This window comes from Micromonospora sp. NPDC049204, assembly GCF_040647935.1.
Classification (GTDB): Bacteria; Actinomycetota; Actinomycetes; order Mycobacteriales; family Micromonosporaceae; genus Micromonospora.
Genome location: NZ_JBEZDC010000003.1, coordinates 57,672 through 112,971, shown reverse-complemented (window position 1 = coordinate 112,971; position 55,300 = coordinate 57,672). Strand labels below are relative to the sequence as shown.

At 71.5% G+C, this 55,300-nt stretch carries 56 protein-coding genes and 3 tRNA genes (2 of these 59 only partly in view); 28 read left to right on the top strand and 31 right to left on the bottom strand.

Translation table 11 applies throughout. The features are described from left to right. Both AB0A90_RS06605 and AB0A90_RS06600 read right to left on the bottom strand, forming a co-directional pair. On the bottom strand, positions 1-368 hold the start of the coding sequence (locus tag AB0A90_RS06605) for an ABC transporter permease (RefSeq protein WP_357242757.1). Its footprint begins 1,336 nt before the window's first position; only the first 368 of its 1,704 coding nucleotides appear in the window; its start codon is at positions 366-368; its stop codon lies off the left edge, out of view. Further along, positions 353-1,117, bottom strand: coding sequence for an ABC transporter ATP-binding protein (locus tag AB0A90_RS06600; RefSeq protein ID WP_357242754.1), 765 nt, complete (start codon positions 1,115-1,117; stop codon positions 353-355). The genes AB0A90_RS06605 and AB0A90_RS06600 overlap by 16 nt, the downstream gene beginning before the upstream one ends. Positions 1,118-1,238: 121 nt before the next feature. Here AB0A90_RS06600 and AB0A90_RS06595 point away from each other — a divergent pair, with 121 nt between their 5' ends. Then, positions 1,239-1,700, top strand: coding sequence for a hypothetical protein (locus tag AB0A90_RS06595; RefSeq protein ID WP_357244033.1), 462 nt, complete (start codon positions 1,239-1,241; stop codon positions 1,698-1,700). After that, positions 1,697-2,050 (top strand): hypothetical protein, encoded by a 354-nt coding sequence (locus AB0A90_RS06590; RefSeq protein WP_357242752.1) that lies wholly within the window; start codon positions 1,697-1,699, stop codon positions 2,048-2,050. The genes AB0A90_RS06595 and AB0A90_RS06590 overlap by 4 nt, the downstream gene beginning before the upstream one ends. Before the next feature lie 25 nt (positions 2,051-2,075). On the opposite strand, the gene AB0A90_RS06585 is transcribed toward AB0A90_RS06590, so the two are convergent. From AB0A90_RS06585 to AB0A90_RS06575, 3 genes are read right to left on the bottom strand one after another with little or no spacing between them, the layout of a single operon-like run. Further along, positions 2,076-3,716 (bottom strand): cation acetate symporter, encoded by a 1,641-nt coding sequence (locus AB0A90_RS06585; RefSeq protein WP_357242749.1) that lies wholly within the window; start codon positions 3,714-3,716, stop codon positions 2,076-2,078. Further along, a complete protein-coding gene (locus AB0A90_RS06580; protein WP_357242746.1) occupies positions 3,717-4,130 on the bottom strand; it encodes a hypothetical protein in 414 nt (137 codons plus the stop codon). It lies immediately after the preceding gene. Between the two features lie 44 nt (positions 4,131-4,174). After that, positions 4,175-5,407 (bottom strand): DUF4173 domain-containing protein, encoded by a 1,233-nt coding sequence (locus tag AB0A90_RS06575; RefSeq protein WP_357242743.1) that lies wholly within the window; start codon positions 5,405-5,407, stop codon positions 4,175-4,177. Between the two features lie 52 nt (positions 5,408-5,459). On the opposite strand from AB0A90_RS06575, the gene AB0A90_RS06570 reads away from it, so the two are divergent. Beyond that, entirely contained in the window at positions 5,460-6,002 is a 543-nt protein-coding gene (locus AB0A90_RS06570) for a hypothetical protein (RefSeq protein ID WP_357242740.1), read from the top strand. A gap of 91 nt (positions 6,003-6,093) precedes the next feature. Here the strand turns inward: AB0A90_RS06570 and AB0A90_RS06565 are convergent, their stop codons facing one another. Beyond that, on the bottom strand, positions 6,094-7,095 hold the full coding sequence (locus AB0A90_RS06565) for a HAMP domain-containing sensor histidine kinase (protein ID WP_357244030.1): 1,002 nt from the start codon (positions 7,093-7,095) through the stop codon (positions 6,094-6,096). A 68-nt stretch (positions 7,096-7,163) separates the two neighbouring features. Continuing rightward, a complete protein-coding gene (locus AB0A90_RS06560) occupies positions 7,164-7,841 on the bottom strand; it encodes a response regulator transcription factor (protein ID WP_357242736.1) in 678 nt (225 codons plus the stop codon). Positions 7,842-8,024: 183 nt separating this feature from the next. Between AB0A90_RS06560 and AB0A90_RS06555 the strand changes: the two genes are divergently transcribed. Beyond that, positions 8,025-8,576: a Uma2 family endonuclease gene (locus AB0A90_RS06555; protein WP_357242733.1), complete on the top strand. Its 552-nt coding sequence runs from the start codon at positions 8,025-8,027 to the stop codon at positions 8,574-8,576. 54 nt (positions 8,577-8,630) lie between these two features. On the opposite strand, the gene AB0A90_RS06550 is transcribed toward AB0A90_RS06555, so the two are convergent. The 6 genes from AB0A90_RS06550 to AB0A90_RS06525 form a co-directional block, all read right to left on the bottom strand. Continuing rightward, positions 8,631-10,703 (bottom strand): carboxypeptidase-like regulatory domain-containing protein, encoded by a 2,073-nt coding sequence (locus AB0A90_RS06550; protein ID WP_357242730.1) that lies wholly within the window; start codon positions 10,701-10,703, stop codon positions 8,631-8,633. 165 nt (positions 10,704-10,868) lie between these two features. After that, on the bottom strand, positions 10,869-11,525 hold the full coding sequence (locus tag AB0A90_RS06545; RefSeq protein ID WP_357242728.1) for a DUF5701 family protein: 657 nt from the start codon (positions 11,523-11,525) through the stop codon (positions 10,869-10,871). Between the two features lie 78 nt (positions 11,526-11,603). Next, positions 11,604-12,362 (bottom strand): LytTR family DNA-binding domain-containing protein, encoded by a 759-nt coding sequence (locus AB0A90_RS06540; protein WP_357242725.1) that lies wholly within the window; start codon positions 12,360-12,362, stop codon positions 11,604-11,606. After that, positions 12,359-13,585 (bottom strand): histidine kinase, encoded by a 1,227-nt coding sequence (locus AB0A90_RS06535; RefSeq protein ID WP_357242722.1) that lies wholly within the window; start codon positions 13,583-13,585, stop codon positions 12,359-12,361. The genes AB0A90_RS06540 and AB0A90_RS06535 overlap by 4 nt, the downstream gene beginning before the upstream one ends. Positions 13,586-13,625: 40 nt before the next feature. Then, positions 13,626-15,197, bottom strand: coding sequence for a sugar transferase (locus tag AB0A90_RS06530; protein WP_357244027.1), 1,572 nt, complete (start codon positions 15,195-15,197; stop codon positions 13,626-13,628). A 264-nt stretch (positions 15,198-15,461) separates the two neighbouring features. Next, positions 15,462-16,322 carry a DNA-formamidopyrimidine glycosylase family protein gene (locus tag AB0A90_RS06525; protein WP_357242719.1) on the bottom strand — a complete coding sequence of 287 codons (861 nt, stop codon included), beginning with the start codon at positions 16,320-16,322 and terminating at the stop codon, positions 15,462-15,464. A gap of 24 nt (positions 16,323-16,346) precedes the next feature. Here AB0A90_RS06525 and AB0A90_RS06520 point away from each other — a divergent pair, with 24 nt between their 5' ends. Then, positions 16,347-17,612: a glycosyltransferase gene (locus AB0A90_RS06520; RefSeq protein ID WP_357242716.1), complete on the top strand. Its 1,266-nt coding sequence runs from the start codon at positions 16,347-16,349 to the stop codon at positions 17,610-17,612. 167 nt (positions 17,613-17,779) lie between these two features. On the opposite strand, the gene AB0A90_RS06515 is transcribed toward AB0A90_RS06520, so the two are convergent. The 5 genes from AB0A90_RS06515 to AB0A90_RS06495 all read right to left on the bottom strand — a co-directional run bounded on the left by AB0A90_RS06515 (position 17,780) and on the right by AB0A90_RS06495 (position 21,556). After that, positions 17,780-18,502 carry a CDP-alcohol phosphatidyltransferase family protein gene (locus AB0A90_RS06515; RefSeq protein WP_357242713.1) on the bottom strand — a complete coding sequence of 241 codons (723 nt, stop codon included), beginning with the start codon at positions 18,500-18,502 and terminating at the stop codon, positions 17,780-17,782. After that, positions 18,477-19,544 (bottom strand): iron-containing alcohol dehydrogenase family protein, encoded by a 1,068-nt coding sequence (locus AB0A90_RS06510; protein ID WP_357242710.1) that lies wholly within the window; start codon positions 19,542-19,544, stop codon positions 18,477-18,479. Before AB0A90_RS06510 ends, AB0A90_RS06515 begins: the two co-directional genes overlap by 26 nt. Beyond that, positions 19,532-20,263 (bottom strand): phosphocholine cytidylyltransferase family protein, encoded by a 732-nt coding sequence (locus AB0A90_RS06505; protein ID WP_357242706.1) that lies wholly within the window; start codon positions 20,261-20,263, stop codon positions 19,532-19,534. Before AB0A90_RS06505 ends, AB0A90_RS06510 begins: the two co-directional genes overlap by 13 nt. A 79-nt stretch (positions 20,264-20,342) precedes the next feature. Then, positions 20,343-21,110, bottom strand: a complete 768-nt coding sequence (locus tag AB0A90_RS06500) for a hypothetical protein (protein ID WP_357242703.1) — start codon at positions 21,108-21,110, stop codon at positions 20,343-20,345. After that, on the bottom strand, positions 21,107-21,556 hold the full coding sequence (locus tag AB0A90_RS06495; protein WP_357242700.1) for an NUDIX domain-containing protein: 450 nt from the start codon (positions 21,554-21,556) through the stop codon (positions 21,107-21,109). Before AB0A90_RS06495 ends, AB0A90_RS06500 begins: the two co-directional genes overlap by 4 nt. 113 nt (positions 21,557-21,669) lie before the next feature. On the opposite strand from AB0A90_RS06495, the gene AB0A90_RS06490 reads away from it, so the two are divergent. The 4 genes from AB0A90_RS06490 to corA all read left to right on the top strand — a co-directional run bounded on the left by AB0A90_RS06490 (position 21,670) and on the right by corA (position 25,276). After that, the gene (locus AB0A90_RS06490) at positions 21,670-22,062 is read left to right on the top strand and encodes a CBS domain-containing protein (protein WP_357242697.1); all 393 of its coding nucleotides are present in this window, start codon (positions 21,670-21,672) and stop codon (positions 22,060-22,062) included. Between the two features lie 83 nt (positions 22,063-22,145). Continuing rightward, on the top strand, positions 22,146-22,604 hold the full coding sequence (locus tag AB0A90_RS06485) for an ester cyclase (RefSeq protein WP_357242694.1): 459 nt from the start codon (positions 22,146-22,148) through the stop codon (positions 22,602-22,604). Positions 22,605-22,710: 106 nt separating this feature from the next. Then, the gene (locus tag AB0A90_RS06480; protein ID WP_357242691.1) at positions 22,711-23,805 is read left to right on the top strand and encodes a PLP-dependent aminotransferase family protein; all 1,095 of its coding nucleotides are present in this window, start codon (positions 22,711-22,713) and stop codon (positions 23,803-23,805) included. 322 nt (positions 23,806-24,127) lie between these two features. Next, positions 24,128-25,276 carry a magnesium/cobalt transporter CorA gene (corA, locus tag AB0A90_RS06475; RefSeq protein ID WP_357242687.1) on the top strand — a complete coding sequence of 383 codons (1,149 nt, stop codon included), beginning with the start codon at positions 24,128-24,130 and terminating at the stop codon, positions 25,274-25,276. 70 nt (positions 25,277-25,346) lie between these two features. On the opposite strand, the gene AB0A90_RS06470 is transcribed toward corA, so the two are convergent. Then, positions 25,347-26,141, bottom strand: coding sequence for a hypothetical protein (locus tag AB0A90_RS06470; protein ID WP_357242684.1), 795 nt, complete (start codon positions 26,139-26,141; stop codon positions 25,347-25,349). A gap of 84 nt (positions 26,142-26,225) precedes the next feature. On the opposite strand from AB0A90_RS06470, the gene AB0A90_RS06465 reads away from it, so the two are divergent. After that, positions 26,226-26,756, top strand: coding sequence for a peptidylprolyl isomerase (locus tag AB0A90_RS06465; RefSeq protein WP_203119037.1), 531 nt, complete (start codon positions 26,226-26,228; stop codon positions 26,754-26,756). Positions 26,757-26,856: 100 nt separating this feature from the next. Beyond that, entirely contained in the window at positions 26,857-27,768 is a 912-nt protein-coding gene (locus AB0A90_RS06460) for a rhomboid family intramembrane serine protease (RefSeq protein WP_357242680.1), read from the top strand. A gap of 68 nt (positions 27,769-27,836) precedes the next feature. Here the strand turns inward: AB0A90_RS06460 and AB0A90_RS06455 are convergent, their stop codons facing one another. Next, positions 27,837-28,262 carry a PH domain-containing protein gene (locus AB0A90_RS06455; protein ID WP_357242677.1) on the bottom strand — a complete coding sequence of 142 codons (426 nt, stop codon included), beginning with the start codon at positions 28,260-28,262 and terminating at the stop codon, positions 27,837-27,839. 248 nt (positions 28,263-28,510) lie between these two features. Here AB0A90_RS06455 and AB0A90_RS06450 point away from each other — a divergent pair, with 248 nt between their 5' ends. The 6 genes from AB0A90_RS06450 (at position 28,511) to AB0A90_RS06425 (ending at position 34,276) form a co-directional block, all read left to right on the top strand. After that, positions 28,511-29,683: an acetyl-CoA C-acyltransferase gene (locus tag AB0A90_RS06450; protein WP_357242674.1), complete on the top strand. Its 1,173-nt coding sequence runs from the start codon at positions 28,511-28,513 to the stop codon at positions 29,681-29,683. A 77-nt stretch (positions 29,684-29,760) separates the two neighbouring features. Continuing rightward, positions 29,761-30,768 carry a phosphotransferase gene (locus AB0A90_RS06445; RefSeq protein WP_357242670.1) on the top strand — a complete coding sequence of 336 codons (1,008 nt, stop codon included), beginning with the start codon at positions 29,761-29,763 and terminating at the stop codon, positions 30,766-30,768. Positions 30,769-30,879: 111 nt separating this feature from the next. Continuing rightward, positions 30,880-31,386 (top strand): hypothetical protein, encoded by a 507-nt coding sequence (locus tag AB0A90_RS06440; protein WP_357242667.1) that lies wholly within the window; start codon positions 30,880-30,882, stop codon positions 31,384-31,386. A gap of 85 nt (positions 31,387-31,471) precedes the next feature. Beyond that, complete coding sequence (locus AB0A90_RS06435) at positions 31,472-32,164, top strand: response regulator transcription factor (RefSeq protein WP_357242664.1); 693 nt, start codon at positions 31,472-31,474, stop codon at positions 32,162-32,164. Beyond that, on the top strand, positions 32,157-33,620 hold the full coding sequence (locus tag AB0A90_RS06430) for a HAMP domain-containing sensor histidine kinase (RefSeq protein ID WP_357242661.1): 1,464 nt from the start codon (positions 32,157-32,159) through the stop codon (positions 33,618-33,620). Before AB0A90_RS06435 ends, AB0A90_RS06430 begins: the two co-directional genes overlap by 8 nt. Positions 33,621-33,676: 56 nt before the next feature. Beyond that, positions 33,677-34,276 (top strand): hypothetical protein, encoded by a 600-nt coding sequence (locus AB0A90_RS06425; RefSeq protein WP_357242659.1) that lies wholly within the window; start codon positions 33,677-33,679, stop codon positions 34,274-34,276. Between the two features lie 31 nt (positions 34,277-34,307). Here AB0A90_RS06425 and AB0A90_RS06420 read toward each other — a convergent pair whose 3' ends face one another. Together AB0A90_RS06420 and AB0A90_RS06415 are read right to left on the bottom strand one after the other, a co-directional pair. Next, complete coding sequence (locus AB0A90_RS06420) at positions 34,308-35,909, bottom strand: ricin-type beta-trefoil lectin domain protein (protein ID WP_357242656.1); 1,602 nt, start codon at positions 35,907-35,909, stop codon at positions 34,308-34,310. Between the two features lie 140 nt (positions 35,910-36,049). After that, on the bottom strand, positions 36,050-38,266 hold the full coding sequence (locus AB0A90_RS06415) for a glycosyltransferase family 39 protein (RefSeq protein WP_357242653.1): 2,217 nt from the start codon (positions 38,264-38,266) through the stop codon (positions 36,050-36,052). A 124-nt stretch (positions 38,267-38,390) separates the two neighbouring features. Here AB0A90_RS06415 and AB0A90_RS06410 point away from each other — a divergent pair, with 124 nt between their 5' ends. Beyond that, complete coding sequence (locus tag AB0A90_RS06410) at positions 38,391-39,098, top strand: glycosyltransferase family 2 protein (RefSeq protein ID WP_357242650.1); 708 nt, start codon at positions 38,391-38,393, stop codon at positions 39,096-39,098. Here the strand turns inward: AB0A90_RS06410 and AB0A90_RS06405 are convergent. Next, positions 39,084-39,977 (bottom strand): transketolase, encoded by an 894-nt coding sequence (locus AB0A90_RS06405; protein WP_357242647.1) that lies wholly within the window; start codon positions 39,975-39,977, stop codon positions 39,084-39,086. The genes AB0A90_RS06410 and AB0A90_RS06405 overlap by 15 nt on opposite strands. A 5-nt stretch (positions 39,978-39,982) precedes the next feature. Further along, positions 39,983-40,678 (bottom strand): transketolase, encoded by a 696-nt coding sequence (locus AB0A90_RS06400; protein WP_357242644.1) that lies wholly within the window; start codon positions 40,676-40,678, stop codon positions 39,983-39,985. A 47-nt stretch (positions 40,679-40,725) separates the two neighbouring features. Between AB0A90_RS06400 and soxR the strand changes: the two genes are divergently transcribed. Further along, positions 40,726-41,184, top strand: a complete 459-nt coding sequence (gene soxR, locus AB0A90_RS06395) for a redox-sensitive transcriptional activator SoxR (protein ID WP_357242641.1) — start codon at positions 40,726-40,728, stop codon at positions 41,182-41,184. Positions 41,185-41,190: 6 nt separating this feature from the next. On the opposite strand, the gene AB0A90_RS06390 is transcribed toward soxR, so the two are convergent. Further along, positions 41,191-42,165 (bottom strand): NAD(P)H-quinone oxidoreductase, encoded by a 975-nt coding sequence (locus AB0A90_RS06390; protein WP_357242638.1) that lies wholly within the window; start codon positions 42,163-42,165, stop codon positions 41,191-41,193. 162 nt (positions 42,166-42,327) lie between these two features. On the opposite strand from AB0A90_RS06390, the gene AB0A90_RS06385 reads away from it, so the two are divergent. Both AB0A90_RS06385 and AB0A90_RS06380 read left to right on the top strand, forming a co-directional pair. Continuing rightward, a tRNA-Ser gene (locus AB0A90_RS06385) sits at positions 42,328-42,414 on the top strand. A 255-nt stretch (positions 42,415-42,669) separates the two neighbouring features. After that, entirely contained in the window at positions 42,670-43,428 is a 759-nt protein-coding gene (locus tag AB0A90_RS06380) for a TipAS antibiotic-recognition domain-containing protein (protein WP_357242635.1), read from the top strand. 76 nt (positions 43,429-43,504) lie between these two features. Here the strand turns inward: AB0A90_RS06380 and AB0A90_RS06375 are convergent, their stop codons facing one another. After that, the gene (locus tag AB0A90_RS06375) at positions 43,505-43,657 is read right to left on the bottom strand and encodes a hypothetical protein (protein WP_357242631.1); all 153 of its coding nucleotides are present in this window, start codon (positions 43,655-43,657) and stop codon (positions 43,505-43,507) included. A 136-nt stretch (positions 43,658-43,793) separates the two neighbouring features. Here AB0A90_RS06375 and AB0A90_RS06370 point away from each other — a divergent pair, with 136 nt between their 5' ends. Then, complete coding sequence (locus AB0A90_RS06370; protein WP_357242629.1) at positions 43,794-44,336, top strand: YbhB/YbcL family Raf kinase inhibitor-like protein; 543 nt, start codon at positions 43,794-43,796, stop codon at positions 44,334-44,336. Positions 44,337-44,468: 132 nt separating this feature from the next. Here AB0A90_RS06370 and AB0A90_RS06365 read toward each other — a convergent pair whose 3' ends face one another. Beyond that, the gene (locus AB0A90_RS06365) at positions 44,469-45,179 is read right to left on the bottom strand and encodes a class I SAM-dependent methyltransferase (RefSeq protein WP_357242626.1); all 711 of its coding nucleotides are present in this window, start codon (positions 45,177-45,179) and stop codon (positions 44,469-44,471) included. Positions 45,180-45,391: 212 nt separating this feature from the next. Between AB0A90_RS06365 and AB0A90_RS06360 the strand changes: the two genes are divergently transcribed. Further along, positions 45,392-47,227, top strand: a complete 1,836-nt coding sequence (locus tag AB0A90_RS06360) for a hypothetical protein (RefSeq protein WP_357242623.1) — start codon at positions 45,392-45,394, stop codon at positions 47,225-47,227. A gap of 20 nt (positions 47,228-47,247) precedes the next feature. Here the strand turns inward: AB0A90_RS06360 and AB0A90_RS06355 are convergent, their stop codons facing one another. Beyond that, the gene (locus AB0A90_RS06355; RefSeq protein WP_357242620.1) at positions 47,248-48,024 is read right to left on the bottom strand and encodes a hypothetical protein; all 777 of its coding nucleotides are present in this window, start codon (positions 48,022-48,024) and stop codon (positions 47,248-47,250) included. A 326-nt stretch (positions 48,025-48,350) separates the two neighbouring features. On the opposite strand from AB0A90_RS06355, the gene AB0A90_RS06350 reads away from it, so the two are divergent. Next, positions 48,351-49,880, top strand: a complete 1,530-nt coding sequence (locus tag AB0A90_RS06350; protein WP_357242617.1) for a peptide deformylase — start codon at positions 48,351-48,353, stop codon at positions 49,878-49,880. 69 nt (positions 49,881-49,949) lie between these two features. Here the strand turns inward: AB0A90_RS06350 and AB0A90_RS06345 are convergent, their stop codons facing one another. Continuing rightward, a complete protein-coding gene (locus AB0A90_RS06345) occupies positions 49,950-51,065 on the bottom strand; it encodes a globin domain-containing protein (protein ID WP_357242614.1) in 1,116 nt (371 codons plus the stop codon). Positions 51,066-51,210: 145 nt separating this feature from the next. On the opposite strand from AB0A90_RS06345, the gene AB0A90_RS06340 reads away from it, so the two are divergent. Next, entirely contained in the window at positions 51,211-51,981 is a 771-nt protein-coding gene (locus AB0A90_RS06340) for a CPBP family intramembrane glutamic endopeptidase (RefSeq protein WP_357242611.1), read from the top strand. On the opposite strand, the gene AB0A90_RS06335 is transcribed toward AB0A90_RS06340, so the two are convergent. Next, a complete protein-coding gene (locus tag AB0A90_RS06335; protein ID WP_357242608.1) occupies positions 51,982-53,445 on the bottom strand; it encodes a hypothetical protein in 1,464 nt (487 codons plus the stop codon). Between the two features lie 287 nt (positions 53,446-53,732). On the opposite strand from AB0A90_RS06335, the gene AB0A90_RS06330 reads away from it, so the two are divergent. Both AB0A90_RS06330 and AB0A90_RS06325 read left to right on the top strand, forming a co-directional pair. After that, positions 53,733-53,823 (top strand) — tRNA-Ser (locus tag AB0A90_RS06330). Between the two features lie 35 nt (positions 53,824-53,858). Further along, positions 53,859-53,931: transfer RNA gene (locus tag AB0A90_RS06325), tRNA-Arg, on the top strand. Between the two features lie 371 nt (positions 53,932-54,302). On the opposite strand, the gene AB0A90_RS06320 is transcribed toward AB0A90_RS06325, so the two are convergent. Beyond that, entirely contained in the window at positions 54,303-54,908 is a 606-nt protein-coding gene (locus AB0A90_RS06320) for a TetR/AcrR family transcriptional regulator (RefSeq protein WP_357242605.1), read from the bottom strand. An 88-nt stretch (positions 54,909-54,996) separates the two neighbouring features. Between AB0A90_RS06320 and AB0A90_RS06315 the strand changes: the two genes are divergently transcribed. After that, positions 54,997-55,300: the 5' end (the start) of an aldo/keto reductase gene (locus AB0A90_RS06315; protein ID WP_357242603.1), read on the top strand. 719 nt of this gene lie beyond the right edge of the window; the window shows 304 of its 1,023 coding nt (coding positions 1-304); the start codon lies at positions 54,997-54,999; the stop codon falls past the right edge of the window.

The following is a 55,300-nucleotide window of genomic DNA, read 5'->3' as shown; positions in this document are numbered from 1 at the left end:
AGGCCGGTCACCAACGTCCGGCGGGGCAGTGGCAGCAGCGCGAACCGGGCCGGGTCCAGGGTTTCGTCCACCCCGAAGAAGACAAGCGGTAGGAGGAGCCAACCGAGCACCAGCAGCCCGCCGCCCGCCGCCGCGACGAGCACCGCGTACGTGCCGTCACCGGCCAGGCCGGGCGCGGCGAAGAGGAAGAAGCCGCTGACGGCGAACCAGAGCCCGACCACCGCACCACCGATGAACAGGGCGATCCGCCAGCCCTGGCCCCGGAAACTGTTGCCCATCACCCGCAGCTTGAGCCGCGCGAAGTGCCGGGCCGAGACCTGCCGCACCGGCGCGGACGGCTCGGCGGTGACGCTCACTGGGAGAGCCACGACAGCTCCTCACCGGTCGCGGTGCGGCCGCCGACCACCTCGACGAAGACCTGCTCCAACGAGCGGTCCCCGCGCACCTCGGACAGTGTGCCGACCCGCTTGATGGTGCCGCCGGCCAGGATGGCCACGTGCGAGCAGAGCCGCTCGACGACCTCCATCACGTGACTGGAGAAGATCACCGTGCCGCCACCGCTCGCGTAACGGGTGAGGATGTCCCGGATCAGCGCGGCGGAGACCGGGTCGACCGCCTCGAACGGCTCGTCCAGCACCAACACCCGAGGGCCGTGCAGCAGCGCGCAGGCCAGGCCGATCTTCTTCTTCATGCCCGCCGAGTAGTCCACCACGAGGGTGCGGCCGGCATCGCCGAGCGCCAACACGTCAAGCAACTCCGCGGCCCGCTGGTCGACCACCGCCGGGTCCATCCCCCGCAACAACCCGTTGTACGCCAGCAGCTCCGCCCCGGTCAGCCGGTCGAACAGGCGAACCCCGTCGGGCATCACGCCGAGCAGCCGCTTGGCGGTCACCGGGTCCTGCCAGACGTCGTGTCCGAGCACCCAGGCCGAGCCGGCGTCCGGTCGTAACAGCCCGACCGCCATCGACAGGGTGGTGGTCTTGCCGGCGCCGTTCGGGCCGAGCAGGCCGTAGAAGGAGCCGGCGGGGACGTCCAGGTCGACGCCGGCCACCGCGATCGTGCCGTCGAAGCGTTTGGCCAGGCCACGCAGTGCGAGCGCGGGGTGCGCAACAGTCATGCGCTGACGTTATCCGTCGATCGCCAGTCTCGCCGTCCAGCGGCAGGCGGATAAGCGACCATCCTGCAGGTGGATGTCACCGTAAATCGCCAACTTCTGAAGTAGTGTTGATGTCGTGTCCATGCCATCGGAGTCCGTACCGTTCTCGGAGTTGCTACGCCAGCCGGTCGAGACGGCGGAGCGGCTCTCTCGTGCTCGCGCCGTGCGGCTGCGCCGCCGCGATGCGCCTGATCTGGTGCTGATGTCTGCCGACCGGGCGGCGGCCGAGGGCGAGGTGGTGGACCTGACGGCCCGGCTGCTGGCCAGTGTCGTACACCGGGACCCGACCCTGGTGCGTGAGGCGCTGCCGACCGTGCTGCCGTGGGTGCGGTTTCTGCCGCCGGAAGACGTCGAGCAGATGGCCAGCGAGTTCGTCGCTACGGCGGAGGCGGCTGCCGCGGTGGGCAACACCGCGGCGGTGTCGCAGCTGCTCACCGAGTGGCGGCACACCGCCGAGATCCACGCCGATCCCGACCTGCACCGGATCCTGGCCGCGCCGAGCTCTGACGACTTCGGGCCGGTAGCGCGCCCGACCGGCGAGTGAGCGCCAAGCGTGGCGACCGGGCTGCGCCGCCACCCCGTCCTGGCGGCTACCTCCTGCGATTCGCCACGAACGATGCGGCCAAGGGTTGGGAGGACCTGTGCCGCCAGGCCGCAGCCAACACTCGGGCTGCGTTCGACGCCATCGAATCCGACCCCTGCCCCTCCCCACCGACGAGCCGGCAGCACCCCCTCAAGGGCACTCTCGCCACCGCCGCCCACAACGGCAAGACGCTGCCGCAGTGGCAGTACGAAGTCACCGCAGGCGGTCGCATCTGGTACCTCCCCGACCACGACACCCGCACCTGCTGGGTGAAGCACGCCGGCACGGGCCACCCGAGGGCGACCGACTGACCAGGATTGGCTCAGCCGCAGGCACCTAGAGGCGGACGGTTTCGGGGGTGTGCAGGCGGAGCATGGTGGCCGCGACGTCGGCCGGTGCCCGCCGCCGGGTGGCCATCGACACCACGACCATCACGGTGAAGGCCAGCGGCACCGTCCAGGCGGCCGGCTGGGTGGTGAGCGTGCCCGGCCAGCCGGACAGCGGCGGCCCGAGCACGGTGACCAGCACCGCCCCGATCGCCGCACCACCGCCCGCCACCACGCCGGCGGCGGCGCCCACGTCGGTGAGCCCACGCCACCAGATGCCGAGCACCAGCAGCGGGCAGAAGCTCGACGCGGCGACCGCGAAGGCCAGCCCGACCACCTGTGACACGTCCAGTCCGGACACGTGCAGCGACAGCAGCGTCGGCACCGCTCCGGCGATCACCGTCGCCAACCGGAAGCCGCGCACCGAACCCCGGCCGAGCACATCCGTCGAGATCACCCCGGCGACGCTCGTCAGCAGCCCGGACGAGGTGGAGAGGAAGGCCGCGAACGCGCCCGCCGAGACCAGCGCGGCGAGCATTCGCCCGGTTGCCCCGTCGCCGAGGGCCGCACCGGGCAGCAACACCACCACCGCGTCGGTCTGGCCGCTGACCAGCAACTGCGGCGTGTAGATCCGGCCGAGCACCCCGTACAGGGTGGGCAGCAGGTAGAAGACGCCGACCAGGGCCAGCACGACAAGCGTGGTCCGGCGGGCCGCCGCGCCGTCCGGGTTGGTGTAGAAGCGGACCAGTACGTGCGGCAGGCCCATGGTGCCCAGGAACGTGGCCAGGATCAGCGAGTACGTGGCGAACAGTCCCCGGTCGTCGTTGCCCGCGGCGCTGGGCAGCAGCCAGTCGCTGGCGGCGGTGGCCACCCCGGACACGTCCGGCACCGGGTCGCCGGCCGCGAAGGTCAGCTCGTCGCCGGGGCGTACCTCGCGGATGTCGCCGTTGGGCAGGGTGAGGGTCGCGCGGTGCTCGACCACGACGGTGGTCGCGGTCCGGAACGTCGGCCCGTCCGGCGGCGTCACCGCCGGACGGCCGTCGGCCTGCCACTGCAACGCCAGGAAGATCACCGGTACGGCGAGCGCGGTCAACTTGAGCCAGTACTGGAACGCCTGCACGAAGGTGATGGCCCGCATCCCGCCCAGCGCCACGTTGGCGGTGACCACAGCGGCCACCAGCAGGGCACCGACCGGGTACGGGGAGCCGGCGACGGTGGCCAGGGTCAGCCCCGCGCCCTGGAGTTGCGGCACCAGGTACAGCCAACCAATGAAGATCACGAACGCGGTGGCCAGGATGCGCAGCCGACGGGACCCCAGCCGCAGCTCGCAGAAGTCGGGCAGGGTGAACGCGCCGGAGCGGCGCAGCGGCGCCGCCACGAAGAGCAGCAGGGCCAGGTAGCCGGCGGCGAAACCGACCGGATACCAGAGCACGTCCACCCCGTACTTGAGGACCAGACCCGCGATGCCGAGGAAGCTCGCCGCCGACAGGTACTCCCCGCCGATGGCGGCGGCGTTCCACGTCGGGCTGATCGCCCGGGACGCCACCAGGAAGTCCGACGTGGTCCGGGCCAACCGCAGCCCGTAGAAGCCGATCCCGACGGTGACCAGGGTGACCGCGACGATGGCCGGGACCACGAAGTCGTTGCCCACTCAGCGCTCCGGCCGCTGCACCAGATCGGTGAAGTCCTGCTCGTTGCGCTCGGCCAACCGCACGTACGCCCAGCCCACCCCGATCAGGAACGGGAACGAGGCCACCCCGAGCAGCAGCCACGGCAGGTTGACGTCGGCCACGGTGGTCCGGCCCAGCGAGGGCGCGATGGCGAACAGCAGGGGCAGCCCACCCAACCCGATGGCCACCACCAGCGAGAGCCGCAGCGCCAGCGCCAGTTGCGCCCGGACCAGCCCGCGGACCAGCGCCTCGCCGACCTGGGTCTGCTGGGCCAGTTCGGCGCGGGTCCGCTCGGCACGGGTGTCCTGCCGGCTGATCTCGGCCAGCACGATCCGGGCCCGCCGGGGCGGCGGTACCGCACTGCCCGACCCCACGTCAGGGAGTTGCTTGGCCACCCCGGCAGTCTTGCCCGCCGCGCGCGATTGTCAAGCGGTGGCGCTCACCAGCCTCGCGCGACGAGGCAGTCCGTCACCCCGGTGGTCGTCGGGATCGTGGCAAGGTCCCGGCGCGCCCTCTCCCGGCCGAGGTTCGTCGCCCAGAGCCCGTCCCGAGGCAGCTCGGCGGCGATCTGCCCCAGCGCACACGCGCGCATCGGCTCGGGCAACCGGGTAAGGGCCGGTACGGCGTCCGCCGACAGCCCGGACAGGTAGCTGACGTCCAACCGGCCGGTCTCCAGGTACCTGTCGACGTTCCGTTCGGCGATCAACCGGTCCGGGTTGACCATGGCCAACCCGAGCAGCGCCAGCACCGCCGTGCCGACCACCAACCGGGGCAGCCAGGCCGCCCGCAGCCGCACCACCGCCACCCCGACCAGGACGAAGAGCACCCCGAGCCAGAGTTCGACTGTCGTCACGAAGAGCCGCAGGCGGGTGGCGCCGTACGCGTCGGTGTAGACCTGCATCCGGTAGAGCGCCGAGGCGACCACCACCAGGCTGAGTGCGGCGAGCGTGCCGAGCAGTACGCGGACCAGCAGTCGATCGGCCCGGGTGGCCTTCGGTGCCCGGCGGGCGGCGATCGCGATGACCAGCAGGGCGAGTGCGGTGACGGTGAGCAACTGCCAGAAGCCGCCCCGGGCGTACTGGGCATAGGTGAGCCCGGCCGTCCGCAGCACGTGCCCCGCGCCGCCGAAGAACACCGTGAGCTGGACCAGCACGAACGCGGCGAACAGCGTGTCGAGCAACACCAACGGCAGGGTCCACTCCAGCCGGTGGGCCGGTCGGGCCGGCCCCGGCCGCAGACCTTCCAGGTCGGGTGGGCGACTGACCAGGTACGCGGCACCGAGCAGGCCACCGCCGATCAGCGCCAGACGCAGCAGCCAGCCGACGACACCGTCCAGCGAGATGTCGGGCAGGAGACCCGTGACCAGGTCGGCGAAGACCGCGTCGGCGGAGGAGAAGAGCAGGCCGAACAGCAGCAACAGACCGGCGGAGATCGCCACGCTCTTCAGGACGCGCCCGAGCCCGATCCCCGCCCCGGCTGGGCGGGTGTCGTGCAGTCCGCGTACCGCCCAGGGGAGGGCACGTACGGTCGCGGCCGGCGGCAGCGTCGCGGCGACCAGCATCCCGAGCGGGCTTCGCCCGCCGGTCACCGCGAACGTCCCGGTTGCCGCGGCCGCGACCAGGCAGAGCGCGAAGAGCCAGCCGGCCGCGCGGACCGTGCCGACGGCGACCAACGCGATCGTCGCGACGGCCCAGGCGATCTGTGCCGCCCGCCCCGGTGCCCCCGTGGCACCGGGACGGGTGGCCGTCCCCGCAGTCGGCCGTGCCGGCGTGGTCGCGGTCGCGGCCGGCGTGGTGCTCGGCGGCGTGCTCCTGGTCGGCGTGGTCGCGGTGGCCGTTGGCGTGGTGCTCGGCGGCGTGCGTCCGGCCGGCGTGGTGGCGGTCGCCGGCATGGTGGTCGGCGGTGGCGTGCTCCCAGTTGGCCGTGCCGGCCCGGTGGTGGTCGGTGCCGGCGTGGCGGCGGTAGGCGTCGTCGGTCCGGCCGCTGCGGCGCTGGGCGCGGCCGGCGCGGTGCCGCCCACCGCCGGGGGCGACGGCCTGGGGCGCACGACCGCGGCGGTGACCAGGGCGGCGGTGCCGGCCAGCGTGGCCACCAGCCAGCCGAGGCCGGGACGAACCATCGTGAGCGTGGCCGCGCCGACGACCGCCGCCGCCGTCAACGCCGCCAGGACCAGCGGACGGACGGAGCCGGACGGCCCCGGCCAGCGCCGCACGATCGCCGACGGTGGCCTGGGTACGGGCGGCGCACCCGGCCACGGTTGGGGCTGACCGGCGGCCGGTGCGGCGGCCGGACCCGGTCGGACCGGTGGCGGGAGGACCTGCGGTCCGGTGGCCGGAACCGGGGTGGTGCCAGGGCTGGTCATGCGACCTCTTTCCGATGTGGCCCGTCGCTCGGGATGGTGACCTGGATGCGGCAGCCGGGCCGATCGACCCGGTGCGGTTTGACGGGGTCGAGGACGGCGATCCGACCACCGTGCAGTTCGACGACCCAGCGGGCGATGGCCAGGCCGAGCCCGGTCCCGCCGCCGGCGGACCGATCGCCGCGGGTGAACCGTTCGAAGACCCGGGACCGTTCGCCGGGTGAGATGCCCTGGCCTTCGTCGCTGACCTCGAAGCGGAGCTGGTCGGCGTGTTCCTCGGCGCTCAGCCGCACCGTGCCCCCGGGTGGGCTGTGCCGGGCCGCGTTGTCGAGCAGGTTCGCGAAGACCTGGTGCAGCCGCCACGGGTCGGCGTGGACGGTCAGCGGCGCCGGCAGCTCGCGGAGCTGGAAGCGCACGTCGAGCGCCGCTCCGGACGCGCTGGCGGTGGCGTGCTCGACCGCCTCGTCGAGGAAATCTCCCACGTCGATGCGGACCCGGCGCAGCGGTACGACCCCTGCGTCGAGGCGGGACAGGTCGAGCAGGTCGGCGACGAGGTGCCCGAGCCGCTCGGTCTGGGACAGCGCCGAGCGCAGCGCCGCCGGTTCGGGGTCGGCCACCCCGTCCACCATGTTCTCCAGCACGCCCTGCAACGCCGTGATCGGCGTCCGCAGCTCGTGCGAGACGTTGGCGATCAACTCACGTCGGCGCTGGTCCGCGGCGTGCAGATCCTCGGCCATCTTGTTGAACGCCTGAGCCAGCTCGCCGACCTCGTCGCGGGAGGTGGCGCGTACCCGCCGGGTGTAGTCGCCACGGGCCATCGCGCCGGCGGCCGCCGTCATCTCGCGCAGCGGCGAGGTCATCCCGTGGGCGAGCACCTGCGAGGTGACGAGGGCGATGCAGATGCTGGTGACCGCCGTGCCGGGCGGGAGCCAACCGATGCCGTACCAGAAGTAACCGATGGCAACCGCCCAGGCGGCGACCAGCAGCACGCCGAGCTTCATCTTGATCGAGCGGACCGGGTCCAGTGGACGCGGTAACACCCGTTCCAGCCAGTCCAGCAGCCGACCGGTCACGCGGGCACCTCCAGGGCGTACCCGACGCCGTGCACGGTCCGGATCAGGTCGGCGCCGAGCTTGCGGCGCAGCGCCTTGATGTGGCTGTCCACCGTGCGGGTGCCACTCCCGTCGGCCCATCCCCACACGTCGGCGAGCAGCCGTTCCCGGGGGAGCACCGTGCGTGGTCGCCCGGCGAGGTGGAGGAGGAGGTCGAACTCCGTGGGGGTGAGGTGCACGTCGGCGCCGTTCCGGCGGACCCGCCGCTCGGCCTCGTTGATCTCGATGTCGCCGAGGTGGATCGCGGGCGGCGTCGGTGCCGCGGCCCGCTCCACCCGCCGCAGCAGGACGTGCACCCGGGCGGCCAGCTCACGCATCGAGAAGGGCTTGGTGAGGTAGTCGTCCGCCCCGACCGCGAGCCCGACCAGCAGGTCGGTCTCGTCGTCCCGGGCAGTGAGCATCAGCACCGGCACCGGCCGGTCGGCCTGGATCCGGCGGCACACCTCCAGGCCGTCGAAGCCGGGCAGCATCACGTCGAGGACGACGAGATCCGGTTGGCCGGTGCGGAACCGCTCGACGGCGCTGGGTCCGTCCCCCGCGACCTGCACCGCGAAACCCTCGGCCCGCAGACGGGCGGCGATGGAGTCGGCGATGGTTCGTTCGTCCTCGACGACCAGTATCCGGCGTTCCCTCATGGGTGACGACTGTAGGGAGCCGCCGTGGAGATCAGTGGGGTGCGTTGTGAACAACCTGTGGAGAACCGTTCACGCCTGTGGATAACTCCGCCCTCGGGCCGGCTGGCGTGGGTGAACTCCCGAGGCTCGTTGTGGACAACCGGATGAGCTGTCAGGGTGGTCCGGTAGAGAGGAGGTGTGACGGTGACGAACCCTGCCCGGCCCGGCTGGGGCGACGCCTGGACGGTGGACGACCTCCAGAGCCTCCCCGAGGACGACCAGGTCTATGAGATCTTCGACGGGAGTCTGCTCGTGTCCCCCCATGCGGACGTCTTCCACGGCGCCGTCGCCAACCGCCTCCGCCGGATCCTCGACCGGCAGGCCCCGGCCGGTGTGCTCGTCGGTCAGGACATCGGTGTCAGTGCCAAGCGCTCGTCGTACTTCGTGCCGGATCTCTTCGTCGCCGGTGAGAGCGCACTGGACAGCGGCGGTGCCGCGCTCGACCCGGCCGACGTGCTCCTCGTCGTCGAGGTGATCTCACCGAGCAACGCGGGCCGAGACCTGGTGCTCAAACGTCACGAGTACGCGGCCGTCGGCATTCCCCTCTACTGGCTGGTCGAGCCCCGTAAGCAGACTCTGACCGTGCTGGCGAACGGCGCGGGTGGTTACCGCGAGCAGGCCGTTCTCCCGGTCGACGAGGTCTACCGCACCGAGCAGCCGTTCCCCCTCGCCCTGCCGCTGGCCGACATCTTCTGACCGACGCGAACGGGGCCGGTGGCGTGGTGCCACCGGCCCCGCTTCGTCGAACCGTCAGCTGGTCGGGACGACCAGATCCACGGACATGCTGCCGCTGGCCGGGACGGTGAACCGTGCCAGCTTGCGGGTGCCGTCCGGCTGGGTCGCCAGGTAGCGACCCTCGAACTGCTTCTCACCGAGCGTCACGTTGTAGGTGAAGAAGACCCGCTGGGGCCCCTTGACGCGAATGGTGAACTGACCGTCGGTCATCCAGGTGTTGCCCGCGATGTCACCGGTGTCGACGTTGCGGGCGATGACGAACCCACTGGTGAAGGGGGTGCCGTCGGGCGTACGGAAGGTGCCGGTCAGTTGGACGCCCTGGTCGAGTTGGACGTTGTGGGTGGCGGCCGCCCCGGCGGTCACCGGCACCGGAGTGGCGGTGAACCGGCTCGGCTTGTCGCCGGACCACACGCTCGCGTACGGGTTGGCGCCGACCACCACCGGCCAGGCGTACGGGCCGAGCCGTTCGAGGGTGTAGACGCCGTGCTCGTCGGTGATGGCGTCCTGCGCGCCGACCCCGGGGTGGGCGGTCAGCACCGACACGTTGGCATCCCGCACCGGCTTGCCGGCCGAATCGGTGACCGTGCCGGTGACCGTGCCGGCCCGGTCCAGCCTGATCTGCGGCCCGGTGGCGATCTGGCCGACGGTCGCGGTGACGACGGCTGCCTCCCGCTCGTCGCCGCTGCCGCCGTTGACGCCGACCCACTGGCGGCCGTAGTTGCTGTCCCGCGGCACCGCGAAGAGCTTGTAGCTGCCGGCGGCGAACGGTCCCACCGTGATCTTGCCGGTCTGGTCGCTGCAGTAGCCGTAACTGTCCCCGAGCTTCGCCTGCTTCGGTAGGAAGGTGTCCAGGCAGACGTCCGGCACGGGCCGGCCGGTCTGCCGGTCGAGGACGGTGGTGCTGATGAGCGCGCCGGGGCGCATCTTCACGGTCAGCTTGGTGTCGCGGTTGGCCTTCACCCGTACCCCGGTCACCTCGCGGTTGAAGTGGAGCCGGTCTGCCACGTCCAGGTAGAGGGTGTGGCTGCCCTGCGGCAGGCCGGTGACGGTCACCGTGCCGGTGCCGTTGCTGCAGACCGACTGGGCGCAGAAGTCGGCGATGGGCGCTCCGCTGACCGAGTCGACCGCGCTCACGGTGACCGAACCGGTGCCGAGCAGGCTGTCCGTGATCCTCGTCTGCTGCCCGCCGCGTACCTCGACGCGGTCGGCGTCCTCGGAGGTCAACTTGCCGCGGTAGTACTGCTGGCGATCACCGGCGTACAGGCTGACGATGTAGGAGGCCGGCAGTAGTTGTACGGAGAACTCACCGTTCGCGTCGGTCTGCGTGTACGCCCCGCTGGATCCGGTGCCGGTGTCGATGGAGACCTGCGCGTCGGCGAGCGGGGCACCGGCGGCGGTGGTGAACCGGCCGCTGAGGGTGCCCGCCGGCAGCGCGGTCTCGTTGACCACTGTCGCCTCGTCGGCCTTCACCTCGAAGATGGTGGCGCTCTCCCGATCGAGCTTCCCGGGCACGTACTGCACCTGGTCGACGCCCGCGATCGGCTGGAGGCTCAGGACGTAGCGGCCCGGCTGGGTGGCGAAGGTGTATCGACCCTGGTCGTCGGTCTGGCCCCCGGTCACGGCACCCGTGTCGACCTCGCGGGCGTTGACGGACAGGTTCGGCATCGGGTCGCCCGCGGTGTTGACGATCTGACCGGTGAAGGTGCCGATGGCGAAGAGTTGGTCGTCGGCCCTGGCGGTGCCACCGGCGGTGACGGTCACCGGGTCGGCGTTCCAGATCGTCGCGTGCTGACGGTAGTACTGCCCAGGCTGCTCGAGCGGGAAGTAGCCCACCAGGTACGGGCCCGCGGGCAGCCCGGCGAGGGTGAAGTTGCCGTCGGCGTCGGTGCTGGTGTGGTCGACGTAGGAGTAACTGTCGGGGTCGTAGACCAGCACCTGGACCTCGGCGGCGGCGGTGCCGGTGCTGGTGGTCAGTCGTCCGCTGACCGCGCCGGTGGCCGCGGCCTGAGCCGGGGTGGCCCCGGGCAGTACGAGTGCGGCCACGACGGCGGTGGCCAGTAGGGCGCGGCGGGGTGAGAATAGTTGCATCGGCGTCCCCAGGTAAGGGTGGTGGGGCGCCCGCGCAGGCTTCGCCCACCCCGACCCTGCGCCCCGTACCGGAATCGGTAGCAGAAGAATAGGCCAACGGCGATATCCGCCGGCAGGGCCGGTCGGGCGGATCCGCGCGACCGGTCATCCCTCCTCAGCGGACTGTCACTCCAGGCCGACGCGCTCCGGGCGGGCCGAGGCGGAGCCGAGCCAGGTGTGCGGGTTGCCGTACCAGCACCAACCCAGCTTCGGTGCCCCCTGGCTGATCCAGATCGCCGGCACCCGCTTGTCGCCGCAGCGGGATCCGATCAGCGAGAAGCACCTGTTGCTCGCCAGCGCGGCCGGGTGCAGTGTGACGAAGGCGAGACCCTCGTCGATGGTGAGCGGCAGCCGGCCCTGGGCGGTGATCCCCTCCATGGCGGTGATCGGGGGCAGGTTGCGGAACTCCTCGCCCCGGTCGACGTCGAAGAGCAGGTAGGCCGGCCCGGCCGGCGTCTCCAGTTCCTTGATCGGATCGAAGCGCGGCAGGTCGTCGTCGGCGTAGTTGCGGTCGACGACGCCGGGCTTGCGCTTGCCGGCCAGGGTGGTGCGGCTGACTCGTTCCGGCACCCCGATCAGGTCCCGGGTGATGACCAGCAGGAACGGCACCCGGGCGTCGGTGGGGGCGGACAGGTCGGCGGTGCCGTCGATCGCCCTGGCCCGTAGCGGTGCGACCAGGTCGCGGAAGGCGTTCTCGGACTGCCCCGCCAGATCGGGGTAGCCAAGGTGCACCAGGTGGTCGACCTGGCGGTCGAATTCGGTGGCAGCGTCGAACACGGGCATCTCCGTTCGTCGTAAGCAACGTACCGTACGACGTACGGAGAGGCGCGCTTATTCCCGCCGCAACGAGGAGAGCCGGGGTCAGCGGCCCCAGTCCTGCTTCGCCGCCCGGACCAGCTTGTCCTTCAACTCCCGGGTGTGCCGCCGGCTCACCGGCAGCTCGGTGGCGTCGATCACCACGACATAACCGGAGTTGACCAGCCGCAGCTCCGCGATCAGCTTCAGCTGCACCAGGTACGACCGGTGCACCCGGACGAAGCCGGCATCGGCCCACCGCTCCGCCAACGTGGCCAGCGACACCCGCACCAGGTGCGACCCGTCCGCCGTGTGCAGCCGGGCGTAGTCGCCCTGCGCCTCCACCCACCGCACCGCCGAGCGGGGCAGCATCCGGGTGGTGCCGGCCAACTCGATGGGAATTGTCGGGTCCTCCTCGGTGCGGGCCAGCGCCGCCGGATGCGACGGCACCACCCGCGACCCGATCACCCGCCGCAGCGACTCGGCCAGCCGATCGGCGCGCACCGGTTTGCGCACGTAGTCCGTGGCACCAAGGTCGAAGGCGTCCACCGCGCCGTCGTCGTACGCGGTGACGAACACGATCGCCGGTGGCCGGGCGAAGCGGCGCAGCACCCGGGCCAACTCCATCCCGTCCAGGCCGGGCATCCGGATGTCCAGGAAGACCACGTCCACGTCGCCGTCGCGCAGCAGCCGCAGCGCCTCGGTGGCATCCCCGGCCGTGTGCAGCCGGGCCACCCGGGGATCGGCCCGCAGGTGGTACGCCAACTCGTCGAGCGCGGGTGGCTCGTCGTCCACCGCCAGGACCCGGAGGAAGCCAGTAGTCACGAGCCTGCCCGTACGCCGGGGTGGAACTTCGGGATCCGCATGCTCACCTTCGTGCCCGAGCCCAGCCCGGTCTCCACCACCAGGCCGAACCGGTCCCCGAAGACCGAGCGCAGCCGCTCGTCGACGTTCGAGAGGCCGACGTGCTGACCCGGGTCGTCGCCCGGGTCGCCGGTGCCCCGGGCCAGCTCGGCGATGCCGGCGGTCAGCGTGGACGGGTCCATTCCCACTCCGTCGTCCTCCACCGTGATGTGGCATTCGGCGCCCGCGTCCCGGGCCTCGATGCTCACCATGCCCGTGCCCGGCTTGCGGGACAACCCGTGGCGAACCGCGTTCTCCACCAGCGGCTGGAGGCAGAGGAACGGCAGCGTCACCGGCAGCACCTCCGGGGCGATCTGCAACCGCACCTGCAACCGGTCACCGAATCGAGCCCGCTCGATGGTCAGGTACCGGTCGATCGACCGCAGCTCCTCGGCGAGGGTGGTGAACTCCCCGTGCGCCCGGAACGAGTACCTGGTGAACTCCGCGAACTCCAGGATCAGCTCCCGGGCCCGCTCCGGGTCGGTGCGGACGAACGAACCGATGGCGGTCAGCGCGTTGTAGATGAAGTGCGGGCTGATCTGCGCCCGCAACGCGCGGATCTCGGCGCGGGCCAGCCGCTCCCGCGACGAGTCCAGCTCGGCCAGGGCGAGCTGGTTGCCGGCCCAGTGCGCGGTCTCCAGGGTGGCCTGCACCAACCCGGGGGCGGGCGGGCTGTCGGCGATGGCCACCAACGCGCCGACCACCCGGCCGTCCGCCCCCTGTAACGGCGCGACCACCGCCCCCCGGATCGGGCAGTCGACCCGGTCGCAGTGCAGCTCCTGCTCGCCGAGCACCGCCGACCGCCCGGTGTCCACCGTCCGCCGGGCCGCCGCGAGCAGTTGGTCGCCGTGGTGTGTGCCCCGCCCGTCGAGGGCCAGCAGCCGGTCGACGTCGGTGAGGGCCAGCCCGACCGCGCCCACCAGGGCACGCAGATGGCGTACGGCCTTCGCCGCGCCCGCCGCGCTCAGCCCCGCACGCAGCGGCTCGGCGGCGAGACCGGCGGTGTGCAGGACCTCGTAGGTGGCTCGTTGGGTGGCGGTGGCGATGCCCCGGCGGGCCCGCAGCCGCAGCACCGCCAGCAGGGCGGCGGTCAACGCGGTGACGAGTGACACGACGCCGACCACGGCGGAGAGGTTGGCGCCCACGCAGTGATCCTTGCCCCTGGGAGCCGGTGCGCCAAGACCCCTAGTACGCGCCCTTGCGGGCGAGCACCACGCCGACCGTGCGCCACAGGATGCTCAGGTCGTACGCCAAGGACCAGTTGTCGACGTAGTAGAGGTCCAGCCGGACCGACTCGTCCCAGGACAGGTCGGAGCGGCCCGAGACCTGCCACAGGCCGGTCATGCCGGGGCGGACCAGCAGCCGCCGGCGTACGTCACCGAGGAAGTCGCCGTCGTCGGCCGGCAGCGGGCGTGGCCCGACCAGCGACATCTCCCCCCAGAGCACGTTGATCAGCTGCGGCAGCTCGTCCAGCGAGGAGGCCCGCAGGAAGCGGCCCACGGGGAAGACCCGGGGATCCTGCTTCATCTTGAACAGCATGCCGTCGGTCTCGTTCCGGTCGACCAGGCTGGCCAGCCGGTCCTCGGCATCGACGTACATGGTCCGGAACTTCCACACCCGGAACGTGCGCCCCTCGTGCCCCACCCGGGGCTGGCGGAAGAAGACCGGCCCGGGGTCGGAGATCCGGATCGCCAGGGCGATGCCCAGGAAGAGCGGGGCCAGCACCAGCAGGCCGAGGCCGGCGGCGACCCGGTCCATCAGGTTCTTGGCCAGCAGCGCCGGCCCGGAGAGGGTCGGTTCCTCGACGTGCAGCAGCGGCAGACCCTCGATCGGGCGGATGTGCACCCGGGGGCCGGCGATGTCGGTCAACTGCGGGGCGACCACCAGATCGACGCCGGAGCCCTCCAACTGCCAGGCCAGTCGGCGCAGCTCACCCGGCTCCGCGCTGGCCGACCCGCAGACGGCGATGGTGTCCCCGCCGACCTCACGGACGAGAGCGAGGACGTCACGTCCGGCGTACACCGGGACCGGCGTCGGCATGCCTCGGGCCGCCGCGTACCCGTCGGTGATGTGGATGGCGACGGGCATCAGCCCGGCGGCCGGGCTGCGGGTGACCGCCGCGTAGACCTCCAGGCACTCCGGCAGGGTGCCGACCAGCACCATCCGGTGGGCGGCCTGGCCGGCGCGTCGCCTGATGTAGTGCAGCGCCCAGCGGGCCACGAAACGGCCCCACAGGATCAACAGCAACGCGCCGAGCAGCGCCGTGCCGACCGTCCAGCGGGACAGCGCGGTCTTGGTGGCGAACGCGAGGAACGAGACGCTCGCGGCGACGGTCACCGCAGCGCGGATGACCCGCTTGAACTCGTCCGGGCCGAGCCCCAGATAGCGCCGGTCGTAGGCCCGGTTGCTCCAGAGGATGACCACCCAGCCGAGCGGGAGCAGCAGGTAGGAGACGGTGTGGAACCAGGTCGGGTCCTGCTTGAGGTCGTTGAACCCGGAGGCGGCCTGGTCGAACAGTTGGATCGCGATCCAACTCGCGAACGCCGCCGCGCCGAAGTCGAGCAGCAGCAGGACGGCGATGTAGGGGCGGTGCCAGCGGGAGACCCGGCGACGCGACCTCGTCCACGCCGACCGGGGGACGCCGTTGTGAGACGGCGGCGTCGGCGGCTGGATCTCGAAGCTGTCGACGTGCCGCACGAGTCTGCTCCGGCCTTCGTTGGTTACCGGGCGCTGGAGGCTTGCCGTCACCTCACCCATGTCCTCCCGCATGACACGGGCCGCTCACTCGGAGTGAGGACCCGGGTCGCCCACCGTCCCAGTCTCCCACGCGGGCTCCGACCGGTCGCCGCCCCGAAGGAGATTGGCGAGCGATGGTGCCGGTGCGATCTGGCCGGCTCCGCACCATTTCAGAAGCCGGGGACCGGGCCACTATACCGATGGATGCGCGCGTGGCCAGAACGGCGGACCGGAGCTTCCGCTCACCGTGGGCGATTCCGCTGCGTAGTCGCCGAGTGGAATTACTCACCGTACAAGTTTGGACAACCGTCGGTCAGCGAGCGGTTTGCCGCCGGTCTGACACGTCGCGCAGTACTGGAGGCTGGAGTCGGCGAAGGACACCTCACGCACGGTGTCCCCGCACACCGGGCAGGGCAGCCCGGTGCGGGCGTGCACCTTCAACCCGGAGCGCTTCTCGCCCTTCAGCTCCGCAGCCCGCTGACCGAGGGACCGATCGACCGCGTCGCCGAGGACCTGCCGGGTGGCCGCGTGCAGGGTGGCGATCTGGGCGTCGGTGAGCCGATCGGTGATCGCGAACGGGGACAGCTTCGCGGCGTGCAGGATCTCGTCGGAGTACGCGTTGCCCACCCCGGACAGCACCGACTGGTCGGTCAGCACCCCCTTGACCTGCCCCCGCCGGCTGCGCAGTCGCTCGGCGAAGGTGGGCAGGTCGGCGGCGAGCGCGTCCGGACCCAGCTTGACCACCCCGGGCACCGCCGCCAGGTCGGTGACCAGGTACGCGGCCAGCTTCTTCTGGGTGCCGGCCTCGGTGAGATCGAAACCGGAGCCGTCGTCCAGGCGTACGCGCAGCGCGATCGGACCCTTGCCGGGGCGCAGCGGCGTGGTGGCCGGGAACGCCTCCCGGTAGTGCAGCCAGCCCGCCCGGGCCAGGTGCACCACGAGGTGCAGGTCACCTTCGAAGAGCACGTCGAGGAACTTGCCGTGCCGGCCGGCGTCGACCACCGCCCGGCCGGCGACCGCGCTCGGTGCCGGTTCGTACGTCTTCAGGGCGCTGATCGCGGCGATCTCCAGCCGATCGACGCGCCGGCCCACCGCGCGCTGTCGCAGATAACCCGCGAGCGCCTCAACCTCCGGTAGTTCGGGCACCAGTCAACGGTAGCCTTTCTTCCCGTGAGAATCGTGGTGGCGCACAACCGGTATCGGGAAGCCCAACCCTCCGGCGAGAACACCATCGTCGACTCGGAGATCGCCCAGCTCACCGCCGCCGGCGTCGAGGTGCTGCCCTTCATCCGTAGCTCGGACGAGATCCCGTCGATGTCGAAGGCGGCGAAGGCGCTGCTGCCGATCTCGCCGATCTGGGCGCCGCGTGCCCAGCACGACCTGAGCCGGCTGCTCACCGAGCGCCGACCGGACGTTCTGCACCTGCACAACCCGTACCCCCTGATCTCGCCCTGGGTGGTGCGGACCGCGCACCGCCACGGCGTGCCGGTGGTGCAGACGGTGCACAACTACCGGCAGGTCTGCTCGTCGGGGATCTACTTCCGCGACGGCGTGATCTGTCAGGACTGCAAGGGTCGCGTGTTGGGGGTGCCGGCGATCAAGCACCGCTGCTACCGCGACTCGGCGGCGCAGAGCGCGTTGATGGCGACCACCCTGGCCGTGCACCGGGGCACCTGGCGCTCGGTCGATCGGTACGTCGCGCTCACCTCGGCGATCGCCGATCACCTCCGCGACTACGGCATTCCGGACGAACGCATCGTGGTGAAGCCGAACTCCGTACCCGACCCGGGTCGGCCGGCGCCACTGGGGGACGGGTTCCTCTATATGGCCCGGCTCTCTCCGGAGAAAGGCGTCGACCTGCTGCTGGACGCCTGGCGGCGGCACCCGGTGGGCTCGCTGGGCACGCTCCGCGTGGCGGGCGACGGGGAGCTGCGCCCGCTGGTGGAGGCCGCCGCCGCCGAGCGACCCGACGTGGTCTACCTCGGTCAGCTCGACCGGGCCGGCGTGCAGGCCGCCGTCGAGGCGAGCGCGGTGGTGATCGCCGCCGCGATGTGGCACGACGTGCTGCCCACCGTGATCATCGAGGCGTTGGCGAACGGCCGGCCGGTGCTCGGTACGGCGTTGGGCGGCATTCCGTACCTGGTGGGGGCCGACGCCCCGCACGAGCCCGCCGGCACCGGCCCGGCCGAGGTGGCCTCCGCGGTCGTCGGCGGCGGGTCGCCCATGCCGGTCGGCATCGAGGTGGGCGAGGCCGGCTGGGTCGTCGCACCGGAGCCGGCCGCGGTGGCCGCCGCCCTACCGGTCGCCCGCGCCGGTGCGGCCGGACTGGCCGTGGCCGCCCGCGCCCGCTACGAGCGGATCTTCCACCCCGACGTGGTAACCAAGCAGCTCATCGACATCTACGCGGGCCTTGCCCGCACCCCCAACCGCGTCTGAACCCCGGTCCCGCCCGCGCCGTCGACGCGCAGGCGCCCCCTCGCCGTGACCGCCCCTGCCTGGGCATGATCGCGCTCGAACCAGGATGTAGTCCCATCCGGCTGCTCCGAGGCCACTAGATCCTGGATCGAGCGCGATCTTGGCGGTCCGGTGCGGATCGGGGTGGGTCAGCGCAGGGAGGCGCGGGCGGAGAAGGCGATGCTGGCCAGCAGGAAGCCACCGTTGACGATCGTGAACGCGACGAGCACCCAGAGGACCAGCGCGGGGGCCACGGCGAGCACCAGGGCGGCCACGAAGACCACCGCGCCGTAGTCGCGGACCAGCTTCACGAGACGTACCGGCAGTGAGGTCGAGGTGACCATGCTGGCGGCGTTCGGGCCGGCCTGCATCACCGACGTGACCAGGTTGACCATCCAGGTCCCCGCGAACGTCGCCACCAGCCAGGTCGGGGTGGACGGCTCCTGCGCCACGGCGGTGGCGGCCAGCGCGGCGACCAGGGCGATCTGCGCGGCCACGTCGCAGAGCACGTCGATCCGGGCGCCGGCCGCGCTGCCCTGGCCGGTCACCCGGGCGAGCTGCCCGTCGGCGCAGTCCAGGGAGTACGCCACCTGCCAGCCGACCAGCGCGAGCAGGCCGACCACCCAGGCCGGTGTGTCACCGGCGGCGACCGGGCCGGCGAGCGCCACCACGGTGACCGAGGTGGCCAGCCCGAGCACCAGGTTGGTGATGGTGAGCGCCGTGGGGCGCAGCCCGAGCCGCTGGGCGACAAGTGCGAAGACGGCACCCAGCCACTGACTGATCGACTCGCTGAACAGGCCGCCGCCCCGGTTCACCCGGTGGAAGTCGGCGACGGTGGGACGGGGGTCAGCCAAGCTGGTCGCGGATTGCACCGGCGTAGTCTGCCAGCCGCTCCCGGGTCTCGGTAGGCGACAGCGCCAGGTGTTCGAGGATGGTGTAGCGGTCCGGTCGGGTACGCGGCGCGAACTGCACCGCCTCCACGAACTGGTCGTCGCTGAGCCCCACCTCGGCGGGGAGCCGGGGCAGACCGTGCCGGGCCAGACAGGCCGACATCTCCCCGAAGCGGCGCAGGTCCCCGCGCAGCCAGGTGCAGAACAGCGCGCCCAGCCCGGCCAACTCGCCGTGTGAGGCGGTGCCGGGGAAGAGCGCGTCGATGGCGTGCATGATCTCGTGGCAGCCGCCACTGCACGGACGGCTGGTGCCCTCGATGGCCATGGCCAGGCCGCTGGAGATCAACGCCTCGGCCAGCACGGTGACGAAGGCGTCGTCGGCCATGTCGCCCGGGTGGTTGAGCACCGCTTCGGCACCCGCCCGGGACAGCGAGGCGGCGAGCCCGTCGAACGGTTCGACGCGTACCCGGCGGGCCAGTTCCCAGTCGGCCAGCGCGCTGATGTTGCTGATCACGTCGCCGATACCGGCCCGGTTGTGCCGGTCCGGGCCGCTCTCCACGAAGTCCAGGTCGACGATCACCGCGATCGGGATGTGCACGCCGTAGGAGCCCTTGAGCCCGTCGGTGATGAGGCTGGCCACCGGGGAGGCGATCCCGTCGTTGGCGAGGCTCGTCGCCACCGACACCATCGGGAGGCCCCGGCGGGTGGCCGCGTACTTGGCCACGTCGATGGTCTTGCCGCCACCGATCCCGACGACCGCGTCGTACGACCGGGCGCGCAGTTTGCCACCGAGGTCGTCGGCGGCGTCCAGCGTCCCCCCGGAGACGGTGAAGACGTCCGCCGTCCGCAGGGACGGTCGGATCAGCTCCGCGATCTGGGTGCCCTGACCGGGGCCGACCACGACCGCGACGTCACCGCCGGCGGAGATCCGCCCGTCGGCCAGGATCGCGCCCAGGTCGGCCACCGCCCCCCGTCGCACGTCGATGTGCAGTGGGGTGAGGACGCTCCGAGCTAGTAGCGGCACGCGATCTCCCGTGCGCGGGCCAGGTCGGCGTGGTTGTCGACCTCGACCCACGGGACGTCACCGATCGGCGCCGCCCGCACCTCCCCGCCGCGGTCGGAGAACTCCTGGTAGCCGTCCTCGTAGTAGAGGTTCGGGTCCCGCCGCCAGGTCGCCTCCAGCGCGTCGGCGAGCGCGTCGGCGACCTGCGGCTCGATGAGCGTGGCGCCGATGTACTCCCCGTACGCCTCGCCCGGGTCCATCAGCTTGGTGATGCGGGTGAGCTGGCCGGCGGCGTCGAAGGTGGTCTTCATCTCCTCCTCGGCCAGCGGCTTGAGGGTGTCCACCGCGAGCAGGATGCCCGGCCCGCGCTCGGCCAGCAGGGTCTTCTCGATGCTCACCGGGTGCACGGTGTCCCCGTTGACCAGCAGCACCCCGCGCGCGAAGTACTCCCGGGCCAGCCAGAGCGAGTACGCGTTGTTCCACTCCTCGGCCTTGTCGTTGTGCACCAGGGTGAGCGTCACCCCGTACTTCTTCTCCAGGTCGGCCTGCCGCTCGCGGACCGCGTCCGCCGCGTAGCCGACCACGATCACGATGTCGGTGAGCCCGACCTCGGCCAGGTTGCCCAGCGCGATGTCCAGGATCGTCGTCTCGCCGTCCACCGGTACCAACGCCTTAGGCAGGGTGTCGGTGTACGGGCGCAGCCGGCGTCCCGCTCCGGCCGCGAGCACCATTCCGATCATCGCGACATCCTCCCTCGTCCTGCTCCCGGTCACCGCTGGAGGATAGCGCCGGCTGGCCTCGCCGCTCCGGCCAACCGGGTCAGCCGGGCAGCGCGGCCAGGTCGGCGAGCATGGTCAGCCGCTCGTCCGCGCTGAGCACGGAGTACGGGCCGGCGGCCCGTCGGTCGGTTTCCAGCTCGATGGCGAGCCGTTCGGGGCCGGCCGGCAGGGCGGTGATGCTGGATGCGGTGTGCCCGGCGGCGGCCCAGGCGTCGGCGTGCGCGTCGGCGCGGTGGTAGCGCAGCGTGCCGAGCCGGTTGAGCAGCAGCACACCCGGAGGGGTGCCGTCCGGTTCGTAGGGGGGTGCCATCGCGGCGAAGGCCGAGCCGCCCCGGTCGCCGTCGGTGTCGGCCAGCACCAGGGCGTACGACAGCAGCCGGCCGAGCAGCGCGACCAGCCGGGACACCCGCTCGTCGTGCCCGACCCACAGCTCCTCGGTGACCTCCGCGTGCACCTGGTACAGCTCGGTGAGGAAGGCCGCGCCCCGCTCGGTGGCGGAGAGCGAGCCGTCCGGGCGGCGGTGGAGCATCCCGTGCGCGACCTGCTTGTCGACGGTCCGCCGGCAGACGACCGGGTCGTGGTACCGGGTGATCGCCGCGAACCCGGCTCCGTCGACCGTGCCGCCGGGTGCGGCCAGCCGGGTACGCAGGTCGACCAGGAAACCGGTCGCCGTCACTCCGCCGTAGCGCTGGCTCAGCTCGGCGCCTCCGCAGTCGCGGCCGGCCAGCATGCCGGCGCGGAAGACCCGGTCCACGGCCGGGGCGAGCAGCCCGGCGACGCGGTGCGGCGCCAACTCGACGGTGTTCACAGACCGATCGACCGCAGGACGGCGAAGCCCTCCTCCGCGATCCGTCGGATCAGTCCGTCGTTGACGTCGCGGTGCTCGTCCAGCACGGCCACCTCGTGCTCGGCCAGCCAGCGGAACTCGGTGTGCTTGCCGGCCTCCAGCGTCGGGCGGTCCAGGTCACCGTCGACCCGGACCAGGAAGTCGTACTCGGTCCGGGCCAGACCGTCGTCACCGACGTAGCTGTACTCGCCCACCTGGCCCAGGACGTGCGAGAGGACCCAGCCGGTCTCCTCGGTGATCTCCCGGCGCAGCGCCTCGTCGATGTCCTCGCCTGGTTCGAGGTGGCCACCGACGATGTCCCAGCAGTCGGGGAAGAGGCGTCGGTGCGGTGAGCGGCGCTGGAAGAAGATGCGGCCGTCATGGTCGACGATCAGCGCGCCGGCGCAGCGCAGGGGCTCGGTGGACACGGTCCGACAGTAGCGAGCGGCCGCCGGTACGGCGATGTTCGGTCTTGTCCCGGAAACATCCACGGACGACCATGTCCGTACCGGAGGCCACCGTCCCAAAGGAGTGATGTGTGATGCAGGTACGGGATGCCATGTCCAGCCAGGTTCTCGTCGTCGGTCCGGAGCACACGCTTCGCCAGGCGGCCCGGATGATGTCGGCCCGCGGTGTCGGGTCGGCCGTCGTGATCGACCCGGACTCCGAGGGGGTCGGGATCATGACCGAACGAGACGTGTTGAAGGCCATCGGCGCCGGCCTGGACTGCGACGTGGAACGCACCGGTGCCCATCTGACCTGGGACGTGGTCTACGCGGGGCCGGAATGGACGGTGGCCGAGGCGGCCGCGGCCATGGCCCGTGGTGGATTCCGGCACCTGGTGGTGCTGGACGGCCGCGAGGTCGCCGGGGTGATCTCCGTGCGGGACATCATGCGGGTCTGGTCGGAGGGTCAGGTGGCGGTCACGACCTGAGCCGCGCAGGTGTGGCGGGCCGGATCGACGGGTAAGGATCCCCTGCGGGCGCGGAGGTGCCGTGGCCCGCGAGGGAGGGCCCGATGCGTGACGCGGAGCGCCTTGTCGAGCAGCAGTACGCCATGCTCCTGTCGCGGGACGTGGCCCGTCTACCTGACCTCTACGCCCCGGAGGCGTTCTACGCCATGCCGGGTGTGACGGTCCGCCCGATCGAGTTGCCCGCGCTGCTGCGTACCTGGACCGGTGCCTTCCCGGACCTGCGGGTGGACCCGATCGGCGCGGTCCGTACGGGCGGCGGGGCGGCCGTCGAGCTGCGCCTGACCGGCACCCACACCGGCACGCTGCACTCGCCGTACGGCACCGTCGCGCCCACCGGCCGGTTGGTGAGCTGGGAGGTGGCCGACGTGGTCCGGGCTCGTCATGGTCGGATCACCGCCTGGCGTTCCTACTTCGACTGGAGCCAGCTCCTCGACGCGCTCGGCGTGCAGTTTGAGGGACTTTCCCGGGTGGCGCACCACGACGCGCTCGCACTTCCGGTCTGATCTGTCGCCGACCGGTGGAGTCGGGTCACCCGTCCCGGTGGCTCAGGATGCGGACATCGCCGTGCCGTCCGCGCGTCCCCCGTCGCCGCCCGTACGCTCAACATCCATGACCGCCGAGCAATTGATCTCCTTTGCCCGTGGGGCTCCCTCGCTGGACATCGTCGATGTCGAGGGGCTCAAGGCCGCCGCCGTCCGCGCCTTCGACGCCGACCCCGCGGGGGTCACGGCGTACGGCACCTCCGTCGGTTACCTTCCGCTGCGGAAGTGGATCGCCGACAAGCACGGCGTCCAGGCCGACCAGGTGCTGGTCACCAACGGGTCGCTTCAGGCCGACGCGTTCCTCTTCGACCACCTGGTCCGCCCCGGCGACGCGGTGGTGGTGGAACGCCCGACGTACGACCGGACGCTGCTCAACCTCCAGCGCATGGGCAGTGAGCTGCACGGCATCTCGGTCCAGCCGGATGGGCTCGACACCGCCGAGCTGCGCAAGTTGCTGGAGTCCGGGGTGCGGCCCCGGCTCGCGCACGTCATTCCGAACTACCAGAACCCGGCCGGCATGACGCTCTCGCTGGAGAAGCGTCGGGAGTTGCTCGACCTGGCCGCCGAGTACGAGTTCACGATCTTCGAGGACGACCCGTACGCGGACGTCCGGTTCCGTGGCGAGGCGCTGCCGTCGATGCTCTCGCTGGACACCCGCAACGTGGTGGTGCACGCGTCGAGCTTCACCAAGACGGTCTGCCCGGGTGTTCGGGTCGGATACCTGGTCGGCCCGGCGGACCTGATCGCCGACATCGCCAAGAACGCGACGAGCCTCTACATCTCCCCGGGCATGGTGTCGCAGGCGATCGTGCACCAGTTCTGCGTCTCCGGTGACATCGACCGCTCGATCGAGACGGTCCGGGCGGCGCTGGGCGAGCGGGCCCGGGTGCTCGCCGAGTCGCTGCGCCGGCACCTGCCGCAGGCGCGGTTCGTGGAGCCCGACGGCGGCTACTTCCTCTGGGTCGAGTTCCCGGAGGACGTGCTCGTCGATCGGCTCGCCCCGGCGGCGGCCGAGCGGGGGGTCGCCGTGGTCAAGGGCAGTGACTTCGTGCTGGAAGGCGGGCGGCACGCCCTTCGGTTGGCCTTCTCGGCGGTGACCGCCGACAAGATCGACGAGGGTGTCCGTCGGCTCGCCGAGGCCGTCGAGGCGGTCCGCACCTGAGCCGTCTGTCGGGTTCCCGACAGAACGACGACGCCAACCGCCTCGGGGCTCCCGCCCGGGGCGGTCGGCGGCCCACAATGCTGCGAGCGTCACCCATCAGCTGTTACGGAGGTCACTCGCGGCCTTCGGACCGGCGACGACCTGGGTGCCGCGGCAGCACAACCTCCCGCCCCCACAGGTGCCGGGTGGGCCGTGTCGTCCCCGCACACCCCCCGATGCGGCCCGGCCCGCCCGGCGCCGCCCCACGCGACCGCCGTCACACGTGACCCGGACCGCGGTCGGCGTAGCCTGCAAGCCGCAGCCGAGCGTGGGAGGTGACGCGATGACGGATCGCACAGAGCGGGACCGGACGGCACCGCCGACCACGGGTCGGGTGCTACGGCCTCGCGCGTGGCCCTCCCCGGTCCGGGCGATGACCCGGATCCTCAACGCCGACGGCTCGCCGCCCGTGCCAGCGCCCACTGGCACCGACCGCAGCGCCGTGGTCGACTGCGCGCTCTACGTCGACGGCAAGCGGCAACCCGGTGACTGGACGTACGCCGACGCGCTGACCGCGGCCCGCCGCGAGGAACACGGCTTCGTGTGGCTCGGTCTGCACCAGCCCGAGTTGGCCGAGATGACCGCCATCGCGGAGACCTACGGTCTGCACGAGCTGGCCGTCGAGGACGCCGTGAAGGCCGAGCAGCGCCCGAAGCTGGAGCGGTTCGGCGACGTCGTCTTCCTGGTGCTGCGTACGGCGCGGTACTGCGAGCACGCCGAGCTGACCGAGAACTCCGAGGTCGTGGAGACCGGGCAGGTGATGCTCTTCATCGGCCCGAACTTCGTGATCAGCGTCCGGCACGGTGATGCCTGCCGGCTCGCCCCGATTCGCGCCGACCTGGAGACCAAGCACGATCTGCTGCTGCACGGCCCGTGGGCGGTGGCGTACGGGGTGACCGACCGGGTGGTCGACCTCTATCTGGAGGTGGCCGAGCAGATCGAGGACGACCTCGACGTGCTGGAGGCGGAGGTCTTCGATCGGCAGGGCCACGGGCGGATCCAGCGGATCTACCAGATGAAGCGGGAGCTGGTGGAGTTCAAGCGGGCGGTGGTGCCGTTGCAACGGCCGCTGATGACGCTGACCTCCCAGGTCAACCGGGACGTGCCCAAGGAGATCCGCAAGTACTTCCGGGACGTGCAGGACCACCTGAGCCGCACCGTGGAGCAGGTGAACTCCTACGACGACCTGCTGAACTCGATCCTCCAGGCACGGCTGGCCCAGGTCACCGTCGACCAGAACAACGACATGCGCAAGATCGCCGCCTGGGCGGCGATCGCCGCGGTCTGGACCTCCATCGCCGGCGTCGAGGGCATGAACTTCGACAACATGCCCGAGCTGAAGATGACGTACGGCTATCCGGTGGCCCTGGCCCTCATGCTCGGCGTCTCACTGGCCCTCTACCGCTGGTTCCGCCGCAACGGCTGGCTCTGACCGCGACACGTTCAGGTGCCGGCGAGCGGGGGCAGCCCGCTCGCCGGCACCTGAACGCGTTGTCGCTGGGTCAGCGGCGGCCGTTGGTGCGGGCCGTGTCCTTGCCCAGTGCCTTGGTGAGGTCGTCGGTCGGCCGACCGGTGACGTCCGTGGCGCCCTCGGCGACCGAGGGGACCTTGTCGGTCGGGCGGATCCCGGTCTGCTTCGCCGGGGCGGTGGTGCTGGCGCTGCTGCCGCCGGCCACCGCCGAGCTGCCCGCGCCGGTCATCCCCGCCGCGCCGGTCATCCCCGCCGCGCCGGCCATGGCCGCCCCGTCGGTCCCCTTGGGGGCGGACGGCGTGCGCACCTCGATCGAGTCGACCTCGTCGCGCATCGGTTCGAGGTTGCGGGTCGGGTCGTACTCGGCCCACTCCTGCTGCTCCCGGCGGCGGCGCATCGCCACTGCGCCGGCCAGGCCGGCGACGACACCCGCGGCCAGCAGGCCGGTCATCATCGAGCCGCGACGGCGCGGCTGCTTCTTCTTACCGGTGATCCGCATGGTCTTCGACTTGGCCTTCCTGGTCAGCGGCCCTGCCTGCGCGGCGCCGTCACGGGCCGCCGCGGCCAGCGGTGCCAGCGTGGTGAGTGTCGTCCCCCAGCCGGTCGACGCCTGGTCGCGAACCCTCGCCGCGGCCGGCCCGACGTAGCCCCGGGCTACCTGGACCCGCGGACCGACGGTCGCGCCAGCACCCTTCGCCGCGTGGTTGGCTGCCTGCATCAGGTGGCTGATGCTCTGGTTCAGCTCGGCCTTGGCCAACTGCCCCTGGGACTTACGCCGCCCGAATCCAAACACGGTCCTACCTCCTGGGAGTTGTTCCTTCGTCATCCTCCACCAACGGATGCCTCCGCGATGCCAGATCGGGCACATGGGAGGATCCGCATGGAACTGACCAACGAGTGAGGAGTACCCGTGGCCGAGGCTGTCTACGCCACCCTGCACACCAACGCTGGCCCGATCCGGCTGGAGCTCTTCCCCAACCACGCGCCGAAGACCGTCCGCAACTTCGTCGACCTGGCCGAGGGCAACCGTGAGTACACCGACCCGCGCACCGGTCAGCCGGGCAGTGGGCCGTACTACGACGGCACCATCTCGCACCGGGTGATCAGCGGTTTCATGGTCCAGATGGGCGACCCGACCGGCACCGGTCGGGGCGGACCGGGCTACAAGTTCGCCGACGAGTTCCACCCGGAGCTGCGGTTCGACCGTCCCTACCTGCTGGCGATGGCGAACGCCGGACCGGGCACCAACGGTTCGCAGTTCTTCATCACCGTGTCCCCGACGCCGCACCTCAACAACCGGCACACGATCTTCGGCCAGGTTGCCGACGAGCAGTCGGTGAAGGTCGTCGACTCGATCGCCAGCACCCCGACCGGCCCGAGCGACCGTCCCCTCCAGGACGTCGTCATCGAGCGGGTCGAGATCGAGCGGTCTGCTTCCTGACCGATTCGCGAGGTACCTTTGCTCGCATGATTGAGCGCTCCGGAGCACCGCACCGGCCGGAGTCGGTGGATCGCGCGGCGGTGGACGGAGGGTCGGCCCGGTGAGCGAGTCTCCGCCGACCACCCCGGTCTGCTACCGGCACCCCGGCCGGGAGACCTATGTCCGGTGCACCCGCTGCGACCGGCCGATCTGCCCGGACTGCATGCGGGAGGCGTCCGTCGGGCACCAGTGCCCGGAGTGCGTCAACGAGGGACGTCGCAGTGTCCGGCCGGCGCGTACCGCCTTCGGTGGCGGTGCCGCCGGCCGGCACGGCTATGTCACCAAGGCGCTCATCGCGCTGAACGTGCTGCTCATGCTGCTGTCCATCGCCTCCGACCGAGGTGGGGACGCGGCGGTGGGCGGTTCCGGCTTCGGCGGTCTGATGGGCGGCGGCACGCCGCTGACCAACTGGGGGTCGGTGCTCGGGCTGGCGGTCCTGCCCGACGGCACGCTCGGCGGGATCGCCGAGGGCCAGTGGTACCGGCTGGTCACCGCGATGTTCCTGCACTACGGCGTGGTCCATCTGCTGCTCAACATGTGGGCTCTGTGGGTGCTCGGCCGATCCCTGGAGGCCAGCCTCGGCCGGGTGCGGTTCGCCGCGCTCTACCTGATCGCGGGCCTCGGCGGCAACGTGGCCGCGTACCTGTTCAGCGCCCAGAACTCGGCCACCGCCGGGGCGTCGACCTCGATCTTCGGGCTCTTCGCCGCACTGCTCATCATCGAGCGCAAGATGGGTCGGGACATCTCCCAGATCATCCCGATCCTGGTGATCAACCTGGTGTTCACGCTCGCCGTTCCGGGCATCTCGATCCCCGGGCACCTGGGTGGCCTGGTGGTCGGCGCGCTGATGGCGCTGGTGCTCGCGTACGCGCCGCGTGGTCGACGCACGTTGGTGCAGGTCGCCGGCGGGGCGATCATCCTGCTGATCCTGCTGGGCCTGGTCCTCTTCCGCACCGCCGCCCTGCTCGGTTGACCTCTCGATCGAGATCTTGGAAGGAAGGTGCCCCCGGAGGGGCGGTTTCCTTCCAAGATCTCCGGGTGTCAGGAGCGGCGGGCGGCGCGTAGCGCGGCGGCGACCTCTTCCGGGGTGGCGCCCAGGTCGTATCGGCCGAAGAGGTGCAGTGACTCGCCCGCGTCGATCTCCAGGACCTCGGACGTGAGCCCCAGTCGCGGTCGCCGGTCCACGGTGATCGCCTCGATCGCCGGCCAGGGCAGCAGTCGGCGACCAGCGAACCCGCGAATGACGGTCAGTCCGGCCGGATCCGCCGCCAATCGGACCGGTGCGATCAGGTCGCGTACCGCCCAGACAGCCAGCGCGGCGGCGGCCAGGACGGCCAGCACCAACCGCACCGGGTCGCCGTCGGCGAAGAGCAGCCCGAGCGCGACCAGCAGGACCCCACCGGCCAGCTTCGCCGCCGGTAGGCTCGCCGGCACTCGCCACTGCCGGACCGGGGAGATTTCATCCACCCGCTCAGCATGCCAGCGGCTGCCGGCTCCCGGCAGTGCCCGCCCGGCCCGCGAATGCCCGCCCGGCCCGCGAATGCCCGCCCGGCCCGCGAATGCCCGCCCGGCCCGCGAATGCCCGCCCGGCCCGCGCTCGTGCCCGACCGGCTCGGGCGCACCGGCGTGCCGGTGGAGGGAGAGCAGCCCGGGGGCAGTCAGCCGCTCCAGGGAGGACGTAGGATCGGGGCAGCCCAGGTTACCGGGGAGTAAACATGAGTGACGCGGTCATCGTCGGCGCGGTGCGCACCCCGGTCGGACGGCGGCGGGGCAGCCTCGCCGACGTCCACCCGGTAGATCTCTCGGCGCACGTGCTGCGCGCCCTCGCCGAGCGCACCGGGATCGACCCGGAGCAGGTCGACGACGTCCTCTGGGGCTGCGTGTCCCAGGTCGGCGAGCAATCGTGGAACATCGCCCGCAACGGCGTGCTCGCCGCCGGCTGGCCCGAGACGGTGCCCGGCACGACCCTGGACCGGCAGTGCGGCTCCAGCCAGCAGGCCCTGCACTTCGCCGCCGCGACCGTGCTCTCCGGCCAGGCCGACCTGGTTGTGGCCGGCGGTGTCGAGTCGATGACCCGGGTACCGATGGGCTCCAGCGTGGCCGGTGGGATGCCGTTCAGCGACCAGTTGCGCGCCCGCTACCGAGGCGTCGAGGGCTTCGCCGACGACACGCCGCTGCCGTTCAACCAGGGGGTCGGGGCCGAACTGATCGCCCAGCGGTGGCGCCTCTCGCGCACCCAGTTGGACGAGTTCGCGTTGGCCAGCCACGAGAAGGCAGCCGCCGCACAGGACGCCGGGGCGTTCGATCCGGAGCTGACCCCGGTGCCGCTGGGCGATGGGGGCAAGTTCGCCGCCGACGAGGGCATCCGCCGGGAGACCTCCCTGGAGAAGCTGGGCGAACTGGCCACGCCGTTCCGCGCCGACGGTGTGGTGACCGCCGGTTCCGCGTCCCAGATCTCCGACGGCGCGGCGGCGCTCGCCGTGACCACCTCCGACTGGGCCAGCCGGCACGGCCTGCGTCCGCTTGCTCGGATCCACACCGCCGTGGTCGCCGCCGACGACCCGGTCACCATGCTCACCGCACCCATCCCGGCCACCGCGAAGGCGCTGCGCCGCGCGGGGCTGGGCATCGAGGAGATCGGGGTGTACGAGGTGAACGAGGCGTTCGCCCCGGTCCCGCTGGCGTGGCTGGCGGAGACCGAGGCCGACCCGGAGCGGCTCAACCCGCGCGGCGGGGCGATCGCCCTCGGTCACCCGCTCGGTGGTTCCGGCGCCCGGATCATGACCACCATGCTCCAGCACATGCGGGACAACGGGATCCGCTACGGCCTACAGACCATGTGCGAGGGTGGCGGCATGGCCAACGCCACGATCGTCGAGCTGATCTGAGGACACCTCCGCCCACACGTCCGGGCGGTGCGGAAAAGGGGTCCCCAACTCCCGGACGACGGCCTAGGGTGCCCAGCGTGACGACGATCGAGCGTGCCCCGGACTGGTCCGGAGAGCAGTGGCGGACGCAGGCCCGGTCCTGGGTCGACGAGCAGTTGACCCGCGCGGGTCGGCGGGTGACCGGGCCGGTGGAGCCGCGGGTCCGTCCGTGGTCGCTGGTGTGGCGGGTGCCCACCGACGGTGGTCCGGTCTGGTTCAAGGCCAACAATCCGGGCACGGCGCACGAGGCCGCCCTGATCGCGAGACTGGCCCGGCTCACGCCGGAACGGGTGCTCACCCCGATCGCGGTGGACCCGGAGCGGGGCTGGTCGTTGCTGCCCGACGGCGGCGAGTCACTGCGCGGCCTGCTGGGCCGCGACCCGGACCTGACGCACTGGGAGCGGGCGCTGCCCGGGTACGCCGCCCTCCAACTGGCCACCGCGGCGCAGGCCGACGAGCTGGTCGCCTCCGGCGTACCGGACCATCGGCCCGAGGTGCTCGCCGACCTCTTCGTCGAGCTGCTCGACGACCGCGCGTCGCTGTTGCTCGGTGCGGAGGAGGGGCTCGACCCCGAGATGTACGACCGGCTGCGGGCGGAGGTGCCGTCGTACGCCGAGCGGTGCCGTCGGCTCGCCGAGTTCGGCATCCCGGCCACGGTGCAGCACGACGACCTGCACGACGACAATGTCTTCGCCGGTCCGGACGGGTACCGCTACTTCGACTGGGGGGACGCCTCGGTGGCGCACCCGTTCGGCACGCTGCTGGTGACCCTGCGTTCCATCCGGTACGCCGACGAGCTGGCGGTCGACGACGCCGGGCTGGCCCGGTTGCGGGACGCCTACCTGGAGGCGTGGACCGACCGGTACGACCGGCGGACCCTCCTGGAGGCCGCCGACCTGGCGATCACCCTGGGGCCGGTGAGCCGGTCGCTCTCCTGGCGTCGAGCCCTGGACACCACCGAGGAGTCGCGGTCCGAGTACGCCGCCGCGGTCCCCGGTTGGTTGTCGGAGCTGTTCGCCGCCAGCCCGATTCGGCCCAACTCGTGACCATGATCCGTCCGAGTCGGAAGTCGGACAGGCAGTGCGACACGCGGCGTGGAACTTCCAAAAAAACGGCGTGACCCACGTCACCCCGCTGGTGGCGTCGTTGTGCAGGTCATGGACGTCTTCTCCCGAACGTTCCTCCCGGCCGCCTCCGAGGCTGGCCTGGCCGTGCAGACGGTGAGCCGGCACATGCCGGTCTTCCGACGCTGCGTCGGCTCCGGTGACGCCACCATCCTGGTCACCCGTTGCAGCCGCCCCGACCGCCCGGTCACCGGCGACTACCTCCTACTGCTCACGCACCGTCGGCTGGTGGTGACCCAACAGACCCGTCTCCTGCACCGGCTGCGCCTGCACCTCAACACCGAGCTGCGCGAGCTGAGCAACGTGACCTGGAGCCCGGACCCCCGACTGCACTCGGTCGAGATGGCGGCCACCGCGATCGACGGAATTCGTGAGCGGTTCCTGATCCGCACCAGCCACCCCAAGCAGGTCTGGCAGCTCGACGCGCTGCTCAACCAGGCGTTCCGGACCCGCCTGCGGCCGCCCGGCGCCCGGGTCGTCGCCAGCATCGGTGACGCGCCGGCCGACTCGCGGCCCGGCATGTTCGCTCCGTCCTGGTGAGCTGACACCCGACCTTCGCGACGCCTTTACCGAACTCGAACACGCGCCGATCGCGCCGAGCCCCGCCGTCGGCAATCATGGGCCGGTGACCGTCGAACCGCCGCACCGCGGGCTCGTCCTCGTGGTCGAGGACGAGCCGGCCATCGCCGACCTGGTCCGGCTCTACCTCGCCCGGGACGGATTCGGCGTCCACCTGGAACGCGACGGCGAGGCCGGTCTGCACGCGGCCCGCCGGTTACGCCCGGTGGCCTGCGTCCTGGACATCGCGCTACCGGGCCTGCCCGGCACCGAGATCTGCCGCCGGCTGCGCGAGGCGGGCGACTGGACCCCGGTCATCTTCCTCACCGCCCGGGACGACGAGGTGGATCGGATCGTCGGCCTGGAGTTGGGCGCCGACGACTACGTCACCAAGCCGTTCAGCCCCCGGGAGTTGGTCGCCCGGGTGCGCGCGGTGCTGCGGCGCTCCGCCGGTGGCCCGGAGGGCGCGGACCGGCCGCGGGTCGTCGGCCCGGTGACGCTCGACCCGGCGCGGCGCACGGTCACCGCCGCGGGCGCGCCGGTGCAGCTCACCTCCACCGAGTTCGACCTGCTGGCGCACCTGATGGCCCGGCCCGGTCGGGTCTTCACCCGGGAGGAGCTGCTGGCCGGGGTCTGGGGTTACGCGGCGCACGCCGGCACCCGCACGGTCGACGTGCACGTCGCCCAGGTGCGGGCGAAACTCGGCCCGGCCAGCGTCATCAAGACCCACCGTGGCGTCGGGTACGCGGTCGATGCCTGACCACTCCGGGCGCGTCGGGTCGCCGACCATGACCCTGCCGGTGGTCGGCGCCGGCCCGCCCGCCGCACCTCGACGAGGCCGACTCGGCCGTACGCTGACCGCCCGCGCGGTGCTCGTCACCTGCGCGGTGGCGCTGGTGTCGGTGCTGGTCACCGCCATCGTCGCGGTGCCGTTGGCGATCCGTGGCGCGGAGCGACGCGATCAGGAAGCGCTCGCCGCCCAGGCCCGGCTGGCCGCCGAGGTGCTGCGGACCCGCCTGGACCGGGGTCGCAGCGCCGACGAGGAGCGGCTCATCCAGCAGCTCCGCAACCAGGGCATCGACGCGTACCTGATCCGGCGCGGGGCGGTCGACCGGCCGGGCCTGCCACCCAGGGTGGTGCAGCGGATCGAACAGGGCCGCAACGTGTCGGTGCGGCGCGTCGTCAACGGGGAGCGTGCCCTGGTCGAGGGCCGGGCGCTACCCAACGGCAACGGGGTGGTGCTCTCCCGTGCGGCGTCACCCGGGTTGTGGGCACAGGTGCTGCTGAGCCTCTGGTTGCCGCTGCTGGCCGGGTTGGCCGCCGGTGTGGTCGCCGGGCTGCTGCTGGCCCGCCGGTTGGCTCGGCCGATCCGCGTGGCGGCCACCGCCGCCGCCCGGCTACGCGCCGGCGACCGCGCCGTCCGGATACCTGTCGAGTCACCGGACGAGGTCGCCGACCTGGCCGAGGCGTTGAACGGTCTGGCCGGCGCGCTGGCCACCAGCGAGGGCCGGCAGCGGGAGTTCCTGCTGTCCGTCTCGCACGAGCTGCGCACCCCGCTGACCGCGATCCGGGGGTACGCCGAGGCGCTCGCCGACGGGGTGCTCGGCGCGGACGACACGGTGGACACCGGTCGGACGATGCTGACCGAGGCCCAACACCTGGACCGGCTGATCGGGGACCTGCTGGCGCTGGCCCGACTGGAGGCCGCCGACTTCCCGCTGGAACCGGTGCCGGTGGACCTGACCGAGCTGGCCGTGCACGCGGAGCCGACCTGGGCCGGTCGGTGCGCGGCGGTGGGGGTGCCGTTCCGGTTGGAGACGCCCGGTCGGCCGGTGCCCGCGTACACCGATCCGGGGCGGATCCGGCAGGTGCTGGACGGGTTGTTGGAGAACGCGCTGCGGGTCGTACCCCCGGGGTCGCCGGTGGTGCTCGCGGTCCGGCCGGCCGCGGACCCGGCCTCCGGCGGTGAGCTGGAGGTCCGGGACGGCGGACCCGGCTTCACCGACGACGACCTGGCGGTGGCGTTCGAACGCGGTGCGCTGCACGAGCGGTACCGGGGGGTGCGCAAGGTGGGCAGCGGGCTGGGGTTGGCGCTGGCCGCCGGCCTGGTCCGTCGGCTGGGCGGGGAGATCGCCGCGGGTCACGCGCCGGAGGGCGGCGCGGCCTTCACGGTCCGGCTACCCGGTGATCCTTACCTGACTCGAACATCGGCCTGACGCTCCGCTCGTCCTCGGCGGGAATGCTGAGGACTCCACGGACGAGAGGGAACGTCATGCCACGTTGGGGATTCGCCACCGGCACCACGGCACTGCTCGCGGCGGTCGCACTGGGCGTCACCGGCTGCGGTGCGGCCGAGGTGGCCAGCCAGCCCGCCCGGGACGCCGCCGTCGACGTCGCCGCCGCCCTGGGGGTGGAGGGTCAGGCGCTGACCGCGATGGGCTTCGACCCCGACGAGTTGGACGTGCGGACCGTCGCCGCGCCGGCCACCCCGACGCCGGGTGCCTCCCCCACGGCCAAGGACAAGGCCCGGGACAAGCGCGGCGAGGAGTGGCGCAAGCGCCACCAGGCCCGCGTGCTGTTGCGCAGGAACACCCTGCACGGTGAGGCGGTGGTGAAGGCGAAGGACGGCGGTACGCAGACCGTCACCGTGCAGCGCGGCGAGGTGACCGCGATCAACGGCGACTCGATGACCGTCAAGTCCACCGACGGCTTCACCCTGACCTGGAGCTTCGGCGACGATCTGCGGGTCGTCGAGCGCCGCGCCACCGTGCAGCCGAGCGAGGTGAAGGTCGGCGCGACGGTCGGCGTCGCCGGTGCCAAGGACGGCGACAAGGGAGTGGCCCGGCTGATCCTCATCCCCGGCGCCAAGTGAGCGGAAGGGGCCTCAGCCGAGGCCCCTTCCCTCAGTAGACGCGGGAGCCGATGAAGTCGTCGTGACCGTAGCCGACCGGGTTGGCGGCGGTGCGGGCCTCGAACGACCACTGCTGCCGGGTGCTGCTGGAACAACTCGCCAACCGCAGGCGGGAGCTGCCCAGCAACGGGTTGTCGAACGCCACGCAGAGGTTGCTCGCCGCCGCCGGCCGGAGCTGGTTGCCGACGAAGACGAACTGCTGGGCGCCGGTGCCGTTGCAGTCGTAGATGTTGACCGCCGTGCCCGAGGTCATCGAGCTGTTCGAGACGTCCAGGCAACGGTCGTGAGACAGCTCCGAGTGCAGTGACCGTCGGGCCGAGTCGTACCAGAAGCCCTGGTTACGGCCACCGTGACAGGCGTGCGGCTGCTGCACGGTGCCGTTGCGGGAGTCGTACCCCCTGCCGTCGACGCAGGTGCCGGTGGCCAGGTTGCGCAGTTGCCCGAACTCCAGCAGCCCGGGGTAGAGCACGCCGCCGCCGGTGCTGGCCGGGTCGACGCAGCTCGCCCGATCCTGGCCGGAGTTCCAGAACTGGGTGATGCACTGGGCGAACATGCCGTGCCCCCGGGCGTTGGGGTGGAACGACTGCCGGGCGGCGTTCTCGTTCCAGATCCCGACCTCGATGAAGAGGCCGCGGACCGAGGTGTTGTCGGTGCACACCTCGTGGCCGTGGAAGAGTCGGCTGGCGTCCAGGTAGCGGGTGCCGGTGTTCGCGGCGGCTGCCCGCAGCGCCGACTCGAACAGCGGCACGGCCTTGTTCCGGGCGAACGCCGCGTCGGCCAGGTAGAGCAGGCAGCCACCGGAGTACCAGCCGGGGAAGTTCGGGTTGTCCTCCACGTCCGGGCTACCCGGGCTCGGGTACGACATGAGCACCAGCTCGTAGTCCGAGCGCAGGTAGCCGGCGTCGGTCATGGTCTGCCGGATGTCGGTGAGCGCGTCGGTCACGGCCTGCCGACTGCCGTCGGTGCGGATCGTCCACTGGTCGGTGTAGGTGGGATAGCAGGGCCCCTGGAAGAGGACCCGACGGACGGCGCAGTCGGTGGCGACCGGGCCGAACTGGATGGTGCCGTCACCGTTCGCGCCGACCACCACCCAGATCAGCTTCACGTGCGTGTTGCGCGCCTTGATGCCCAGGTGGTCGCCCTGGTTCAGCTCGTTGTGCTGGGTCGGTCCGCCGGCGATGAGGTTCCACGGGGTGGCACCGGAACAGGCGATGTTGTACTGCGTGTCCGACGGGATGCCGGTGCGGAAGACCGCCTGGTCGTACGAGCGGTCGCACCAGTTGCCGTCCTGGTGGGTGCCGGGGACGTAGTTGCCGACGCCCTCACCGGAGATCTCACTGTCGCCCATGGTGATCAGCGCGGTGCGACGTTGCTCGATCGGACGGATCGCGGGGCTGCCGTAGAGGGCTGTGGCTTCGGCGGCCCGGACGGCTTCGAGGTTGGCGGGGAGCGGCTGGACGGCGGGCCGGTCGGCGGCGGTGGCGGGGGTGGCCGGTCCGGCGAGCATCGGTAGGACGAGAGCGGCGACGGCGACGGCGATGGTGCTGGCCCGTCGTCGGGTCGCGCGTTCGGGCCTGGCGGGGATTGCAGGCATCGACGCACTCCTTTCGGCTCAGCCGCGGGACGTCGACTGAGTTACCAGACGGTAACGTGCGGATCAACGGATGTGAATGCGCCTCGGATCCTTGCGCGCGGGCTGCCGAACCGCCCGGATCGGACGATCCGGGCGCTCGGTCACCGGCCGGGTGGCAGCGCGTAGCCGACGTAGTCGCGAAACTCCAACCGCCAACCGGCCGGAACCAGCTTGGCGCAGGCCGGCCGACTGCCGGTGCAGACGATCGCGTCCACCGAGGTGGGCTCGGCCGGCGGCCGTTCGGGCAGGACCGACTGCAACGACACCAGCTCCGGCGAGCGGCCGTCGGGTTGGCGCAGCACCAACCACCACGGGTACTCCCAGTTGTCGTTCTGCTCCACCAGCCCGATCCGCCGGGCACCGCTGTCGCGAACCGCCGCCGCGGCCCAACGGAACTCGTCGGCCCACTGCGGGCGGCGCAGGAACCGGGTGTCCCAGTCCGAGGTGGTGAAGACCGAGCCGGAGCCGACGAGTCGGCGCGGGAAGCCGTACGACAGGGCGAGCACCCCGGCCAGCGCGGAGGTGGCCAACACGACGGCCACCGCAAGAGTGGCCACCGAACGCTGCCGACCGCTGGCCGTGCCGGTTGCGCGGCTGGCCCGGCGGCGCAGCAACGCGTCCAACCACAGCCCGGCCAGCGGCACGGCGAGCACCAGCGCGTAGAGCAGCAGCCGGTTGCCCCACGGCTGCCACTTGATCATCGAGGTGTGCAGCAGGACGGTGGCCAGCACCACCACCGCGTACGCGCGCAGCGGCCCGACCTGCCCACTGTCGATCCGGCGCGGCCGGGCCAGCGCGACCACCGCGCCGATCAACGCCAACGCCCCGGCGACCGGGAACGCCACCCGGTCCTCGTCCGGGTACCAGGCGGGCTCCGGGAAGCTCTCCCGGCCGAAGGTGATCGCCCGGTCCTGGGGGTCGACGCCGATCGCGTCCGCCCCGCCGATGATCGCCTTCCCGCCGAGCTGACGCAGCGGTGCCAGTGGCGTGTCGAACGCCGTGTGCCCGATCCGCAACGCGTTGATCAGGATCGACGGTGGATCGTGGCGCTCCATCGGGATCGACTCCCGCAACCGGGGCGGACCCAGCGGATGCCCGAACTCGGCAGTCACCCGAGCCAGGAACGGGCCGACGACCACGGCCGCCACCAGCACGATCAGCACCGAACCACACACGACACGCGCCGCGCCAGCGACCGGGCGGGAGGCCGGCACCGCGCCAGCAGTCGACGCCCCGGCGGCCGGTGCCCGGGTGGCCAGGGCCAGTCGGAGCTGCGCCAACCCCCAGAGCACCAGCAACGGACCCACCGCGATCAGGCCGCTGGTCTTCGTCACCGCGGTCAGCCCGGCGGCCGCACCCAACCCGAGCAGGGTGCCCCAGCCGGTACGCCGACGCAGCCCGTCCAGCACCAGCGTCGCCGCGCACGCCACCCATGCCGCACAGACCAGATCGGTCTGGGTGCTCGTCGCCTGGAGCACCACCATCGGCGTGGTCGCCAGTACGAACGCGGTGATCAACTGAGCCCGGCGGCCACCGCCGAGTTGCGCCGTGATCCGTGCGGCCACCAGCAGGCAGAGCACTCCGGCGACCCACTGCACCAGGTTGTACAGGTGGTCCCCGCCGGTCAGCAGGCGCAGGTGCAGGAGCAGGTACTCGGCTCCGGGCGGGATGGTCACCTGCCGGTGGATCGCTGTCGGCCAGAAGTCCAGATCGCCCTGGGCCACCCAGTGCTCCACCTTCGGCAGGTGGTACGTCTGCGAGTCGAAGTTGTTCGGCTCGGCCAGCAGCGCGACGAGCAACTCCACCAGGACCAGGCCGCCGACCGTGCCGGCGAGCAGGCGTTCTCCCCGACCCGCCGTCCGCCAGGTGTCGACAGCCCTGGCGAGCAGGCCGCCGCGTACCCGATCGACCTGGACCGGCCGGTGGTCGGGTCCGGGCCGGCCGCCGTCGGCGATCGGCGCGGGCAGCTCCGGGCCGGCGCCGGCGGACACCGCCGCCCCGACCGGTACCGGCCGGAGCGCCGCGGCGGGCTGGTGCGCGGGAATGGCCTCCCGGCGGCGCCAACGCAGCCCCGCCGCCGCCGCGCAGACGAGCAGAAAAAGTAGCCAGGCGGCGGCGAACGCCGGCCGGTTCAGCACGTGCGCCGCGCCGAACAGCTCGACAACGAGCACCGCGTACGCCCCGCTGACCAGGGCGGCGCGCATCACCGCGAGCCGTAGCGGCGCCACCGCGGCGGCCCGGCGCGGTCTCGTCGCGACGGTGAGCAGGAGCATCGCGGCGGCGGGCACCACCGCGAGCAGGGAGCCGGCAGCCGACATGGCCGGAAGTAAACACCATCGGCCTGGGACCGCCACGTCGACTGCCCGCCGGTGGGGGCACACGTCGCGCTGACCAGTCAGGCTAGGCTATCCCCGACGTGTCGTCGCCACCGTGGAGATTCCCGTGAAGCTTTCAATCCTCATGCCGGTCTTCAACGAGGAAGAGCGCATCGCGGACGCCCTCAAGCAGGCATTGGCAGTTGACTATCCGTGCGAGATCGAGCTGGTCGTCGTCGACGACGGGAGCCGGGACGGCACCGGTGAGGTCCTCGGTCGCGCCGACGACGCACGCCTGCGGGTCATCACCCACCAGCGCAACGCCGGCAAGGGTGCCGCCATCAAGACGGCCGTCGACAGCGCGGAGGGCGACTACATGGTCATCCTCGACGCCGACCTGGAGTACGACCCGCAGGACATCCCCAAGCTGCTCGCCCCGGTGCTCGACGGGCGGGCCGAGGTGGTCTACGGCAACCGCACCTTCGGCAGCCACAGCGCCTACAGCTTCTGGTACGTGATGGGCAACAAGGGCGTCACGATGGCGGCCAACGTGCTGTTCAACTCGTACATCGGTGACCTGGAGACCTGCTTCAAGCTGATGCCGGTGGCGCTCTACCGGTCGCTGCAGGTGCGCTCGCGCGGCTTCGGCATGGAGGCCGAGGTGACCGGCAAGCTGCTGCGCCAGCGGATCCGGCCATACGAGGTGCCGATCAGCTACCGGGCACGTGGCCGGGAAGAGGGCAAGAAGATCACCTGGAAGGACGGCGTCGAGGCGATCTGGATCCTCGGTCGCGAGCGCGCACGCCGCCGTCCCGCCACCTCAGCCGCGCGTTGAGCCCAGGAACGCGCTGATCGAGCGCCGGAGACCGGCGGCGTCCAGGCCGTGCCACCGGATGTGGTCGGCCGGGCTTCCGTAGCGCCGCAGGTCGGTCTGACCCACCCCGAGCGCGAGCAGCCGGTGCGGCACGTCCGCCATCGCCCGGCTGACGATCGCGCTCGACGTGCCCGCCAGGTACGGCTCGACAAGCACCACGTCGGTCCCGGCGAGCGCCCGCAGCCCCGCGGTGTCGAACGGCCGGGGCGTGTGGGTGTACGCGACTGTCACGTCCATTCCCTCGGTCGCCGCCAACGTGGCATCGAGCATCGGCCCGACGGCCACCACCAGCGGCGCGTTCGTCCCGCCCTGCCGCAGCATCCGTAGCCGGTCCGCGTTCGGGTGCGCCTCGGCGTTGCGCTGCTCACTGAGCCGCAGGTAGACCGGGTCGTCGCTGGCCGCGGCGTGCCGGAGCAGCGGCGCGACCTCGTCCGGGTGGCCGGGCACCCGCACCGTCCAGCTGTCGCCGAGAGAGTCGAAGAGGGCCACGTCCCCCGGTGACTGGTGGGTCCGGCCTTCGGCCGACCCGTCGTACGACGCGCCGATGCTGACCAGGACCGCGCCCACCCCCTGGTGGTCCAGATCCAACTTGATCTGCTCGTACGCCCGGTCCACCAGGAACGTCGCGTACGAGTGCACGATCGGGCGGAGCCCGGTCAGGGCGAGCCCGCCGGCCACACCGATCATGAGTTGCTCCCGGATGCCGACGTTGAGCACCCGATCCGGGTGCCGTCGAGCGGCCGGAGCGAACTGGCTGGCCGAGATGTCGGCCACGACGAGCGCGGTACGCGGATCCTCGTCGAGGAGCGTGGCGGTGCTGTCGATGAAGGCCGCACGCATGTTGGTCACCCCTTGCTCTCGATGCGGGCGACCACCAGGTGTGGCCGCTGTGGGCGGTGCCCGGTCAGCGCCCGGTACAGGGCGGTGTGGTCCCGGCCGTCGACGGTGTCGGCGGTCCAGCCGTTGACCGTGAAACGGCTGGCGATGCCACCCGACCAGCCGTGGGTGGACGACGAGTTGTCGACCACGATCGCGGTGAGGCTCTCCAGGCCGGTCGCTCCCGCGTACGCGATCGCCTCGTGGTTGGATCCCTCGTCCAGTTCGGCGTCGCCGAGCAGCACGTACACCCGGGGGGTGTGCAGCCCCTGGGCCCGCAGGCCGAGGGCGGTGCCGACGGCCAGCCCGAGGCCGTGGCCGAGCGAGCCGGAGCCGATCTCGACCCCGGGCACCAGCAGCCGGTCCGGGTGGTGGCCGAGCCGACTGTGTGGCCCGGCGAGGTCGTCGAGCCAGGCCTCCGGGAGAAAGCCGTGCGCGGCGAGCACCGCGTAGTAGGCGGCCGGCCCGTGCCCCTTGGAGAGCAGGAACCGGTCCCGCTCCGGGTCGTCGACGGTGTCCGGGGTGACCCGCAGCACCTGGTCGTAGAGCACCTGGAGCACGTCGATGGTGGAGTGCGCACTGGGTGCGTGCTTCTCGTCGCCGGTCAGTCGTCGGATGAGCCCGGGGAGCCGGGACCCGGTGTCGGTGGGCAGTGTGGTGGTCATGCCACTACTGTGTGACTTGAAGTGCACTTCAACTCAAGGACCTGGTGATGCAGGATCTGCTGACGATCGGCGAGTTGTCCGCCCGCTCCGGCGTGGCGCCCTCGGCGCTGCGCTACTACGAGCGGCTCGGGCTGATCCGCGCCGACCGTACCGGCGGCAACCAGCGCCGGTACGCCCGCGCCGAGCTGCGCCGGGTCGCCTTCATCCGGATCTCCCAACAGGTCGGCGTCTCGCTCGACGAGATCCGGGCGGCGTTGGAGTCGCTCCCCGAGGCCCGCACGCCCAGCCCGCAGGACTGGGCGCGGCTCTCCGCGAGCTGGCGGGGCCGGTTGGACGAGAAGATCCGCCTGCTCACCAACCTCCGCGACGACCTGGACGGCTGCATCGGCTGTGGCTGCCTGTCCCTGCAACGCTGCACGCTCAACAACCCGGGTGACGCGCTGGCCGGCGAGGGGCCCGGCGCCCGCCTGATGCTGCCCCGACCGACTGACGACACGCTCGTCTGACGCCCCTCACCCGCGCGTGAGGAGCACCTTGCCGAAGTGGTCGTTCGACTCGACGAGCCGGTGCGCCGTCGCCGCCTCGCTCATCGGCAGCCGCCGGTCCACGATCGGTCGGACCGTGCCGGCCTCGATCAACGGCCACACCTCGTCCCGTACGCCCTGGACGATCTCCGCCTTCTCGGCAGGCGGTCGGGAGCGCAGCGACGTCGCGGTGACACTGGCCCGCTTCGCCACCAGCGCGCCGAGATCCAACTCGCCCTTGCGCCCACCCTGCATCCCGATCACCACCAGCCGGCCGCCGGTGGCCAGCGCGGAGACGTTTCGGCCCAGGTAGGACGCGCCCATGATGTCCAGGATGACGTCCGCGCCCCGACCGGCAGTCGCCTGCCGGACCTCCTCGACGAAGTCCTGCTCCCGGTAGTCGATCGTGTGGGACGCGCCCAGCTCCCGCAGCCGGGCGTGCTTGGCCTCCCGGGCGGTGGTCAGGACCGTCGCGCCGAGGGCCGCCCCGAACTGGACCGCGAAGGTGCCGATCCCGCTGCCCCCGCCGTGCACCAGCAGCGTGTCACCCGCGCCGAGCCGACCCACCTGGATCAGGTTCGACCAGACCGTGCAGGCCACCTCCGGCAGCGCCCCGGCGTCCACCGGGTCGCAGGCCGGCACCGGCAGCAACTGCCCGGCGGGGACCGCGACCCGCTCGGCGTACCCGCCGCCGGCCAGCAGCGCGCACACCTGCTGCCCGACCGCCCACCCGGCGACCTCCGACCCGACCTCCGTGATCACCCCGGAGCATTCCAACCCGGGGTACGCGGACGCGCCCGCCGGCGGCGGGTAGTGCCCCTGCCGTTGCAGCAGGTCAGCGCGGTTGACCCCGCTGGCCCGCACATCCACGATCACCTCGTCGGGGCCCGGCTCCGGGTCGGGCACCTCGGCCCAGACCAGCGCGTCGGGTCCACCGGGCTGCGGAATGGTGATGGCTCGCATGAGCCCAGTCTTCCCGATCTTCCCGGGTGCCGCAGGCGCAACCGCAAGGCCACAGTGGACGGCTCGGACGGGCTGGTCACCGCGTTCGGGGAGGGACGTCGGGCCGTCCGGCGGAAGCCGTGGCAGACTGTGCGTGGCCGTACGCCCGCGGGTGGCGGCCCAGGAGGGTTCGCCTAGTGGCCGATGGCGCTGGTCTTGAAAACCGGTAAGGCAGCGATGTCTTCGTGGGTTCGAATCCCACACCCTCCGCCCACCTGGACAGCAAAAACGCCCTTTGACCAGCGCAAAGCTGGTCGAGGGGCGTGTCTATGTGCGGTGAGTCCGGCCCCCGATCCACTTCCGCGCGGCCTCGTCCTGTCCGTCGACGCATGAGGCGTGCCCAGGGAAACCTGTGCCGACAGCGGCAAGTGCCCTCGCTGGCGCCGCTCTTGCGGATGTTCGGCATGGTTGACTTTGACGTTACGTCAACCTCTAACCTTCATTTCACAACGACGAGTTGAAGGGGTGAGTGAGGTGGATTGGTCGATCCAAGACCTCGCGCGCATGGTCGGAACGACCAGTCGCACCCTGCGCCACTATGGCGACGTCGGTCTGCTTCGGCCGAGCCGGCTCGGCCGCAACGGGTACCGGTACTACGACCAGGAGAAGCTGCTCCGGTTGCAGAGGATTCTGCTGTTGCGGGAGCTCGGCCTCGGGCTGCCCGCGATCGCCGAGGTGCTCGACGGGAGCCAGCACCCAGTCGAAGCGCTGCGCACCCACCTGAAACTGCTCGAGCAGGAGCGTGAGCGGATCGGGAGGCAGATCGAGTCGGTGAAGACGACCCTGCGCAAGACGGAAGGAGGTGAACCACTCATGCCTGAGGAGATGTTCGACGGTTTCGACCACACGCAATACGAGCGGGAGGTCACCGAACGGTGGGGCCGAGAGGCCTACGCGAAGGGTGACCGGTGGTGGCGCTCACTCAGCCCGGCTGAGAAGCTGGCGTTCCAGCAGCGCCAGATCGAGATCGGGCGGGACTTCGGCGCGGCGCACCGCGCCGGGGCGGCGGCCGACAGCGACCAGGTGCAGGCGATCACCCAGCGGCTGTACGACTGGCTGTCGGGGAGTTCGACGACCCCGACCAAGGAGTACTTCACCGGGCTCGGCGAGCTGTACGTGTCCGACCCGCGCTACACGGCGGCGTTCGACAACGCCGAGAACACCGCCGGCACCGTGACGCTGATCCGCGATGCGATGCACGTTTACGCCGAGCGCAACCTGTAACAGGGCTTTCGGGATGCCGGGGTGTTCGGGCCGTACGGATGCGCGGTTTCCTGGATACCGAGCGCAGACAGGTCCGTCACTCCGGCGGGTCGGCAGGCCGTCGATCCGCGCGGATGGTCTCGTCGGCCAGTCGTTCGATCGCGCGCCGGCGTTCCCGGGCGAGCGACTGCTCGTCCGGCTTGCGGAGCGCGGTCACGACGGCGACCAGGAAGTCACGCCAGATGCTCAAGAAGTTCCCCCGTGGACGTTGCGGCGATGATCGTATCCGCGCGGGTGGTCCCGACAGTGCCCCAACCGGTCGTTGGCGGCGCTGGAACGGGGTAAGAAGGGGCTGATATCTCCGCACACCGGAAGGACGCGTTCTGATGACCCTGGAACGACCGATCGCCCCGGACCCGTACGAGCTGCTGCCGACGCTGCCCTCGTTCACGCTGACAAGTGACGACGTGCAGAACGGTGAGCCGATGGATGCCCGGCACGCGCATGGCAGCACCGGGGGTGACAACGTCTCGCCGCAGCTCGCCTGGTCGGATTTCCCGGCCGAGACGAAGAGCTTCGCGGTGACCTGCTACGACCCCGACGCGCCGACCGGCAGCGGTTTCTGGCACTGGGTGCTCGTGAACGTGCCGGTCGAGGTCACGCAGTTGCCCAGCGGCGCCGGTGGCGCGGCCGGCACCGACCTCGGTGGGGCGTTCGCGGTCCGCAACGACTACGGCGAGCAGGGTTACGGCGGTGCGGCCCCGCCGGCCGGCGACCGCCCGCACCGGTACGTCTTCGCGGTGCACGCGGTAGACGTCGACCGGCTGGACCTGACCCCAGAAGCGAGCCCCGCCTACGTAGGCTTCAACCTGACGTTCCACACCCTGGCGAGGGCGGTAATCCGCCCCACGTACCAGATCAAGGACTAACCCGGGAGGGTGGGCAACGCCGCCCAGTCTCGTCGATCATGGAGTTGTGGTGGGCGACAAAAAGCCTGGCAAGCGCCAAATCAGGCACCACAACTCCATGATCGACCGGGCGGGCCTGCTATGGGGCCGGGGTTAGGCTGGGACGCGGGCCACGGCGAAGACCGACTGGCCGAACGGGGGGCGGACGAGCTGCTCGGCGGCCTTGGTGGCGGGCAGGACGAGGGTGTCGTACACCTTGACCATCGGGCCCTCCTTCGGCATCAGCCGGAAGACCTTGGTGGCCATGAAGTAGCCGATCAGCCCCAGCGCGTTGGCGTAGTGCATCTTCTCGATGGTCAGCCCGGCCTCGGTCATCGCCGCACCGAGCGTCTTCTTCGTGTAGCGGCGGACGTGTCCGGTGGCGATGTCGGCCGGACCCATCGCGAACTGGAACGCCGGCACGATGATGATCACGGCGCCGCCGGGTCGGACCAGGTCGCGCATGCTGCTCAGCGCGCCCACGTGGTCCTCGATGTGCTCCAGGACGTTGTACGAGACCGCGGCACTGTAGTCGCCCCGGTCGTTGTGGGGTAGCAGCATCTGCCGGACGTCGATGTTCGGCCGGTCGGCGAGACGCTCCTTGAGCTGCACCAGCCGATCCGGGTCGGCCTCGGTCGCAGTGAACCGGGGCAGCAGTTCGGACCACTCCAGCGCGTAGTCACCGAGGCCGCTGCCGATCTCGATCGGGTCGTCGCCGAGGTACGGCAGGGCCAGCTCGATGAACCAGCGACGGTGGTTGACAGCGGTCGCCAGGCCTTCCAACACCTCGGACTGAACGCGCTGATCCCCAGTGATTTCTGCCATGCGTCGATTCCTCACGATATGAACTCGACCCGTGCCTGGACCGACAGAGTGAATCATCCGCTGGGACGGCAGAAGAATCGGGGCATCGGGGGTGGCCGAATTATGGTCGGGGGTGGGTTCGTGATCGGCGGTCGGCGAACCCGGCACATAGTACGGCAGTACCCCGAAACATGTCACGGCAGCGCCATGCCCTGACTACTCTGGGAATTGTCATGACTACTCCTGAGCCGGACTCGCCCAGCGACAGCGACGATCCGGCCGTGGCGCCGTCGGTGCAGGGGGAGTCGGGTCGCGTCCGGCCTCCCCGCAGGGGTAAGTGGTCCGATCTGGTCGCCGTGCTGAGCTTCGTGGTGCTCGGCCTGTGGGTGACCGCCCGGCTCTGGTTGGACCCAGGTAGTGGCGTACGGGACAACCAGTCCGATCAGTCACAGTTCGAATGGATGATGGCCCACGGTGCGCGAGTCGTCACGCACTTTGCGTATCCGTTCCATTCCAATCAGATGAACGTCCCGGACGGCGTGAATCTGATGGCCAATACGTCCGTCTTATCCGTTTCGCTCCCACTGACGCCGGTCACCCTGCTGCTGGGGCCGAGAGTGGCATTCCTGGTCTTTCTCACCGTCGGCATGATTGCCACCGCCACCGCCTGGTATTTCCTGCTCTCCCGGGTCCTGATCGGCAGCCGCGGGCCGGCGTGGCTGGGCGGTGGCTTCTGTGCGTTCGCGCCGGCCATGGTGTCGCACGCCAACGGGCACCCGAACATCGTGTCCCAGTTCGTCGTCCCGTTGATCATCTGGCGGACCCTGCGACTCGGCGAACCGGGCCGCTGGCTCCGCAACGGGCTCCTCCTCGCGCTCGTGATCGTCTGGCAGGCCTTCCTCAACCTGGAGATCCTGCTGATGACCGCGATCGGGCTGGGCCTGGTCATCGGCGTACTCGCCCTCGGTCGCGCCGAACTACGCTCGCGTATCCGGTCCTTCCTCGCCGGCCTCGCCGTCGCGGCCGGGCTCGCCGCGCTGCTGCTGGCGTACCCCCTGTACGTGCAGTTCTTCGGACCGGACGCGTACTCCGGGCTGTCCCGGCTGATCCGCGGCTACTCCAGCGACCTGGCGTCGTTCGTCGCGTACTCCCGGGAGGCGCTCGCCGGCAGCCCGCGCACCGCCGCCGGTCTGGCCAAGAACCCGACCGAGGAGAACAGCTTCTTCGGCTGGGCGTTGCTGGTGCTGGTGATCGCCCTGGTCTGGTGGTTGCGGCGCTCGGTCGTGGTGCTCGCGCTCGCCGCGCTCGGGCTGCTCTTCGCGGTGCTCTCGCTGGGCCGGGAGGTCCGCTTCGACAACCGGGGTACGGGGGTGCCGGGACCCTGGGCGGCGCTGGAGAACCTGCCGATCCTGCACTCGGTGGTGCCGACCCGGTGGGCGTTGGCGATCACCCCGATCATCGGGCTGCTCCTCGCCTACGGCGCCGAGCGTGCCCGCGAGCTGGCCGGCTCGCACCCGGCCGCCAGGGGGCAGGTCCGTTTCGTCACCGCAACAGTGCTCACGATGGCCCTGTTGCCGATCGTCCCCACTCCGCTGCCCGTGACCCACCTCGACCCGGTTCCCACGTTCGTGACAAGTGGGGCCTGGCGTCCGTACGTGACAGGTGGGCGCAGCGTGGTGACCCTGCCGTTGCCGGACAGCACCTACGCGGAGCCGCTGCGATGGGCTGCGGAGACCCGGCTGGACCTGCCCTTGGCCCGTGGTTACTTCCTCGGTCCGGACACCCGCCCGAGCGCCGATCCCCCGCGCGTCGCGTTGTTCGGTGCCCCGCCCCGCCCCACCAGCAGCTTCTTCGCCACCATCAGGCGTACCGGGGCGGTGCCGCCGATCACCCCGCAGGCACGGGTCCGAGCGGTCGACGATCTGCGCTTCTGGCGGGCCGGGGTGGTCATCCTCGGGCCGCACGAGCACGAGACCGCGCTGCGTCGGGGAATGACCGAGCTGACCGGGATCCAGCCGGCCCGTACCGGGGATGTGTGGGTGTGGGACGTCCGGTCGCTGACCGACTGAGCAGTGCGGCCCAGCCCGGCCTAGCGGACGCAGCAGCCCTGGCAGACCTTCGGCCGGGGCAGGGTGAAGGCGAGGCAGCAGGTGCGGCGTTGCACGGTCGGCTCGCCGGTCGGCCCCGGCACCAGCTCGATCAGGTCGGCCAGGTCGAGCGCGCCGAGCAGCGTGTCGATGCTCTGCACCGTCGAGCCGGGCAGCCCGTCGGCGGCCCGCAGGATGCCGTGGGCGATGCCGGAGGCGACCGAGCCGAGCAGCGTCCGGGTGCCCACCCGAACCTCCGACTGGATCGCCGTGATGAGCGGTGCGAGGTGCGCGTCGAGCAGTGACGCGCGCAGCGCGGCCAGCAGCTCCGTCTCGTCGGCGACGACCCGCACCTCCGGCAGGCCGGCGAGAGCCAACGGGTCGTTCGGCAGCACCGCGACGGTGGTCCCCCGACGCAGACCCATGGTGAGTAGCTGCCGGTGGTCCTCGAAGTGGATCAGCACGTCGGCCGGATCGACGAGCGGCACCCGGCGGGCGGAGGCCCAACCGAGCACGACCGGCAGCGCCGTCCAGTAGCTGTACGACTTCCAGGCCAGCGCCGCGCACGCGTGCGGGGTGCCACCCCAGCGGACGGCGGCGCCGCGCAGCAACTCCGGCAGCCGACTGCCGTCGATCAGGGTGGTGGCGGGCGCCCAGCCGAACTCGTCGTCGACGACAAGGCCCCGGGCGAGCCCGGGAACGTCGTCGGTGCCGAACATGGCCCGGAGCGCTGCGGTGACGGGGGCGAGCGGCGTGGTGGAGACCTCGCGCCGTGGCATCACCGCTGTCACCTGAGTCGTCCCCTGTCTGTGTGACCGAGGAGTGCGCCCCGGCGGACGGACCAGTGCCGTCCTGAGCTAAGGCTAGCCTAACCAAGCCCCGGACCGTAAGGGAAGGCTCACCTTGGTCACATCCCAGACGCCCAGGTCACTCCGTATCCGACGGGAGTAGCGCTTCGCGTACTACCCGGAGTCAGTGCTGGGAAACGCCGCCGCACAATCGATGGTCATCGGTGGATTGTCAAGCAGTGTGTCGAAAAGATGCCAGTTGCGTGTGTGCTCGGGCACGGAACGTGAAACTTATAGCCCCGGCCACGAGGAAGCCGATGACGACCTCACCCCTCGAACGGGCTGCCGACTCCTTCGCGGCCGAACTCGCCAGGCAACGGACCGGGCGCGGGCTGTCCAAGAAGCAACTGGCCGTCCTGATGGGGTTCGACCCGTCCTACGTGAGCCACGTCGAGGGGCGCCGACACCGCCCGACCGAGGACTTCGCCCGCCGCGCGGAGGCCGTCCTGGAGGCCAGCGGCGCGATCTGGCAGCGCTTCCGGGAGTACGACGACCTGCGGCACGCCCGGTCGGGTCAGCCATACCGCGAGTCGCACCCGCCCGGCCAGTGGCTGCCACCCGGCACCGGCCTGGTCGTGGAACGGGAGCTGGCCACCCTCACCCACACCGACGACGACTACCGGTGCGTCATCCACCGTGAGTTGTACAACGCCGGCACCGAGCCGGTCACCCGCTACCTGGTCCGGGTCGCCGTCGACCGCTTCCCGAACGACCCCGGCCGCTCCAACCGGCACCACCGGGAACACCCGCTCACCTTCGCCGAGCTGCAGCTACAGGCCCGCCGAGACGACGGCGGCGGCGACCCGGAGCCGATGCACTGGCGAGCCAAGCACGATCGGGACGCGTTCAAGGAGATCTGGCTGCTCTTCGAGAACGGGGAGCGACGCTTCCCCCTCTACCCGGGCGACCGGGCCACCATCGAGTACGCCTACAGCGTCGGGCACGAGAAGTGGGGTCCCTGGTTCCAACGAGCCGTCCGACTGCCCACCCGGCAGCTCGCCGTACGCCTGGACCTGCCCGCGGCGCTCGACCCGCAGGTCTGGGGCGTGGAGACCTCGCTCAGCGCGGAGGAGGGCCCGCTGCGGACGGCGCCGCAACGCCACGACGAGGGCGACCGGGCAATCTACGACTGGCAGACCGACGACCCTCCGCTGAACGCGCGCTACCGGATGCAGTGGCGGTTCCGCGCCCGCCCGGACACCGAACCGGACATCGGCCCCGGTGGCACCCGGATCCGACCCAGCGACCGGATGCGCGGCCTCGGCATCGTGCAGCGCGGGGACGACCTGCTCCGGCAGCGCGCCCGCCCGTTCGACCTGCCCGGCGAGGAACACGTCGCCCGGGATGTGGTCGACCGGCTCACCACGGCCCTGGCCCGGCTCGACGAACTGCACCCGTTCAGCAAGGGAGTGGGCGTCGCCGCGCCGCAGTTCGGCATCGGCCGCGCGGCTGCCGTGGTGCGGCCCCCCGACCGGTCGGCGGAGCCGGTCGTGTTGCTCAACCCCCGGGTGGTCGACGCCGACCCGGAGACCGACGAGCAGTACGAGGGCTGCCTGTCCTTCTTCGATCACCGAGGTCTGGTGCCCCGGCCGCTGCGCCTGGACGTGGAACACGCCCAGTGGGACGGCAGCAGGATCATCACCTCGTTCGAGTTCGGCATGGCCCGGCTGGTGGCCCACGAGATCGACCACCTGGAGGGCCGGCTCTACGTCGACCGGATGGCACCCGGCGTGCCGCTCGTGCCGGTCGAGGAATACCGCGAGACCGGGCACCCCTGGCGTTACTGACGAACGAGGGGACCGGGGCGCGTGCCCCAGGGGGCAGGGGCACGCGCCCCGGTGTGGGGGGAGGAACGTCTAGAGGTCACCGAAGGTGTCGTAGCGGATGCGCGGCGGCGGCACCTCGTCCGCGGCGAGCACCCGCAGCGTGGACCGGACCATCCGGGCCGAGCCGGAGACATAACAGTCGTGCGCGGTCCACGGGCCGTACCGGGCCACCACCTCCGGGATGTCACCCAGCTCACCGTCGAAGTCCGGGTCGTCGCTGCACGCCGCGGTCACCGACAACCACGGGTGTACGGCGACCAACTCCTGCAACCCGGCCAGGCCGTACAGGTCCGCTGCCTGCTGGGCGCCGTAGAAGACGTGCACCCACCGGGTGCGGTTGAAGGTGGCGAGATCCTCCACGAGCGCCTTGATCGGCGCCAGGCCGACCCCGCCGGCCACACAGAGGATGTCCCGTTCCGAGGTGCGGTCCAGGGTCATCGACCCCATCGGCGCCGCCAGGCGGAGCAGGTCACCCGGCCGCACCCGACGCACCAACGCGCCGGACACCCAACCGGCTCCCGGCGACCGCACGTGGAATTCCAGCACGCTGTCGTCGTTGGGAGCGTTCGCCACCGAGTAGTTGCGCCACTCCCGGGGGTGGTGGCGCGGCACCTCCAGGCTGACGTACTGCCCAGCCTGCCAACGCAGTGGGTGCTGCAACGCCTGGCAGGTCAACACGGCGGTGTCCGGACCGTAGCGCTTGTGGGTCAGCACCTCGGCGTGCCAGAACGGCGGCCCGTCGTCATCCGCCGCCCCGGCGACCATCAGGGCGGCGACCGCCTCGTACGCCTCCCGCCACGCCTGGTCGTACTCCAGGTTCCAGCCGTCGCCGGCGATCCGGCGCAGCGAGTCCAGCAGTGCGGTGCCCATCGTCGCGTAGTGCCTCTCGTCGACGTGGTACTTCCGATGGTCGCGACCCAAACCCCGGAGGAACTCGGCGAAACTCTCCGGATCGTCGACCGTGTGGATCGCCCTGATGATCGCTTCCAGCAGCCGGTCGCCCTGGCCGGTCATCTGCACCGGGAAGAGGTGCCGCAGGGCGGGGTCGAGCAGGAACACCCGGGCGTAGAAGTGCTCGGTCAGGCGGGCCCGATCGTCCTCGACCAAGGTCCAGCTCTCCTTCAGCAACCGTGCGAGGTTGTCCACGGGGCGCTCCTCCTCCAGTCGGCAGCGGATCGGGCGCCCATAGAATCTCCACGGAGAGTGTCTACTGGTCGCACAGAATGTGCGATCGGCTCACGCTGACCGGTCGGCCGTGCCGCCGGTGCCGCCCGTCGGGCAGAGTGGTGCGGTGACCGTTGAGCTGACCCGCCCGGTGTCCCGCCGCCTGCTGGGCACCGAAACGTTGCTGGTCCTCGGCCTGTCCCTCGGCCAGTCGGCGGTCTACGCGGTGGTCTCGATCATCGCCAAGCTGACCGCCGAGGGTCCGCTCTCGAAACAGACCGCCTCGCTGAACACCTCGGCGTCGACCCGGCCGTGGCTGGACCTCACCTACCAGTTGCTCGGCATCGTCTTCGCGCTGCTGCCGGTGCTGCTCGCCGTACACCTGCTCAGCCGTGACCCCGGCGACCCGGCGCGGACCCTCGGCGTGGACGCCCGGCGGCCCGGCCAGGACCTGGCCCGCGGTGCCGGTCTGGCCGCGCTGATCGGCCTGCCCGGACTGGCCCTGTTCTTCGTCGCGGCCCAACTCGGCCTCAACGCCACGCTGGTGCCGGCCGCGCTGCCGCCGGTCTGGTGGGCGATCCCCGTGCTGATCCTCGCCGCCGTGCAGAACGCCGTGCTGGAAGAGGTGATCGTGGTCGGCTACCTGGTCACCCGGCTGCGGCAGCTCCAGTGGCGGCTCGCCGCGATCATCGCGGCCAGTGCGCTGCTCCGCGGCTCGTACCACCTCTACCAGGGTTTCGGCGCGTTCGTCGGCAACGCGGTGATGGGCGTGATCTTCAGCCTCTTCTACCTGCGGACCCGGCGGGTACTGCCGCTGATCATCGCCCACACCCTGCTCGACGTGGTCGCCTTCGTCGGCTACGCGTCGCTGCCCCGCGAGTGGTTCGACTGGCTCTGATCAGCGCCGGTAGACGGCCACCGTTCGAGCGGCGAGCCGGTCGGCCGCCGCCGCGTCCCCCAGCGCCGCCGCCAGCACCGCCGCCCCGGGCAGCAGCCGGGCCACCAGCCGCAACGCCACCCAACCGCCGGCCTGCGCGGTGAGCGGCGCGGCCAGCCGCCAGGCCGCCTCCGCCGCCCGTGGCCAGGCCCCCTCGACCGGGTCGCCCGCCGTCTGCGCGGCAGTCAGAGCCTGCCGCGCGCTCGCCTCGTCCGGGTGTACCTGAGTCAGCACCAGCAGCTCGACGGCCCGGTCGGGATGCGCCGGATCCCTGCCGTACACCGCCGCCAGGTGCAACACCAGGTTGGCCTGCGTCCACAGCACCGAGGCCAACTCGGCGAGCGGCGCGAAGAAGCCAGCCAGCGCCGCGGTCGCCCCACCCGCGCCCGCCGCCCGCACGTATCGCCGGGTCACCAGCCGGGCCAGGCCGTCCGCCGGAGCGTCCGGATACCTGTCCCGCAGCCGCGCGGCCCACTCGCCCGCACCGGGTCCGAGCGACCGCACCGCGGCCAGCGCCAACAGCTCCGGCGCGAAACCCGGGTGATCGAGCACGCGCGCGGCGACCGCCCGCAGCTCTGATTCGGGGGTACGCCCCAGGGCCGGCACCAGGTCACCGACCAGCGCCGGGGTCGCCGTGGGCTGCGGTGCCGGGGTGGCCTCGGTGGGTGGGGCGCTCTGGGGTGGGCTCGCCGTGGGCTGCGGTGCTGGGGTGGCCTCGGTGGGTGGGGCGCTCTGGGGTGGGCTCGCCGTGGGCTGCGGTGCTGGGGTGGCCTCGGTGGGTGGGGCGCTCTGGGGTGGGGCCGCCGCTCGCTTGGTCGGCGAGGCGGCTCGTCTGGCGGGGGTGGTCGGGGTGGCGGGTTGGGTGGTCGGGCTGGCCGCCTTACTGGGCGTGGCTTTCCCGGGTGACGCGGCCGTCTTGCTGGCCGGGGCTTTCCTGGTTGGGCCGGCCGGGGTGGCTTTCTGCGGCGGCGCGGTCGTCGTGGCCGGGGTTGGCGCCTGGCTGGTTGGGCTGTCCGTCGTGCCGGCCTCAGCGGGTACGGCCGGGGCTGCGGGGGTCGGCTTCGTGGCCTTTAGGGCGGTGGTCTTACGGGGGGTGGCGCGAGCCGTCGGCGTGCGTGCCGACGCTCCGGCGGATGATTGCCGGCCGCGCGCAGGTGGGTTGGCCTGGTCAGCGGCCGCTGCGGGCTCGGGTGGGCCGGCCTGGCCGGCGGCTGGTGCCGCTTTGTCGGGCGGGCTGGCCTGGTCCGGGGTGGGCCGGGCCTTCGCGGGTGGGGCGGTCAGGTCGCTGGCGGGTGCGGCGTCCTCGGGCGGGGCGCTCGGTGCGGGGGACGAGCGGAGTGCCTGCCGAGGCAGGGGGCGGTCCGGCTCCGGAGGCTGGAAGAGCACCGCCGGAGCGGCCTTGGCCCGTCGAGGACGCGGACTCACCGGCGCGGCTGCCGGCGGTGGCACCGTCTCCCCGGGCTGCTCGGAGGCGGTCGGCGGTGTGAAGGTCGGCCGCGGGGGGCGCCGGCGCGCTCTTTCAGCAGGCTCTCGACGGGTCGACTCGCTGGGCGGCTGCTCCTGCATATCGATGGAGCGTAGTCCCGATCACGCCGCCGCACACCGCTGAAACACGGAGGCGGGGTAGCCCTGGTCGGCGTACCCCGGAAGTCGTTTTGCTCCCGGCGGGTGGCGACCTGTATCCTCGGGCGCGGTGGTCTGCGGATCACCGGGGAGACTTCGCCTAGTCTGGTCTATGGCGCCGCACTGCTAATGCGGTTGGGGTCTTAAAGCCCCTCCCGGGTTCGAATCCCGGAGTCTCCGCGCGAAAGTTGGTTGTGTAGACTGGCTGAGCACGAGCGCCCGTAGCTCAATGGATAGAGCATCTGACTACGGATCAGAAGGTTAGGGGTTCGAGTCCCTTCGGGCGCACAGTAGTTGAGCAGGGAAATACCCCTCCGTCCATCGACGGAGGGGTATTTTGCGCGTGCCTATGGGCGCGTGCGCCTCCACTGACGCTGGTTGATCGTGACGGAGTGGTCAAAGGCGGCCGGTTGGCGATGGTTGACCGGACCGCAGCGACCTGTTCGCCCTCGACCCGTTCTGGGGGGCGGCAGGTTAGCCGCCGACGAAACGTTCGCTCATGCCGAGTTGAGGGCGATTGCGACCGCCTGCGGGAGTGAACGCACAACACTGCACGCAATGCCGGTCCGTAAGCGGCTCAACCATCGGGAGTCGGGTGGGCGGCTGGGCACTGTGTCCGGCCGCGGCTCCGGATCCGCCATGCCTTATGACGAGTTAGGTCAGCGCTGGGTGTCGATGGACCGTAGTCCATCGACGAGGAGCGCGACCATGCGGCGGCCGTAGTCCGGCTCCTCGTCCGGTAGGGGTGCGCACAGTTTCGCGACCGCGTAGAGAAGGTCCTGCGAGCTGACCACGGCCCGGATTTCGTCGGCCGCGGTCGCGGCGTCGAGCAACGACCCCAGCGCTGGTCCCAGCTTCTCCATCAGGTAGCCGGAAAGGCCGTCGAACGCCGGATCGCCGGAATGCAGCGCCGCGGCGAACCCGCGTTTGGTCACGACGAACGCGGCGAGCCGTTCGAGCCACCTCGCGAGGGCGATGCCCGGCGGGTGCTCGGCGGCCAGTGCAGGCGCCGCGTCGGCGCAGGCGTCGATCTCGCGCTCGATCACTGCCTTGATTAGGTCGGAGCGTTGCGGGAAATGCCGGTAGAGGGTGCCGACGCCGACACCGGCCAGATCGGTGATCTCCTTCGCAGGCGCGTCGACGCCCGACGTGCCGAAGACCGTCTTCGCTGCATCCAGCAGCGCCTCGACGTTGCGGCGCGCGTCGGTGCGAATCCGGCGCGGTGCGCTCGCGCCCGTTCTCGAGCCGGTGGTGTCGTTGGTCACGGTAGCCCTCCTTGCCGTTCCGGAAAGGCTTTCCGTATAGTTCCGGAAAGAGATTCCGCTTAACTCACCATACCGCTAGGAGACGCTCATGCAGTACCGCACCCTGGGCCGGACCGGCATCAAGGTCAGCCCGTACGCGCTCGGCGCGCTGATGTTCGCCACGTCGGTAGGCAACTCCGATCCGGAAGACTCGATCCAAGTGATCCACAAGGCGCTCGACTCCGGCATCAACCTCATCGACACCTCCGACGTCTACGGCGACTCGGAGGAGGTCGTGGGCCGGGCGCTCAAAGGGCGGAGGGACACCGTCGTGCTCGCCACCAAGTTCGGCAGGCCGACCGGCGCCGACCCCAACCAGCAGGGCACCTCCCGACGCTGGATCATGACCGCGG

What these genes read in the sequence shown, in the direction of transcription:
- AB0A90_RS06530 (WP_357244027.1), bottom strand. Translation starts at nt 15,197, where the DNA reads ATGGGTGAGGTGACGGCAAGCCTCCAGCGCCCGGTAACCAACGAAGGC.
- AB0A90_RS06425 (WP_357242659.1), top strand. Translation starts at nt 33,677, where the DNA reads ATGCCACGTTGGGGATTCGCCACCGGCACCACGGCACTGCTCGCGGCG.
- AB0A90_RS06365 (WP_357242626.1), bottom strand. Translation starts at nt 45,179, where the DNA reads ATGGCAGAAATCACTGGGGATCAGCGCGTTCAGTCCGAGGTGTTGGAA.
- AB0A90_RS06350 (WP_357242617.1), top strand. Translation starts at nt 48,351, where the DNA reads ATGACGACCTCACCCCTCGAACGGGCTGCCGACTCCTTCGCGGCCGAA.
- AB0A90_RS06595 (WP_357244033.1), top strand. Translation starts at nt 1,239, where the DNA reads ATGCCATCGGAGTCCGTACCGTTCTCGGAGTTGCTACGCCAGCCGGTC.
- AB0A90_RS06480 (WP_357242691.1), top strand. Translation starts at nt 22,711, where the DNA reads ATGACCGCCGAGCAATTGATCTCCTTTGCCCGTGGGGCTCCCTCGCTG.
- AB0A90_RS06440 (WP_357242667.1), top strand. Translation starts at nt 30,880, where the DNA reads ATGGACGTCTTCTCCCGAACGTTCCTCCCGGCCGCCTCCGAGGCTGGC.
- AB0A90_RS06485 (WP_357242694.1), top strand. Translation starts at nt 22,146, where the DNA reads ATGCGTGACGCGGAGCGCCTTGTCGAGCAGCAGTACGCCATGCTCCTG.
- soxR (WP_357242641.1), top strand. Translation starts at nt 40,726, where the DNA reads ATGCAGGATCTGCTGACGATCGGCGAGTTGTCCGCCCGCTCCGGCGTG.
- AB0A90_RS06490 (WP_357242697.1), top strand. Translation starts at nt 21,670, where the DNA reads ATGCAGGTACGGGATGCCATGTCCAGCCAGGTTCTCGTCGTCGGTCCG.
- AB0A90_RS06420 (WP_357242656.1), bottom strand. Translation starts at nt 35,909, where the DNA reads ATGCCTGCAATCCCCGCCAGGCCCGAACGCGCGACCCGACGACGGGCC.
- AB0A90_RS06600 (WP_357242754.1), bottom strand. Translation starts at nt 1,117, where the DNA reads ATGACTGTTGCGCACCCCGCGCTCGCACTGCGTGGCCTGGCCAAACGC.
- AB0A90_RS06430 (WP_357242661.1), top strand. Translation starts at nt 32,157, where the DNA reads ATGCCTGACCACTCCGGGCGCGTCGGGTCGCCGACCATGACCCTGCCG.
- AB0A90_RS06370 (WP_357242629.1), top strand. Translation starts at nt 43,794, where the DNA reads ATGACCCTGGAACGACCGATCGCCCCGGACCCGTACGAGCTGCTGCCG.
- AB0A90_RS06560 (WP_357242736.1), bottom strand. Translation starts at nt 7,841, where the DNA reads ATGAGGGAACGCCGGATACTGGTCGTCGAGGACGAACGAACCATCGCC.
- AB0A90_RS06400 (WP_357242644.1), bottom strand. Translation starts at nt 40,678, where the DNA reads ATGACCACCACACTGCCCACCGACACCGGGTCCCGGCTCCCCGGGCTC.
- AB0A90_RS06355 (WP_357242620.1), bottom strand. Translation starts at nt 48,024, where the DNA reads ATGCCACGGCGCGAGGTCTCCACCACGCCGCTCGCCCCCGTCACCGCA.
- AB0A90_RS06505 (WP_357242706.1), bottom strand. Translation starts at nt 20,263, where the DNA reads ATGATCGGAATGGTGCTCGCGGCCGGAGCGGGACGCCGGCTGCGCCCG.
- AB0A90_RS06415 (WP_357242653.1), bottom strand. Translation starts at nt 38,266, where the DNA reads ATGTCGGCTGCCGGCTCCCTGCTCGCGGTGGTGCCCGCCGCCGCGATG.
- AB0A90_RS06390 (WP_357242638.1), bottom strand. Translation starts at nt 42,165, where the DNA reads ATGCGAGCCATCACCATTCCGCAGCCCGGTGGACCCGACGCGCTGGTC.
- AB0A90_RS06450 (WP_357242674.1), top strand. Translation starts at nt 28,511, where the DNA reads ATGAGTGACGCGGTCATCGTCGGCGCGGTGCGCACCCCGGTCGGACGG.
- AB0A90_RS06360 (WP_357242623.1), top strand. Translation starts at nt 45,392, where the DNA reads ATGACTACTCCTGAGCCGGACTCGCCCAGCGACAGCGACGATCCGGCC.
- AB0A90_RS06550 (WP_357242730.1), bottom strand. Translation starts at nt 10,703, where the DNA reads ATGCAACTATTCTCACCCCGCCGCGCCCTACTGGCCACCGCCGTCGTG.
- AB0A90_RS06545 (WP_357242728.1), bottom strand. Translation starts at nt 11,525, where the DNA reads ATGCCCGTGTTCGACGCTGCCACCGAATTCGACCGCCAGGTCGACCAC.
- AB0A90_RS06470 (WP_357242684.1), bottom strand. Translation starts at nt 26,141, where the DNA reads ATGACGAAGGAACAACTCCCAGGAGGTAGGACCGTGTTTGGATTCGGG.
- AB0A90_RS06565 (WP_357244030.1), bottom strand. Translation starts at nt 7,095, where the DNA reads ATGAAGCTCGGCGTGCTGCTGGTCGCCGCCTGGGCGGTTGCCATCGGT.
- AB0A90_RS06405 (WP_357242647.1), bottom strand. Translation starts at nt 39,977, where the DNA reads ATGCGTGCGGCCTTCATCGACAGCACCGCCACGCTCCTCGACGAGGAT.
- corA (WP_357242687.1), top strand. Translation starts at nt 24,128, where the DNA reads ATGACGGATCGCACAGAGCGGGACCGGACGGCACCGCCGACCACGGGT.